Raw genomic sequence first — 56,417 nt, 5'->3', positions numbered from 1 at the left:
CCCCACACAAAGGGTACTCCCGCTTCCTGGCGAGCGTGGTTGCCGAATGAGTTGCACCGTCGAGGAAGATGGTAAAACCGATGCCGCGCGCGCTATCGCGTGAAATGCGGGCGACGGTGCGTTCGATCACGACATGATCGGTATAGGTGTCGCTGATACGGAATTCGCCGATGTCGTAGCGGTTGTTGATGCAGATAAAGGGCTGTCGAACCTGCCCACGCGACGGCACGACCTCGATAACCTGGCCGAGCTGCTCCCAATAGGCCAGCAATTGCCGTTGCGGCGGCAGCCCTGAAACATCGAATCGGCTATAGGAGATCCCATTCGCGAGCATATCGTGATTCCGTGGCAAGGTAGGACGATAAGGATGCGATCCCCCAATGGGAGACTGGCGGCAACGATCTCGCCGCTCAGTATTGGGCGAATGACGAGTTGGCGCGCCGTCGCTTCCGTGTATCCAATTACCGCTTTTTACTGCCCAAGCTTATCTTATTCTCGGCAACTTACGCCCGCACCGATTGGCGCGAGGGCCGGGCACGACAAAACATCCAAGCCGTTAGACGCTCCACAGACTTAATCCAGAAGCAGGGCACCCGTTCTGAACGCAGTCGCGCCAGCGACTTGAGCAATCGCCATCCCGGCCGACGCAAACCGAACTAGAAGACGTGCATAGAGCACGCCGGTGGTCGTCGCGTTCAACGTCGTGACGTGATCCGTGAGCGGATCGACGATGTCTGCGACCGGCTGGCCGGCTTCGATCCATGCGCCCGCTTCCGCGCGGAAAACGAGCACGCCGCTCACCGGCGCCAGGATCGATTCCGAACCCGCGAACGGTGTGGCGGGAAACAGCAGCGCGGGCAGTGGTGCTGCTTCAGCGTCGATCACGCCGCGATAGCTCAGATAGTTGACGATCGCCTGGGCGTCCTGTTCGGCGAACTCATATGAAACGTCGCACTGACCGCGCAATTCCACTGTGACGGAGATGCCACCATTGGGAATTGGATACTGCTTGCCGTAACGCGCGCGCAGATTGGACCAGCAGAAACTGTGAATTTCGTCGAATGGATTGCCGGCCGCGTTCAGCGTCAACAGCGATGCTTTGGCGCCGATATAACGCGCGAGGGGCTCGACGTCTTCCCAGGTATCCGGGTTAGTGTACAGATGCATCACTGCATTCAGATCGCAATGCAGATCGAGCACGACATCGGCATCGTAAGAGAGCTTTTGCAGCGCGAGACGTTGCGAATCGAGTTCGGTGACGGGTGTCTGCTCGTCGAGTGCTTCACGCATGGCGGCGCGCACGGCAACGCGGTTTGCGTCGATGTCGCTCGTCAGACGCCCTTCGACGCGCGGCATCGCCAAGGCCGTCAGATCGTAAAAGTGACGGTTGAAGTTTTGCGCCGTATGGGTTTCAAAGCGGCCGAGATGGGAGCCGAGCAGGTGTTGATTGAGACCGATCGGATTCGAAACCGGCACGAGGACCACTTCGCCGCGCAGCTTGCCCTCCGCTTCAAGGGCAGCCAGATGCTTGCGCAGACGCCAGGCGACGAGCATGCCCGGCAGTTCGTCGGCGTGCAGCGACGACTGAATGTAGATCTTCTGGCCGCCAGTCGGACCATAGTGAAAACTGGTCAGGTGGCGTTCGGTGCCGAGTGTCGGCGAAATGAGCGGATGCGTTCTGGTTTGCATGGATTCAGGCGGTGGAATCGCCGGGGCACTTCAGTGCCCCGAGCGGCAACGTTATTTGAGGCTGCCGGTAAGAAACTGGCCTAACCGCTCGCTTTTCGGGTTGACCAGAACGTCTTGAGGATGGCCTTCTTCTTCGATTTTTCCCTTGTGCAGAAAGACCACGTGATTCGACACGTTGCGGGCAAATCCCATCTCGTGCGTGACCACGATCATCGTCCGGCCTTCTTCAGCCAGGGCTTGCATCACCTTCAGAACCTCGCCGACCAGTTCCGGGTCGAGCGCCGACGTGGGTTCGTCGAACAGCATGACTTCAGGCTCCATTGCCAGCGCTCGCGCAACGGCTACCCGCTGTTGCTGGCCGCCAGAAAGATGGGCCGGATACTTGCCTTCCATGCTGGCGTTGAGCCCGACCTTGGTCAGATACTTGCGAGCCCGTGTTTCCGCTTCAGCCCGGCTCAACCCCAACACGCTGATGGGCGCTTCGACGATGTTTTCGAGCACGGTCATGTGTGCCCACAGGTTGAAGTGCTGAAATACCATCGATAACCTGGTGCGCATCTTCTGCAACTGCTTGTGATCGCTCACCCGCAAGGAGCCGTTTCTATCAGGCTTGGTCTGAATCTCTTCTGCGTTGAGGGTGATGCGCCCCGAGCAAGGTTGCTCAAGAAAATTGATGCAACGCAGAAACGTGCTTTTACCTGAACCGCTCGAACCGATGATGCTGATGACATCGCCGGCTTTCGCCTTGAGCGACACGCCCTTCAGAACCTCGTTGTCACCGAACTTCTTGTGCAGGTCGTCGACAATCAGCTTATACATATCTCGATACACTCCATCTTGGCTGAGGGTAGCCAGGTTCAATGCCCTTGCGGCTTCAAATAGGCCAGCATGCGTGTTTCCATTCTGCGGAACGCCCATACCAGCGCAAATACGATGCAGGCGTATAGCACGGCGGCAATGCCGTATGCCTGGAAGGATGCGTAGGTTGCCGAGTTCACGTCGCGCGTCACTTTCAGGATGTCAGGGACAGTGGCCGTGAAAGCGAGCGTCGTCGCGTGCAGCATGAGGATGACCTCGTTGCTGTAGTTGGGTAGTGCGCGCCGCAACGCGGATGGCAGGATGATCCGGGTGTAGAGCTTGAATCGGGACATCCCGTAAGCCTGTGCGGCCTCGATTTCGCCATACGCGGTCGACTTGATCGCGCCGGCAAATATCTCTGTGGCGTAAGCGCATTCGTTCAACGCAAAAGCAAGCAGCGTACAGTTCATCGCGTTACGGAAGAACGTATCGAGCAGGGCGTGCGAGTGAACGAACTGAAGGCTGTAGAGCCCCGTATAGCAAAGCAGCAACTGCACGTAGAGCGGTGTGCCGCGGAACACGTACGTGTAGAGCCAGACCGGTCCCGAGATGAAGCGGTTGCGCGACGAGCGGGCCACCGCCAACGGGACGGCGAGGCAGAAACCCAGTCCGATCGACGCGACCAGCAGCCATAAGGTGACGACAAGGCCGCTGTACCGGTAACCATCGGTGTACAGGTAGGACTGCCAGTATTGCCTGACGAGTTCGATCACAGTGCGGCCCTCCGGACACCTGTCGAGTAGCGCTTTTCCAGCCAGATCAACACAAGGTTAGACACCGTCGTGATCACCAGATAGATCGCGCCTGCCGTCAGCGTGAAAAAGAAAAACTCAAGCGTGCTCTTGCCCGCATCCTGCGACGCCTTGACCACGTCGGCGAGACCGATGATCGAGACCAGCGCGGTGGCCTTGACCAGCACCTGCCAGTTGTTGCCGATGCCAGGCAGAGCGAAGCGCATCATTTGCGGGAACATGATGCGGGTAAAGACGCGCCACGAACTCATGCCGTACGCGAAGCCTGCTTCGAGCTGTCCGCGCGGAACGGAGAGAAAGGCGCCCCGGAACGTCTCGGTGAAGTACGCGCCGTAGATGAAGCCGAGTGTGATGACGCCGGCCACGAAGGGGTCGATGTCGATCTGATCGAAACCGAGGGCGTCAGTCAGATTGTTGAGCAGGATCTGAATGCCGTAGAACAGCAACAGCATCAACACGAGATCGGGAACGGAGCGAATCAGCGTCGTGTAGAGCGTGCCGAGGTGAGAGAGGGCGCGGTTCGGCGACAACTTCGCCGCGGCGCCGCCGAGACCCAGCAGGAACGAGGCAGCCAGCGACAACACCGCCAGCTTGACTGTTTCCCATGTGCCCGCAAGGAGAAGCGGGCCAAAACCGTGAAAGAACATGTATTGCTATCCTCGATTGCACAGCGTCCCCGTTCGGCGCCGGCGATTCGGGCCGGCGCAACGAGTGACGCTGAACCATGGCATACGGCGGGTGGACCGACGAAAGGTGCTCAGCTACCGCTTAGCTGCCGTAGACGTCGAAGACGAAATACTTCTTCTCGATGGCTTTGTAGGTGCCGTCCTTGATGATGTCGGCGATGGCCTTGTCGATCTTCTCCTTCAGGTCCACGTCGTCCTTGCGCATGCCGATGCCGGCGCCGTTGCCGAGGATCTTCGCGTCGACGATGTCCTTGCCTGCGAACTGGAAGCCCGCGCCGCGCGGCGTATTCAGGAAGCCGATGTCGGCCTGCACGGCGTCCTGCAAGGCGCCGTCCAGACGGCCCGAGAGCAGGTCGGTGTAAACTTGGTCCTGGTTCTGGTACGGCACGACCTTGGCGCCCTTCGGCTCCCAATAGGTCTTGGCGTAGGTTTCCTGAATCGTGCCCTGTTCGACGCCGATCGTCTTGCCCGCCAGCGATTCCGGCGTGGGCTGCAGGGTCGAGCCTTTCTTCGCGATGAGGCGCGTCGGCGTGTTGAACAGCTTCGACGAGAAGGCGACCTGTTCGGCGCGTTGCGGTGTCATCGACATCGACGACAGCACGCCGTCGAACTTCTTCGCCTTCAGCGCGGGAATCATGCCGTCGAAGTCATTTTCGACCCACACGCACTTGGCCTTCAGACGCGCGCAGATCTGGTTGCCGAGATCGATGTCGAAGCCGGTCAGTTTGCCGTCGGTACCCTTCGATTCGAACGGCGGATAACTCGCGTCGACCCCGAAGCGGATGGTGGACCAGTCTTTTGCGTATGCGCCAGTTGCGATGGCTGCGAGCGCGATACACAGGGCAAGCTTCTTCATGACATCTCCAGAAAGGGACTTCGTGACGCCGGGCGCAGGGGTTCGAGTCCCCGCAGCGTCCGGTCTTCGATCTATCTATGTTGTCTAGATGTATCGAATTCAGGGTACATGACGCGCTGGTCAGCGCAACTTGTCTATACAAGATATCCGGTCAATATCCTGCGCAGCAAGTGGGGTTTTCTCGTACGCTATTGGCTAAATGTAAGGATTTGATGGGTTTTCAGCGCTTGCTGATCAAATTTTGTCGGCCGAATGTACGTCGCTCGACGAAGCGGTATATACACCTTAAACGATGAAGTCTGTGCGTTAATGTCTATACAAGATCGCGCTTGGACCTGCTTGCATATGATCAGGCGAGCGTGTTCCGGTGACGCCGGATCGCATGCGCAGAGGCCGCGAGTGCGGCCCAGGAGAGGGTGCTAAAGGGGATGTTGCCGAGGATTGGCGGGTGCCTGACAAACCGGTCCCCCCAAAAGAAAAACGCCCCGCAGGGCGTTTTTCAGAACCTTGAGACAAGGAGCGCTTGCTCCCTGCCTGAAAGACTCGCTTAGAACTTGTGACGGATACCGACGCGGAATGCCAGTTGGTTGTCCGCACCCGTGCCCGACGTGCTGAAGTAGCTCGTGCTCGAACCGATCTGCGCTTGCAGATTTTGCGTACCGTTGTGGCCGGCAGCGATCTGGTAGATACCCAGTGCGTACACGTCCGTACGCTTGCTCAGCGCGTAGTCGACGCTCAGGTCCACCTGGTTCCAGTGGCCCGTGTTGGCATCGCTCAGGTGCATGTACGTGTAGCCTGCACCAGCCGTCAGCGCCGGCGTGAACGCGTACTTCGCGCCCGCTTCGTATGCAGCGAACGTGGTCGCGCTGCCCGTGATCGGGGCGAGACGCGTGTTCGTGTACAGCGCCCACAGCGTGGCTGCGCCGATCGCGTAGCGGCCGCCAACGCCGAACGTGCGCAGATCCTGGATCTGGCCCGTACCGACCGTCGGGAACGTCACGTTAGCCAGCGACGTCGAGAAAGCCGGCGTTGCCTGACCCGGGTAGCGGATGTCCGTGTACGCTGCGCCCACGCCGAACGGGCCGTTTGCGTAGTTCAGGCCGAAGCTGTATGCGCGCGACGAACCTGCGACCGGTGCCGCGGTCGTGCCGGTGCCCGGCACGCCGGCGAAGCCGCCAGCCGTGTTCGAGAAGCCGTACATAGCGCCGAAGGTCAGGCCCGCGAAATTCGCGCTGCTGAACTTGACCGAGTTGTTGATGCGGCTCGAGGTCAGCTGGTCGACGTCGTTGATGTGATAAGCGTAGTTACCCGCGACGGTTTGGCCGCCGGTCGAGTAGTTGCCGCCCAGATAATCCGTCGAAAACGAATACTGGCGACCGAACGTCAGCGAACCAATGTTGTTCTGCGACAGACCGACAAACGCTTGACGGCCGAACAGCGCGCCGCCCTGGCCGAGCGTGCCGTTACCGCTGTTGAAGCCGTTTTCCAACACGAAAAGTGCCTTCAGGCCGCCACCGAGGTCTTCGGTGCCGCGCAGGCCCCAACGGCTGCCTTGAGCAACGCCGTCGTCGTACTTGAAGAGGTTGTCGTGACCGGTGGCGGTCTTCGAGTTGTTCACGTAGCTGATGCCGGCATCGATCAGGCCATACAGCGTGACGCTGCTTTGCGCGTGGGCGGCGCTGGCGAAGACGGCGAGAGTAGCGGCGGTCAATACTTTCTTGTTCAAGACTTTCTCCGATTAAAAATTAAGCGATCGCGAAGCCGTGCTCTTTGGCAGGGTCGTGCGATGGCCCGAAATTTAAGGGAACGCAGAGTAAGGTATGTGACAGCTTTGCTTATTTTCGTAATCTGTAGCGCCGGCGCGACACTCACATAGCTTTGCTGGCTGAACTCACGCAAGGCACGCTCCTCATAAGCTTTTTCCAGAACGTGCATATAAGCGTGTGAAAAACGATTGGTTTTCGGGTGCATCGGCTGCATGCGACGATCCGCGCCTATCAATCAAAGCTGCTCGAGGGGAAACGCATGCACCGCCGGAAAATCATCCAGAATCTGCTCGCTATCGCCGCCGTTTCGCTGACGGCAACGTTTGCGCATGCTGACGACAAACAACTCAAGATCGGCACGATGAGCGGTCCGGACGCGCAGATCTGGTCGGTCGTGACCAAGGTTGCGGCGCGCGAAGGACTGAATGTGAAGGTCATCGAATTCAACGACTACGTGCAGCCGAACGCGGCGCTCGATGCCGGCGACCTCGATGCCAACGGTTTCCAGCACCAGCCGTTTCTCGACAGCCAGATCAGGCAGCGCGGCTACAAGATCGTCAACGTCGGCCTGACCTACGTGTCGCCAATGGGCTTCTATTCGAAGAAGTTCAAGTCGCTCAAGGACTTGCCGGAAGGCGCGAAGGTCGGCATCCAGAACGATCCGTCGAACGGCAACCGCGCGCTGCTGCTGTTGCAGAAGGCCGGTGTGATCAAGCTGAAGCCGGGCGTCGGCACGAACGGCGTCAACGCCACGCCGCTCGACGTCGCCGAGAACCCGAAGAAGATCAAGCTGGTCGAACTCGACGCCGCGCAATTGCCGCGCGCGCTCGGCGACCTCGACGCGGCGTCGATCAACACGGACTACGCGGTGAAGGCCGGCTTGCAGCCGACCAAAGACGCGATCGCGATCGAAGACCTCAAAGGTCCGTACGCGAATCTGATCGCCGTGCGTGCGCAGGATCGCGACAAGCCGTGGGTCAAGAAGCTGGTCGCGGCTTATGAATCGGATGAAGTGCGCAAGTACATCGACACGCAGTTTAAAGGCGCGATCATTCCCGCTTTCTGAGCGGTTTCATAAACGGTTTGCCAGCCGTTTTCAAGCAATTCGTTGTTTCACAACAGACCCGTAAACGCAGATCGCCCGCTGAAATAGCGGGCGATCTGTTTTGCAGGCATAGCTTCCGCAGGCACTTGCAGGGGAGCGAGGCTGCAGTTGCTCCTTAGTTGCTCAACAACGACCCGCTTCTGAACGCTTTCGCGCCGGCAATACGCGCGAATTCCAGCCCGGCCGTTGCGAAGCGCGTCAAATGCCGCGCGTACAGCACACCGGCCACGCTGCTCTTCAGCGTCACGACTTGATCGGTCAACGGATCGACGATATCCGCGATCTCATGGCCGACATCGACCCAGGTGCCGACTTCGCAGCGGTAAACCAGCACGCCGCTGATCGGCGCGACGATCGGCTCGGCGCCGGCCAAAGGCGTGGCGGCAAATTCGAGCGCCGGCAGCGGCGCCGGCGTGCCGTCGATGACACCACGCGAGGTCAGGTACTCGATGATCGCCTGGGCGTCGCGCTCTGCGTACTCGTACGACACTTCGCGTTGACCGCGCAGTTCGATCGTGACCGAGATCGAGCCGTTCGGAATCGGGAAACGGTCGCCGTAACGGCCGCGCAGATCCGACCAGCAGAAGCTGTGGATTTCGTCGAACGGATTACCCACCGAATTCAGCGCCAGCAGCGATGCCTTGGCGTCCAGATAGCAGGCGAGCGGCTCGACTTCCGGCCACAGATCGGGGTTCGTGTACAGGTGCATCGCGGCTTCCCAGTCGCAGTGCAGATCGAGTACGACATCCGCGTCATACGAAAGCTTTTGCAACGCCAGACGTTGCGATTCGAGTTCGGTTGCCGGCGCTTGCGCGCCGAGCGCCTCACGCATTGCCGCGCGGATTGCCGTGCGATTGGCGTCGACGTTGTCGGTCAGACGCGCTTCGATGCCGGGTTGAATCAGCGCCGACAGTTCGTAGAAATTGCGGTTGAAGTTCTGCGCGCTGTTGGTCTCGAAGCGGCCCGTCAGATGGCCGAGAAAATGCTGATTCAGGCCGATCGGATTGGCCACCGGCACGATCACGACTTCGCCGCGCATCTTGCCGGCGGCTTCCAGTGTGGCGAGCTTGCGGCGCAACGCCCACGAGACCAGCATGCCAGGCAACTCGTCGGCATGCAGCGACGACTGGATGTAAATCTTCTGCCCGCCGCCTGGACCATAGTGAAAACTCGTCAGATTACGGGCGGTGCCGAGTGTCGGGGCGATCAGCGGATGGGTTTGGGTTTGCATGGTTTTCAAATCCGCGGGCAAGCGGGGCATGCCGCGCTATGTCGTTGATTACAGGAAGAAAGGGTGTTTCACGGTCGGTCATTGGCGGGCTGGCTCGCGGCGCCTCAATCGCACGATCTTAGCCGATATGACGCGACGTGTGGCTTAATGCGGCGTCGTCCGGATGACGCGCGGCACGCGGGCAGTCCTGTTCGGCCCGATCGTCGCCGGGGTAGTGCGGCAAAGCGGCCCCGCAAACGAAACGGGCTCCGCATGGTGTGCGGAGCCCGTTGCCTGCAAGCCGGCAAGCGCGTCGTCAGACGCGCGTGGCTGGCTTAGCCGCCGTACACGTCGAAGTCGAAATACTTCTTCTCGAGCTTCTTGTACGTACCGTCCTTGATGATGTCGGCGATAGCCTTGTCGACCTTCGCCTTCAGATCGGTGTCTTCCTTGCGCATGCCGATGCCTGCGCCGTTGCCGAGGATCTTCTCGTCGACGATATCCTTGCCGGCGAACTCATAGCCCGCGCCGCGCGGCGTCTTCAGGAAGCCGATTTCGGCTTCGACCGCGTCCTGCAGGGATGCGTCAAGACGACCCGACAGCAAGTCCGCGTAGACCTGGTCCTGGTTCTGATAAGGCACGACCTTCGCGCCCTTCGGTTCCCAGTACGTCTTCGCGTAGGTTTCCTGGATCGTGCCTTGCTCGACGCCAACTGCCTTGCCCTTCAGCGAATCGGCGGTCGGCAGGATGCCCGAACCCTTCTTCGTGACGAGGCGCGTCGGCGTGTTGAACAGCTTCGACGAGAAGGCGATCTGCTCAGCGCGTTGCGGCGTCATGGACATCGACGACAGCACGCCGTCGAACTTCTTCGCTTTCAGGGCCGGGATCATGCCGTCGAAGTCGTTTTCGATCCACACGCACTTGGCCTTCAGGCGCGCGCAGATTTCATTGCCGAGGTCGATGTCGAAGCCCGCGAGCTTGCCGTCCGAGCCCTTGGACTCAAACGGGGGGTAGCTGGCGTCAACGCCGAAACGGATAGTCGACCAATCTTTAGCGTGTGCGCCAATCGAGACGGTAGCAAGCAGAGCAACCGTCAAAGCCGCTAGCAGTTTTTTCACTGTTTAACTCCTCGGTGTAGTTCAAATACTCCCGTATGCGGTTGTGCCGCTGCGGGACGCCCGGCGCGACTCACGACCAGGCTTGGGTTGAAGCTGCCGGCCGGGGCGGCCAGCAGCGCGCGCCAAGCTTATCAGTTCAAAAAGAATGGGTAGCTAGTGAAACACCGGATAGCGCGCGAGGCTAGCTTCTAAAGCCGGGATGTGGTGAAGATTCGACTGCACCGCCAATGCGTATTGGATGGTTTTCTCATGCCGCCTGTCGCTGTAACCGCCTCGTAAAGAAGTTGGCTAATGGCGGGGCCTGGCCCGGATACTTCGCGCAATGCGTTGTGCCTGCAAATCCGGCATTGAGAATGCCGTTATTAACTACCACTTATTACGGCGATCACGTTTGTTTCAATTGCCTGACGATGAGTTAAAGATTTCTCAGGAACTACCGTTAAATACGGATGAGCACGTTTGTTAAATCACGCGTGACAAGCTGTTTTTCTCGATTGAAGCGTGGAGGTAACCAAAAATGGTTTGCTTGGCGCTATTATCAACGCTCTGCCCGCCCGCCATCGTAGCGTATGAGCGTACCGGTATCTGTCTGAACAAAGTCATCGAGCACTACGCCCGCGGTTAAACGCCGCGCGCCTGTCTGCGCTCGTCGTAACGGCCTTCTGCTAAGCGGTGTTGTATATGTGCATGATTTCCATGGCAGATGAAATGCGTTGTTTCAAACCAGGCTTGCGGCGTCGAATTGCAGTCGCCGTGGTGCGTGCGAATTCGCTGCGCTGCGGCGGGTTTTCCGGTTTTTTGACGCTGCTGATAAATGTCGTTTTCTGCTGTAGCCTTTTGTCGTCAGCTTCAGCCGTGGCCGCCGATAAAGTTCTGCGTGTGCTGGCATGGCCCGGTTATGCAGACGCCGACGTCGTCAAGACTTTCGAAGCACGCTACAACGCGAAGGTCGAAGTCACGTTGGTCGATTCCGACGAGGCGCTATGGGCGCAGATGCATGCCCAGGGCATGCCGCCGTTCGATGTGCTCGCTGCCAATACGGTTGAAATCGGTCGCTATACCCGCGCGAATCTGCTGGCGCCGCTCGATCTGGCCCGTTTGCCGAATACGAAAAGACAGTTGCCGCGGTTTCAGGCGCGCTCGTCGATTGAAGGGCTGACCTCGGCAGGCAATGTGTACGCCGTTCCATTCACGTATTCGTCGATGGGGCTGATCTATGACCGCAAGCAGTTCGCCGTTGCGCCGCGCTCGATGCGCGAGTTGTGGAACCCGCGTTACCGCGGCAAGGTTCTCGACTTCAATAGCGCCCAGCATAATTTCTCGTTCACCGCGCTGGCGCTGGGATACCGCCATCCTTTCCAGCTCGATGCCACGCAGATGCGCGTGATCGCTCACAAGCTCGTGGATCTGCGCCGCAACCTGTTGACCTATTACACGTTGCCGGAAGAGGCGACCGCGTTCTTCATCCAGCATAAAGTTGCCTTGATGTTCGGTAACTATGGCACCCAGCAGGTTGAATCGCTGCGCCGCGCCGGCGCTGACGTGGGCTACGTAATTCCCAACGAAGGGGCGCTCGCGTGGCTGGACTGCTGGTCGATGACGCGAGCCGCCAAGGATCAGTCGCTCGCGCTTGCGTGGATCAATTACATGCTCGAACCGGGCGTCAGTGCGTTGTTGACGCAACGCCAGGGGCTTGCCAACACGTTGACGGCGCCGGCGGAAAACAGCGACAACGCGCACATCGTCTGGATTGGCCCGGTGGAAGATATTCAGCGGCGCGAAGAACTGTGGAACAGAATCGTGTCCGGCGACAGGTCGGAGCTCTTTTGATGATACGTCCCGGCTTGACGTTCAAACTATCGATTCTGCTTGCATGCATCGGCGTGCTCGCGTCCGGCGCGACCGGTTATTACGCGTATCGTGCCAACCGTACGATGCTGGTGAGCGAAGCCGAACGCAGCCTGTTGACTTCAACGGAACTGCTAGGCCAGCGCGTTTCCGTGGCGATCGACGATGTCGGCGCAGATGCGCAGGTGCTCGCCAGCATGCCGTCTTCGGCGGATATCGCGCAATCCGATGACGGCATTGGCCCGAATGCGCCGCGCGAACAGCTGGCGCAGGTGTATGCCAGCTTCATGGTGCACCACCCCGAGTACCTGCAAATCCGCTTGATTACCCGTCAGCACTACGGACTCGAGCTGATTCGTTTCGACCGCGATGCGGATGGCCTGGTGCGGGTCGAGGGGAACAGCCTGCAGGAAAAAGGCCAGTTCGCGTATGTGTTCGACACGCTGGCGTTCTCGCCCGGGCGCATTTATACGTCGCCGATTTCGGTGAATCACGAGTACGGTACGCATGCCGCCGAGGGCAAACCGACGTTGCGGCTCGGCACACCCGTGGCGGACGCGAGTGGAGCCGTGGTGGGCGTCGTTATTATCGACGTCGATGTGGACGATCTGCTCAAGCGCGTGCAGAGTGATTTGCCGAGCGACTATCAGGTCTATCTCGCCAACGAATGGGGGGATTTCCTGGTCCATCCGGACGCCTCGAAAACGTTCGGCTTCGACAAGGGCCGCCGCGTTCTGATGCAGGACAGTTTTTCGGCCACCAAGCCGCTCTTCGATCAGTCAAAAAGCGAAGTTTTGCTGAACGGTCTCGTGCGGCCGAGGCAGGCGGCCGGTCAGGTGCTCGCTTTCGTGCGCAGACCGTTCGGCGCCTCCGCGGGCAACCGTTTTATCGTGCTCGGCCTCGGCAAGCCGCTCGATCATGTGCTGGCCGGCGCCAACCAGCTGGGTATCAGAATCATTCGCATGGTCTTGATCTTCAGCGTGCTGGCGTTGTTCCTCGCGATTCTGTTTGCGCGTGCGCTGACCAAGCCTTTGCACATTCTCGCGTATGCGGCCACCCATCTGTTCGCCGGGCACGCGATGGAGACGTTGCCGCTCAAACGTACCGACGAGATCGGCGTGCTGGCGCGCTGCTTCGATCGTCTGCGCCGGGAAATCAAGTCGCAAATGGATGTGCTGCATAACAAGCAGCGTGAGCTCGTGCATCTCGCCACGCACGACGGGCTGACCGGCTTGCCGAACCGCATGTTGTTCATGCAGAAACTCGAGGCCGCGATCGGAGAGGCGACGCGGCGTGGGGAAGCGCTCGCCGTGCTGTTCGTCGACCTCGACCGCTTCAAGCAGATCAACGATCAGTTCGGCCATTCGATTGGCGACAAAGTGCTCGCTGCGGTGGCGAGCCGGCTCAAGGAGGTGCTCTGCACGGCAGATGTTGCCGCGCGCCTCGGCGGCGACGAGTTCATCGTGTTGATCGAGGGGCCGCGCTCCGCGGAGGCCGCACCGGGGATTGCCTCGCGGATCATGGGCGCGTTGAACGAAGAGCTGCTGATCGACGGACAAAGCATGACGGTGGGCGCGAGCATCGGCATCAGCCAGTATCCGGACGATAGCGCCACAGCGGAGGAACTGCTGCTCAACGCCGACGCGGCCATGTATGCGGCCAAATCCGGTGGACGGTGTGCGTATCTACGCTACCGGGATGTGCTGGAGAGGCGCAAGCAGGAGCAGGCGAGCGAAGGCGCAACGGAAGGCCGCGAGGCGGAGCCGACTGCCTGAAGCGCCGATGAGAAGCGCTTACAACCCCGCCCGTGAAAAAAAGCGTCGGCGCAATGTGTCGAATCGGCGCGTCGAACCGCGCTGTGCTGCGGACTCATCGCGACGCGGCAATAGCGCCTCGTGCGCCGTTTTCGCGAAGCAACTGCAATGCGTCTCGAAGCACTTTTCTGAACTCGGGACGCGCGGCCAGATCCGCCGGAAACACTTCGCGTACAGACAGTAATGCGTCCATCAACGCCTGCGGTTCGCCATGCGCGGATGCCGCGAGCGTCTTCAACCTGCCGGCCAACGGATCGCTGATTTCGTAACGCGTGTCGTCGTCCGCATGGCCGCGCAAAAACGTCATCCAGGCCGCTACCGCCAGCGCGAGGCGCGTGAACGATTGGCCTGCGTCGATCCGCGCTGAAATCGTGGCGAGCAGGCGCGGTGGAATCTTCTGGCTGCCGTCCATCGCAATCTGCGCGCAGCGATGTTTCAGTGCCGGATTCGCGTAGCGTTCGAGCAAAGCGTCCCGATAGGCGGGCAGGTCGAATGACGCGGGCATGGTCAGCGTCGGCGCGATTTCTTGCGTCATCATCGCGTGAATGAGATCGCGCATGGCGGGGTCGGCGATCGCGGCGTCGATAGTGTCGAAACCGCTGAGCATCGACAGATAGGCCAGCGTCGAGTGCGTGCCGTTCAGCATGCGGAGCTTCGCCAGTTCGAACGGCGTGACGTCGTCGACGAGTTGCGCGCCGACTGTGTCCCATGCAGGACGTCCCCCGGGGAAACGATCTTCAATCACCCACTGCCGGAACGGCTCGCACGGCACCGGCGCGGCGTCCTGATAGCCGGTCGCGTCGGCCACCGTGGCGCGCTCGGCGTCGGTGGTCGCCGGTACGATACGGTCGACCATTGTCGACGGAAACGCAACGTGGGCGGCGATCCAGTCGGCCAACTCGGGATCGCGTTGCCGTGCGAATGAACAGACTACCTGGCGTAACGCGGCGCCGTTATGGGAAAGGTTGTCGCACGAGAGCACCGTGAATGGTTCACCGGCCGCGCTGTCGCGGCGCTCGCGTAATGCCGCGACGAGAATGCCCGGCACCGTGCGCGGTGCGAGCGGGTGTGTCAGATCGTGCGCAACGGCGGGATCGTCGAGCGCGACCTCGCCGGTTTTCGGGTCGCGGCAGTAGCCTTTCTCGGTGACGGTCAGCGAGACGATTCGTACTAGTGGATCCGCGAGGCGCGCGAACAGGCTTGCGTGATCGTGCGGCATGGCCAGCACTTCGCGCAGCGCGCGCACGACCGTCACTTTTGCGCCGCGCGGTCCGCGTTCTACCACGCTATACAAGCCTTGCTGCTCCATCAGCGCGTCGCGTTTGCCGACATCGCCTTGCAGCGTGACGCCGCAAATTCCCCAATCACCGCCCGCGGCAAGCATGGCCTCTTCCGTATAGAGCGCCTGATGCGCGCGATGGAAGTTGCCGATCCCCAGATGAACGATGCCGATGCGCGGCTCCTGCCATTGCGGCGACAACAGATGCGTGTGCAGCGTGGGCAGTGCGTGGCGGACGAGGCGAGGCAAGGGGTCTGCAGAGGTCATGTCATGAAATCCAAGTAGCGGAAATGTCTTCGAAACGACGCCGTTCAGCGGGAAAACCCTGATTTGACGTGTCGCTATACTTGTATGGTAGCATCGTTCAAACGGCTTGAGGCAGGTTGATGAATGCGATTTTCCAGTTCATTTTCCATTTCATTTGCCACGCCAACCGCCGCTCGAAACCGACATGAAAACAGCAAGTCCCATGCCGCCGCGCCGCGTGGTTCGCGACTTGCTTCTGCAAGGAAGATGTCATGAAGATCGTTCGCGCCGACGTGATCGTCACGTGCCCAGGCCGCAATTTCGTCACCCTGAAAATCGTCACGGACGAAGGCGTATACGGCATCGGCGATGCAACGCTGAATGGCCGCGAACTCGCGGTCGCTTCGTACCTGAAAGACCACGTGTGCCCGTTGCTGATCGGACGCGATCCCGGCCGTATCGAAGACACCTGGCAATACCTCTACAAAGGCGCGTACTGGCGCCGCGGCCCTGTCACGATGACGGCGATCGCGGCGGTGGATATGGCGCTGTGGGACATTCTCGGCAAAGTAACGGGCATGCCGCTGTACAAGCTGCTTGGCGGCGCGTCGAGAGAAGGCGTGATGGTGTACGGCCACGCCACCGGCCGCGACATTCCCGAAGCGCTCGACCGTTACGCGGAACACATCGAAGCCGGCTATCAGGCCATTCGCATTCAATGCGGTGTGCCGAATATGCGCTCGGTCTATGGCGTGTCGAAAGGCAGCGGCATGTACGAGCCGGCCACCAAGGGCGCGGTGGAGGAACAGAGCTGGTCGTCGGAAAAGTATCTCGACTTCGTACCGAAGCTCTTTGAAGCGGTGCGCGATAAATTCGGCTTCGATACGCATTTGCTGCATGACGTACACCACCGTTTGACGCCAATCGAAGCCGCGCGCCTCGGCAAATCGGTCGAGCCGTATCGCCTGTTCTGGATGGAAGACCCAACGCCCGCGGAAAACCAGGCCGGCTTCCGGCTGATTCGCGAACATACGGTCACGCCGATCGCCGTCGGCGAAGTCTTCAACAGTATTTGGGATTGCAAACAGTTGATCGAGGAGCAACTGATCGACTATATCCGCGCGACCCTGACGCACGCGGGCGGCATTACCCATCTGCGGCGTATTGCGGATTTTGCGTCGCTGTATCAGGTGCGAACCGGTTGTCACGGGCCGTCGGACCTGTCGCCGGTGTGCATGGGGGCGGCGCTGCATTTCGATCTCTGGGTGCCGAATTTCGGCGTGCAGGAATACATGGGCTTTCCGCAGGAAGCGCTCGAAGTATTCCCGCATGCCTGGCGCTTCGATCACGGCATGATGCATCCCGGCGAAGCGCCGGGCCACGGTGTCGATATCGACGAAGCCGCCGCCGCGCGGTATCCCTACGACCCCGCGTATCTGCCGGTCGCGCGTCTCGAAGACGGGACGCTGTGGAACTGGTGAGCTGATTTCGCTCGACCAACCTGACTACACAATCATGGAGACACGCGTGAACCCAGCACGTCCGCAAGCCGCCGCGCCGGCCAGCACTGCCATGCTGCGCCGCGTGGCCTTCGCCTCGACCATTGGCACCGCGGCCGAGTACTACGATTTCTTCGTCTACGGCACGGCTGCCGTGCTGGTGTTCGGCCAGAAGTTCTTTCCTTCCGCTGACCCGTTGATCGGCACGCTCGCCGCCTTCGCCACCTACGCGGTCGGTTTTCTGGCGCGACCGCTGGGCGGCATCGTGTTCGGTCATTTCGGCGATCGCGTCGGCCGCAAGAAGGCCTTGATCGTGACGATCCTGATCGTCGGCTTGGGGACGTTCGCGATCGGCCTGCTACCGGACTATCAGTCGATTGGAATCTGGGCGCCGATCGCGCTGATCGTGATTCGCGTCTTGCAAGGCTTTGGCGTGGGCGGCGAGCAGGCGGGCGCCGTATTGCTGACGGCGGAATACGCACCGCCTGTGCGGCGCGGCTTCTTCGCGAGCCTCGTGCAACTCGGCGCGCCAGCCGGTTTCCTGATTCCGTCAGGTCTGTTCGCCCTGCTCAGCGCGACGTTGACGCCGGCGCAACTGCTCGACTGGGGCTGGCGCATTCCGTTTCTCGCGAGCGCGCTGCTGGTTGCCGTGGGGCTGTATATCCGCTTGCGCACTGAAGAGTCGCCGATCTTCGCGACGATCCAGCGCACCAAGGCCGTGGCTTCGCGCCCGGTGGTAGAAGTGGTGCGGCAGTTCGGTCCTACGATCGTCAAAGGTGTCGGGGCCAAACTGATCGAGGCCTGCGCCTTTGCGATGTACACGATGATCGTGCTCGCTTACGGTAAAGCACACGGCATCGCGCAAAGCATGCTGCTCGAAACGGTGATCGTCGCGGTCGCGCTCGAGCTTGTGACGATTCCGCTCGCCGGGGCCTTGTCCGATCGCATTGGGCGGCGACCGACCTTTATCGCGGGTGCGCTATTGCACGTGGCGCTGGTGGTGCCGTTCTTCATGGCGATCGATAGTGGCAATCGCATGGCGATCCAGTGCGTGATGATTCTCGCCATTAGCGTGGGCCACAGCCTTTGCTATGCACCGCAAGCGGCGCTTTTTCCCGAGCTGTTCCCGGCGCGTGTGCGGTGCAGCGGTATCGCGCTGATCTGGCAGATCGGCTCCTTGCTCGGCAGCGGCGTGCTCGGCCTGCTGGCCGTCAAACTGATTCAGGTCACGCATGGCAATTCGCTCGCGTTGATCCTCTATGTCGCGGTGCTCGGCATCGTGTCGGCTGCATCGCTTTTTGCATTGCCGGAGACGGCGCCCAGGCGCCGCGGTGGCGATCTCCATGATTGGGGCGGCGGTGAGCCGGTAGAGGCGCACACGGCAGCACAAGCGCTCGCGTCGTCATCTTCATCTTCTGTTGCGCAGCACTGAGCGCGCGACCTTTCCCATACCGGAGTCCTCCATGCTCGCAGCCGTGCTTCACGAACCCAAACTGATCCGCATCGACGAAGTCGAGCCGCCTGTGCCCGGCCCCGGCCAGGTGCGAGTACGCGTGCGCGCCGGCGGCATTTGCGGGTCCGATCTGTCGTACTACTTCAAAGGCAAAAGCGGCGATTTCGCGGTGCGCGAGCCGTTCGTACTCGGACATGAGGTGGCTGGTGAGATCGATTCGCTCGGCGAGGGCGTGAGCGCGGAGAGTCGTCTGATGCCCGGACAGCGCGTGGCCGTCAATCCGGGGCTCGCCTGCGGGACGTGCCGCTTTTGCGTCGGCGGGATGCCGAATCATTGTCTGAACATGCGTTTTATGGGCAGCGCATCGACGTTCCCGCATACGCAGGGCATGTTCCGTCAGTACATCGTCGTCGCGGCGCGGCAATGCGTACCTGTGCTGGATGGCGTTGATTTTGCGCAGGCGTCGATGGCCGAGCCGCTTGCCGTTGCGTTGCATGCGGTGAAGCAGGCGGGTTCGCTCGTCGGCGCGAGTGTCCTGCTGGTGGGTTGCGGGCCGATCGGCTGCATTCTGCTGAGCGTGGCGCGCCGCGCCGGCGCGCATCGCGTGGTCGCGTTGGATCTTTCGGATCGCGCGTTGCAGGTCGCGCAGCAACTCGGCGCGGATCAGATCGTGAACGCGACGGACAGCTCGACGATCGACCCATGGTCCGCACAACGCGGCACGTTCGACGTGGTCATCGAGGCATCGGGCAGTCCCGCCGGCCTCGATACGGCACTGCGTGCGGCGCGTGCCGGTGGCACGGTGATTCAGGTCGGCAATCTACCGGCCGGCCAGTCGCCGGTGGCGGCGAACCTGGTGATGTCGAAAGAACTTCGCTATCAAGGCTCGTTTCGCTTCACGGACGAATACGCCATCGCCGCCGAGGAGATCGCCTCCGGCAAGGTCGACTTGCGACCGCTTATGACGCATGCGTTCGCGATGAGCGAAGCGAATCGTGCGTTCGAAGTGGCGCTCGACCGCTCGCAGTCGATGAAGGTGCATCTGAACTTCGACTGAGCATCGACCGTGGCATAAGTGCGCTGCACCAGGCGCTGCGCCTTGCCAAGCCAATCAAGCTACTTAAGCTATTCAAACGCCCGCCCAGAGGCGACCCGAAGGAGACACCTGATGATCAAGAGTCAACGCTGGTTTGTTGTCGCGCTACTGTTTCTGGCCGGCGTCATCAACTACCTCGATCGAGCGGCGCTGTCGATTGCCGCACCGCTGATCCAGAAAGACCTGAACTTCTCGCATGCGCAGATGGGCATCGTGTTCAGCAGCTTTTTTATCGGCTACGCGCTGTTTAATTTTGTCGGCGGCGTGCTGTCGGACAAGGTCGGTGCAAAACGCGTGTTCGGCACCGCGATGGGCGTGTGGTCGGTATTCTGCGGCGCGACCGCGTTGGCAAGCGGCATCGGTTCGCTGATCGTGCTGCGTGTGCTGTTCGGCATGGGCGAAGGCCCGTTCAGTTCGTCGAACAGCAAGATGGTCAATAACTGGTTCCCGCGCAAGGAAGTCGCAAGCGCGATTGGCGTGATCAGTTCGGGCACACCGCTCGGTGGCGCGCTGGCGGGTCCGGTGGTCGGCTTCATGGCGGTGCAGTTCGGCTGGCGCTGGGCCTTTGTCGCGATCATGCTGCTCGGGCTCGCGTGGCTCGTATTGTGGGCGGCGACGACTACCGAGCATCCGCACGAGAATGCCCGCACCACGCCTGACGAGATCGAACTCATCCGCGCCGGTCAGGCCGATGAACATGCGATTGCGCATTCGGCCGACGGCGAGAGGCTCGGCCTGCGGCACTTCCTGCGCAAGCCGATCATTCTTGCGACGGCCTTCGCGTTCTTCTCATACAACTATGTGCTGTTTTTCTTCCTGTCGTGGTTCCCGACCTATCTGACCGAAGCGCATCACCTGAGCCTGCGCGACATGAGCTTCGCGACGGTGATCCCGTGGCTGCTCGGCAGCATTGGACTCGCGGCGGGTGGCTTCATCTCGGACTTTATCTTGCGCCTGACCGGCAAGCCGCTGCTGTCGCGCAAAATCGTGCTGGGCAGTTGTCTGGGCGCGGCGGCGGTGTGCGTCGCGTTGGCGGGGCGCGTTGCCAGTACTCAGGGGGCTGTCGCACTGATGTCGGTGTCGATCTTCTTCCTGTATGTGACGGGCGCCGTGTATTGGGCCGTGATTCAGGACATCGTGCCGCGCGAACATGTCGGCGGCGTGGGCGGCTTTGTGCACTTGCTGGCGAATCTGGCCGGCGTGATCGGACCGGCGGTGACCGGCTTCATCGTCGAAGCGACGCACGGTAATTACACCAGTGCGTTCGTGCTGGCGGGTGTAATTGCCGTGCTCGGCGCGGTGTGTTCGCTGGTGTGGATTCGCGAGCCGAGCGCGAGCGCGTTGAACATGAAACGTGCATGGTAGTATGGTGCGACGCATCCAAGAGGTATTCATGGTGCGTGCCGTCTCCCTCGCCATTCATTCGCTGCTATTCGCTGCTTTGCCCGATGCCGACCAAGAACCTCCACGCCAACGCGTCTTCTTTCTCATCCGATGCCAAGCCTGTCGCGCCTCGCGCACGACGGCGCGCGAGCGCGCAGGCCGGCGCGCGTGCCGAACTGCCGGATCTGACCGCTAGCGTCTCGTTCGACTCGCACGAGCCGATCGGCAAGCAGATTTTCCGTGCGTTGCGCGAGGCAATTTTCGCGGGGCAGATGGTGCCCGGCACGCCGCTCTCGGAGAAGGAAGTGTCCGACATGTTTCAGGTGTCGCGGCAACCCGTGCGGGAGGCGTTTATCAAGCTAGTCGAAGCGGGGGTGCTTCAGGTATTACCGCAGCGCGGCACCTTCGTGAAGCGTATTTCGCCGCGCCAGGTGCGGGAAGGGCGCTTCATTCGCGAAGCGATCGAGACGGCGGTGGTGCGCAAAGCAGCCGTGTCGATCACCGACGAGCAGTTGCAGGCACTCGCCGACAATCTTCGCGACCAGAAGCTCGCAGCGAAGTCTAACGACACTGCTGCTTTCCTCGCGCTCGATGAAGCGTTTCATTACGCGATCGCACAGGCGATCGACTGCACGGCGGCATGGGAAACGATTCAGGACATCAAGGCGCAGATGGATCGGGTGCGCTATCTGAGCTTGCCGGATGTATCGCCGCTCGATCTGCTGATCAAGCAGCACGCGAAAATTCTGGCGGGCCTGCGCGCGCACGACCCGAGCGCCGCTGAAGAAGCGATGCGCAGCCATCTGCGCGAGATTCTGATGTCGCTCGGTCCGATTGCCGAGCGCAATCCGGCGTGGTTCGATGCGGACGAACCGGAGCGCGTGCCGCTATCGACGTAAGCCGATGCGCCGATAGTCCGCCCGCTCACTTACGGCCATGTGCGTGGCACCCCCGCTGCGCTCGTCAGTTTGTCTCACACGCGCACGACCCGCGGAACCCCGGTTCGCGGCGTCTCCAGCCTTGCAATAATCATACGAATAGTCCACTCAAAACCCGAGGCAAGTTTGCCTCGATCGATGCTTCGTCGAGCGTCGGCGCAATCGTTTGCGCGAATCTTGAGGTAACTCTGTTTGATTTTCGCAAATGCGTTTTCGACCTATCAACTTTTGACGTGGGCCTGCCGAAAACATCGTTACAGCAACGGGATTGACTGGAGAAGGATGTGAAGCGACTGGTGTGGTTTTTGGTAGCCGTTCTCGCGTTGACCGGATGCGCACAGATGCCTGCGCAGAATGCCGCACGCCCCGACAAGGCACCGAACGAGGTCATCAGCTTCGAGATTCCGCCGGATGCGCTCGGAGCACACGACCCGCAGCTCTCCGCCGTACTCGCCAAGGCCGGCGCGTTAGCTGCCGCGCAGCCGCAATCCACGGTCGTGCTCGTCACGGCGCTGGGCCAGGACTTCGCGTACCTGAACCAGGCGGTCTGGAAGGGCGTGCCCGCGCAGCGCATGTCGAAGGTGAGTTTCGAAAACCGGACCGCCGGCTTGGGTCAGCCCTATAGCGTGTCAGTCCGGACGGTGCAATGAAGGAGGCCATCGCGATGTTTCGAATCACCTTGCTGGCGGTGGCAACGCTTCTCGCGGCGCCGGCTTTCGCGGACCCGCCCAGAACGGACCTGCAGTCGGCCAACGCGTTTCCCGCCGCGGCGGACAAGGTTTATCCGCCGTTGCCAACGCTTGCAATGCTGCCTCCGTCGAGCGGCAGCGACGATGACTTGCCGGTGAAGCCGGCGTCGCATCGAAAGAAGTCGCATGTGCCGATCCAGATGCAGGAGCGCAGAGGACCGCCAATGCCGGCTGTCCGGCTCGTCGTGTCCGATGCTTCGCACGCGTACCTCGACTCCGTGCAGCGGCAGATCGATCAGGCCTTGGTCAAATAATTCGGCCCGTGGTCTGCAGCCCCTATTTTTATCGCGATCACGCGGAAGGATGAATCGTGTCCTTGAAAAACTTCTGTATTGCGCTGGCGTGGCTGTCAATGGCCAGTGCGGCACACGCGGGCGACGATTGTTTCAATGAGGCCGCGGCTTACCAAGGCGTCAATCCCTGGATATTGCGTGCCGTCGCCTGGTACGAATCGAAGGGGGACCCGGGCGCGATACATCAGAATGCGAACGGTTCAATCGACGTCGGTCAGCTGCAGATCAATTCGATTCATTTCGACGATCTCGCGCGAGAGGGTGTACCGCATCGTGCGCTGACGGACCCGTGTGTGAACGTCTATGTTGCCGCATGGCTGCTGAAGCAGAAGATGGTCAAATACGGCAATACCTGGCGGGCAATCGGCGCGTACCACTCGGAGTCGCCGAAGCAGCGCGACGCCTACGCGCGCAGCATTCAGCAGGTACTGGCCGCATGGGGGCAGTTGCCATCCCCCAGCCCGCTAGTTGCTAGTCGCTAGTTGCTAGTCACGAAAACGCAGCTTCGGCCGATTACCATAAGGCCTCGGACGGCCTCGATTTCACGCGCGACGTAGCGCCATGCATGCTGCATCGTGCGGAGAAAGCAGGGCCACGCTGGACTTGCTGAGGCCCTCGTTGATCAGATCACATACGCGTAAAGCGGCCGTGTTGGTGGCGCTTGCCGGTATCGGCCTCGCCGTCGGCGCGCCTTTCGTTCTCAATTCGCACGCGGCATTCGCCGGGCTGCGAGATGTTTCCCTATACGTGTTCGCCGCGCTTGCCGCGAGTGCTGCGGTCAGCGCCATGGCAAAGGCCGGCAAGCTGCATCTGATGCAGACCGCGCTCGGATTCCGCGTGAGTTTCCTGCGCACTTTGGCCATCACGCTGGCTACCGATTTCGCCTTCCTGGCTTCTCCGCTTGGCGCGGCGGGCTATGGCGTCAACATCGGCCTGCTGCAGCGCGCTGGGGCGTCCTGGTCGCTTGCGACGACGGTCGTCGGCGCGGACCAGGCGCTCGATCTCGCGTTCTTCACGACCGCCGTACCGGTTTCCCTGCTGTTTGCATTCGGGCCGCTGACGCAAGCGATTCCGCGCGAGAGTGCGCCGCTCGTGTTCGGCGTGCTGGCCGGCGCTGCATGCCTGATCGGTATTTGCTGGATGAACCGTCGGCGTGTGGCGGCGGCATTGGACGCCGCCGGCCGGCGCGTCCATTGGCTCAACGAGCGCCGCGCGAGGTTGAGCAGGTTTTTCCACAGTGTTCGCCGGCAGTGGCTGGAACTGGTTGCCGGGTCCAAGTGGCGGCTTGCCGCGTTGTGCCTGCTGACGACGCTACAGTGGTTGCTTCGCTATGGCGCCCTCTGGTTTATCTTGCGCGAACTCGGTTACCGCCTGCCGTTAGGTTTCGTGCTGGCCGTGCAGGCGGTCGCCCTGCATGCCGCGTTGTGGACCGGTGTGCCCGCGGGCGGCGGCACCGGCGATATCGCTCTGGCTGCCGCATTCGCGACCTGGGTGCCCCGCGCGAGCATCGCGACAGCGCTGGTGCTGTGGCGCTTTGCGACGCTTTACAGTCCCTTGATGCTGGGCGCGGTGGGTTTTGTTGCGCTTGCAACGAGGGGACGCAACTCATTGTCGCCCGCTGACTGAAATCTTGAGGCTGCGAGCAAACAGGGCGGCGCGGTTCGCCAGCTTCGATCAGCGCTTCACCGCGGACTATCGGGCACTCTGCGCATGCGTGCCGCAAAGCTCGCCCGTGGGCCATGGTCAATGCGCAAGCGAAGCATCTGAAAGGTCTGTGAAATCAGCGCGAGCGGATAAACAGCCTTGAAGAGGTCGGCGATCATGCGCCATTCCGCACGCAGGCCTTTCCAGTAGCCGAGCTTCTCGGTTTTGCGTGCTTGAGTGACATGGGGCCAGTGAGTGACCGCGATGGGCAGGTTGCGTTCGATAATGCGACGGTTCATGAACACCTCGACCCCGAAGCGCGGCATACCGTGAACTTCCAGCAGGACTTCGCTCAACAGCGCTTTGGTGACGACCCGTTCGCCGGAGACGAAATCGAGGCCGATGGCGCGAAACGCCAGCAGGCTGTTCTGGCGCAGGCTCAGGCTGACTTGCGCCTTGCCTTGCAAAACGGGAGTGGCAAGTGCACTGATACCCTCGGCGGTCAGCCCTTTCAGATCGGCGTCGAGCAGCATGAGCAGCTCGCCTCGCGCCGCGGCGATTCCGGCTGCCATGGCGGCGCTTTTGCCACAATTTTTCGTACATCGAATCAGCCGTACGGACGCGAAGCCTTCGACTATTTCAGCCGTGCCGTCGGTCGACCCGTCGTCCACCACGATAATCTCGCCGAGCAAAGGGTGGGCGCAGGCCACGGCCAGCACGGTGCCGATGCGGGGCGCCTCGTTGTAGGCGCAGATGACGCAAGACATGCGCGGGAAATGATGGTTTGAAGCGCGAGCAGTCATAGGCAGGAGTGTGGTGAGCAGGCAATGGTGCGGTGCACCACGATGTCTGCTTTTCAGCTATAGTCGGGATACGGCTTATGTCCAGAGAGGTCCAGAATGTACGACGCCGAAATCGCCGCCACCCTCCTGAATCGTTGGGCCACACGTTCATCAACGGTTGACTTTGACGCTTACCTCGAGTTGTTGCGCGAAGGCAATCTCAGCTTCACCTATCAATTCGGACACGTGCGCGAAGCGGGCGTTCCCGAGGCAAGCGCGTTCAATATCGAATCCCTCGTGTTTGGCGATGGCTCCCGCACGCTGCGCGTTGAAGCGCCCGACAGCACCCCCCGCTGGACGCGCTGGGCCGCGGTAGAACCGTTGCTGCCCACGCCCAGCGAGGCCTGAAAACATCGTCAGACGATCCGCGCGCCGGCGCGATACGTCGCTCTCGGCACCGGCAGCGTGTCGAGCATCGTCACCCGCACGAAGTCCGCGCGCAAACCCGGTGCGATTGCACCGCGGTCGTGCAAGCCGGCGGTACGAGCCGGTTCGGCCGACACAGTCGCCATTGCGCGCGGCAGGGTCCAGCCGGCCTTGCTAACCAGCTCGAACACGGCAGTCATCAAACTGGACGGCACGTAGTCCGACGACAGAATATCGAGCAAGTCCGCCTGCGCCAGTTCGAGCGCCGACACGTTGCCGGAGTGCGAGCCGCCGCGCACGATATTCGGCGCCCCCATGATGGTCGAAATGCCGTGCTCGCGTGCCGCCTCGGCGGCGACGCGGGTGGTCGGGAATTCGGCCAGCACGATGCCTTCTGCCTTGGCCTGTTCGACGTGCTCGATCAGCGTGTCGTCATGGCTTGCCACCGGAATGCCGAGCTGCTTGCAGCGCGCCACGATCTCGCGGCGGTGCGCGTCGGCATAACGTTCCTGTTCCACGGATAGTTCGGCCAGCGCGGTCGCCACGTGTTCGTCAGTCAGCTTGCCGTTGCGCTCCTGGAAGCGGCGCCATTGTTCCCGGTCGTGCCATTGACGTTGGCCGGGCGTGTGATCCATCACCGAGGCAAGCCGCAGCAGCGGATGCGCGCACAACGAATCGAATACATCCACGACATCGGCGGTGGCGATTTCGCAGCGCAGATGCAGAAAGTGTTCGGCGCGCAGCAGCTTGCGTTCGGAGAAGCGCGTGAGGGATTCGGCGCATTGCGTTTGCAGATCGCGGCCGCGCAGCCCGACGTTCGAGCGCGAACCGATTGCGAGGGAATCGAACACCGTGGTGATGCCGGCCGCCGCCACTTGCGCGTCGTGAATCACGAAGGCGGCATCGGTATTCCATTGCACGCCCGGACGCGGCGCCAGATGCTTTTCGAGGTTATCCGTGTGCAGTTCGATCAGGCCCGGCAACAGATAGTCGCCGTCCCAATCTTCCGCTTCGCGCGCCGAGGTCGTGCCGCGCTCGACGTCGCGAATCACGCCGTCTTCGATGCGTAGCATGCCGGTAAATACGTCGTCTCGCGTCACGATGCGAGCGTTCTTGATCAACATCGACTTGCTCCGTAGTCTGTCTTGAGTGTCGCAGCGCAGTGTTTCGACCCGGTGCTTCGACTCAATGTTTCAGCTCAGTGTTTCAGCTCAGTGTTTCAGCTCAGTGGTTCAGTTTAGTGCCGTTTCGTGTCAATTAGTGACGCAGCGGCGGCTGGAGTTCGAGGCGGCGCGTGGCAACCTTGTTGCGGGTATCTTCGTCGTGAAAGATCCCGACGATTGCCGCGCCTCGCTCGCGTGCTTCGACGATCAGATCGGCGACGACGTCGCGGTTCTCCGCGTCGAGCGAGGCTGTCGGCTCGTCGAGCAGCAGCACCGGGTGCCCGGCGATCAACCCGCGGGCGATGTTTACGCGCTGCTGTTCGCCGCCGGAAAAGGTGGCCGGCGCTAACGACCACAGCCGCTCGGGCACGTTCAACCTCGCCAGCAGGGCAGCGGCACGCGCACGGGCTTCATCTTCCGCCACGCCGCGCGACAGCAACGGTTCGGCGACGAGCGTAAGCGTCGGCACGCGCGGAATCACGCGCAGAAACTGGCTGACGTAGCCGACCACGCCGCGGCGCAGGCGCAACACGTCGTGCGGCTCGGCGCCGGTGATGGACACCGGCGGCTTGTCATCCGCCGCCGCGTCGCGAATTGCAATCGAGCCTGTACTGGCCAGGTAGTTGCCGTACAAACAGCGTAGCAGCGTACTCTTGCCGGCGCCTGAAGGCCCGACCAGCACGACACACTCGCCGCGTTCAACATCGAGCGACACACCGGCGAGCGCTTCGATCTGCACCCCGCCCTGGCCGTGCAGCGTGAAGGTCTTGCCAATGCCGACCGCGCGCAGCATCAATGCATTGTTGTCGATGAACGCGCGTTCAACGGCGTGGGATTCCTTGCTTGTTTCAATGGATCGCATTGTGAGCCTCAAACCGGCAGAACCGAGGAAACCAGCGTTTGCGTGTACGGATGTTGCGGATCGTCGAGCACCTGGTCCGTCAGCCCGGCTTCGACCACTTCGCCGCCTTGCATGACCATCAAGCGATGCGCAAGCAGGCGCGCCACGCCGATATCGTGCGTCACGATCAATACCGACAGATGCAGGGTGGACGTCAACGTGCGCAGCAGATCGAGCAGGCGCGCCTGCACCGAGACGTCGAGACCGGCAGTCGGCTCGTCCATGAAGACGAGGCGTGGACCGGTGACGAGATTCCGCGCGATCTGCAAACGCTGCTGCATGCCGCCGGAAAACGCCGAAGGCAATTCGTCGATGCGGGTGGCGTCGAGTTCGACGCGCTCCATCCATTGCGTCGCCGTGTGACGGATCTTGCCGTAGTGGCGGGCACCGACGGCCATCAACGGCTCGCCGATATTCGCGCCGGCGGAGACGCCGCTACGCAGGCCGTCGCGCGGATTCTGCTGCACGAAGCCCCACTCGGTACGCATCAACAGACGCCGGCGCGGTTCGGACAGCGCAAGCAGATCGAGCTTTTCGCCATGCGTGGCCGTGTAGTGGAGCGAGCCGCTATCGGTTTCGGTTTTCAGGGCGAGTGCGTTGAGCAGCGTGGTCTTGCCCGAGCCGGATTCGCCGACGATGCACAGCACTTCGCCCGGATACAGATCGAAGCTGACGTTCCTGCAGCCGTTGCGGCCGCCATATTGTTTGGTGAGCGAACGGGCGCTCAACAGCGGCGTCATGCGGTTTCTCCTTTGCGCGTTTCGTATGACGGCAGCTCGAGGTCCTGATCGCCGCGGCGGTCATGGCAGTAGTCGCTATCCGAGCACACGAACATGCGCTTGCCGGCGTCGTCGACGATCATTTCGTCGAGGAAGCTTTCTGTCGATCCACACAGCGCACACGCATGCTGCCACTTCTGCACTTCGAACGGATGATCGTCGAAGTCGAGACTGCGCACGGCGGTGTAGGGCGGTATGGCGTAGATACGCCGCTCGCGGCCGGCGCCGAACAATTGCAGCGCGGGGTTCATATGCATCTTCGGGTTGTCGAACTTCGGAATCGGTGACGGCGAGCTCAGATAGCGGTGATTGACCATCACCGGGTAGTCGTACGTGGTGGCGATGCTGCCGTGATGGACGATGTCCTCGTACAGCTTCACGCTGATCAACCCGTAGTCGGCCAGTGCGTGCAGCTTCTTGCATTCGGTAGCGCGCGGTTCCAGCTTGTATAACGGTTCGGGCATCGGCACCTGATAGACCAGAATCTGCGTGTCGGTGAGCGGGGCCTCGGGAATCCGGTGACGTGTCTGGACGATCGTCGCTTCGGTCGTGCGGCGCGTGGTCGCCACGCCCGTGGTGCGTGCGAAGAAACGGCGGATGTTGACCGCGTTGGTGGTTTCGTCGGAGCCCTGATCGATGACCTTCAGCGTATCGTTCTTGCCGATGATCGCCGCCGTTACCTGAATGCCGCCCGTGCCCCAGCCGTAAGGCAAGGGCATTTCCCGCGAGCCGAACGGCACCTGATAGCCCGGCACGGCGACCGCCTTGAGCAACGCGCGGCGCAGCATGCGCTTGGTCTGTTCGTCGAGGTAGGCGAAGTTGTAGCCGTCCGCGGCGCTGTCGTACGAAGCCGTGGTGAGTGAAGTGTCCGGCGCGTTCATGCGGCTTGCTCCTGCTGATCCTGATCCTTGTCCTGATCTTTATCCTCTACGCCGTGTTGGGCCCGCAGGCGTCGCACGAGTTCGAGTTCGGACTGGAAGTCGACGTAGTGAGGCAATTTCAGATGCTGAACGAAGCCGGACGCTTCGACGTTGTCGCTATGCGAGAGCATGAATTCGATGTCTTGCGTCGGCGACGCGAGCGTTTCGCCGAGCTCCTCAGCGCGCAACGCGCGGTCCACCAGCGCCATCGCCATCGCTTTGCGCTCCGAGTGTCCGAACGCGAGGCCATAGCCTTGCGTGAAGGCAGGCGGCACGTTGCCGCTGCCGGCGAACTGGTTGATCATCTGGCATTCGGTGACATCGATGTCGCCGATTTCGACCGTCTCGCCCAACTCGTCGAGTTCCATTTCGACGGCGATCGTGCCGAAGCGGATCTCGCCGGCAAACGGATGCGAATGCGCGTAGCCCCGTTGGGTGGCGTAGCCCATGGCGAGCAGGAAGCCTTCGTCGCCGCGAGCGAGATTCTGCAAACGCGTGGCGCGGCTCGCGGGAAACGCGAGCGGCTCGCGCGAGAGGTCGCCGGGTTCCGGCGCTTGCGGCGTGGGGCACTCCTGTTCGATCAGGCCTTCCTTGTCGAGCAGCGCGACCACGCGCGGCATCGCCTCTGCCGCGGACGGAGCGGCTTGAGGGGAGGACGGGATTGCGGCCGCATCGGTTCCGGCATCGCCTTCGGCGAGCAACGCGAAATCCAGCAGACGCTGCGTGTAATCGTAAGTCGCGCCGAGCAACTGGCCGCCGGGCACGTCCTTGAACGTCGCCGAAATGCGGCGCTCCACTTGCATGGCCTCCGTATCGATCGCCTGCGTGTAGCCGAAACGCGGCAACGTGGTGCGGTACGCACGCAGCAGAAAGATCGCTTCGACCAGATCGCCTGCGGCCTGTTTGATCGCGAGCGCGGCGAGTTCTTCGTCGTAGACCGAGCCTTCGGCCATCACTCGCGCGACGGCGAGGCGCAATTGCTCGCGAATCTGCGCGACGCTGAGTTCGGGCAGCCGCGTATCGCCGCGGCGCGCCTTGTCGAGCAGACGCCACGACGCTTCGATCGCACGTTCTCCACCCTTGACGGCAACGTACATCAGTTCACCTTCGCTTGAGTTGTGCGCGGCAGGCCGATCAACATGCTGGCGCAGACGAGATAACAATCGATGCCGCACGGAAAGAGCGGCGCGAGGGCGGCGCGTTCGCGCCAGAAGTGCTCGGGCAGGCCGATCGGTGAGATCGTCGTGGTGTGCTGAATGCCGGGGCCGCTGAGTACGACCGGGGTGCCGCCCGTGAGTGCTTCGACGCGGATCAGCAACGTCACAGAGTGCTCAGGCGATTCTGCTTCACCGACAGGAAAGGTTTCCAGCGCCGGCATTGCGCTTGCGTCGTGGATATAGGCGAAGGCGGCCTGTCCGGGTTCGTCGACAAGCGGCGCGCCGGTATGAAAGCGCAGTGCCGAGCCGAGCGCCGTATCGGGTTGTGCGAGCCATACCGGCGTGGCGTAGTCGCATAGTGTGAGCAGCGTGGCGAATGCGGCGAACTCGGCGCGCGTGGCCCGCACCTCCGGCAAGCCGTTTTCGACGACGCCCACCGTGCCGGGACGCGACAGCGCGTCGAGCAACGTGCGGAATACCGCTTGGGTGTCGTGGACCGGGTCTGCAAAACCAGGCGTTAGTGTGGCCAATGAGGTGGCCAATGAGGTAGCCAATGAGGTGGCCAATGAAGTAGACAATGCAATCTGTGAGTTTTCCATCAGTCGCCCCGGACCATCGTGAAGAATTCGACGCGTGTCGACGCAGCATCCTGCCGGTGCGCAGCGCGTTCAGCGGCCTGCTGTTCGGCAAACGGTCCGATCAATTGCTGATGCAAGGCAGCGTGGTGCTCGGGCATTTGCAGCAGCGCGTCTGCTAGCGCCGCCAGTTCGGCGCGGCGGCGGTCGCGGCCCAGATGACATGCAACGCCGACGGCGGCGGTTGCGTCACCGGTGACGCGCAAGCGCAACGTGGCGCGTGTGACGGTGGCTTCGCCGAGATTGAACGGATCGCCGCTGCCGCCGACGCGGCCGCGCACCATCGCGAGGCCGATTTCGGGTGGCCGCAGCCAGTCGTAAGTGGGAGGTGGGACGCCTTGCAGCGCGCGTTCCAGTGCGGCTTCGAGATCGGCGCGCGGCGTGCGGGCCAGTACGGCCATCCATGCGCGCCGCATGGCGGAGGAAGGCGAGGCGGAAGTGGCACTCATCGAAGTTCCTGTTGATCCAGCGAGTGATCATTTAAGCATCTATTCGTCTAAACGTCTAGACGTTTAGGGGTATGCTTGTCCGGCGTTATAGCGCAGATCTGCCGTTTCACATTTCCATCACGGCTTGCGCACTACAATGCACAACATACGAATATTTGAACCCAAGGGAATGACAGCACCATGACATCGAACGACAACGCGACGCCGGGCACGCTGCTCGAACGCGGCGCGGGCGTTGCCGTCTGGCGGCAGATCGAGCAGATTCTGGCGGCGGAAATCGCCGCGAGCGGCTTCGGCGAAGAAGGCCGTCTGCCGAGCGAGGGCGAACTGGCCAAACGCTTCGACGTGAACCGGCATACCGTGCGCCGCGCCATGCTCGGTCTGGCCGCACTGGGCCTCGTCAGCGTCGAGCAGGGGCGTGGCACGTTCGTGCAGCCCGGCGCGATCGACTATACGATTGGCCGGCGCACGCGGTTTACAGAAAACTTGCGGCAGCAGAATCACGCGGCGGCGGGCACGATGTTGTCGGCCGCGCGCGTGAAGGCCGAGCCGAGTGTCGCGAAGGCGCTTGGCTTGCGGGCGGGCGCGTTGGTCTACCGGATCGAGACGCTGCACGAATCGGATGGTGTGCCGCTCACGTTCGCACGCAACTGGTATCCGGCCGCGCGTTTTCCGGATTTGCCAGCGGTACTCGAGCGTACCGGCAGCATCACGAGGTCGATGGCTGAATTGGGCGTGAGCGATTATCTGCGTAAGTGGAGCCGTATTGGCAGCGTGCTGCCTGAGCCGGAAGTGGCGCGGCGTTTGAATATCAACCGGCAACAGCCGGTGTTATGGGTCGAAAATGTCGACGTCGATCTGGAAGGCACACCGATCAAATACGGCTTCACGCATTTCGCGGCGGACCGTGTGCAGTTGCTGGTGGAGCAGGACGTATGAGCGGCGCGGCATGGGGCGCCGAGGCACGTTTCGCGGTGTATTACGCGCCGTCGCGCGAGTCGGCGTGGTGGCAGGCGGGTTCGGCATGGTTGGGGCGTGATGCGGAAAGCGGCGAGCCATGTGTCTCGCCGCAACCGGAAGACCTGGCGCGCCCTCTGGCCGATCTGACCGAAGCGCCGCGGCGCTATGGCTGGCACGGTACGCTGGTTGCACCGTTCCGTCTTGCTGAAGGTGCGACTCAGCAAGATCTGCTGGGTGCGGCGCGCGATTGGGCCAGCACGCAAAGCCCATTCGCACTACCTGTCGAAGCTGCGACGCTCGGCGATTTCGTCGCACTACGCCCGGCCGACCCGGATGGCGAAGCGAACCTTCGTCACCTTGCATCCAGTGCGCTGCAAACGTTCCACGGATTGCGCGCCAAGCCGTCTGCCGCCGACCTCGCGCGTCGTCTCGCGGCACCGTTGAGCGAACGGCAACGCGCATTGCTGATCGAATGGGGTTATCCGTACGTCTTCGACGAATTCCGTTTTCACATGACGCTATCCAGTTCTCTCGCCGATGCGGATGAGCGCGCGACGCTGGTTGCATGGTGGCAAGCGAAAACGCCTGCGCTCGGGCCGCTCGCTATCGATCATGCGGCGCTCTTTGTCGAACCCGCGCCCGGCGAGCCGTTTGTCCTATGGCAGCGCGTGCCGTTTCAGACCCGCGAGGTGACCTAACAATGGCAGGTCGTTTGATCTATGTAATGGGGCCGTCCGGCGCAGGCAAGGATTCATTGCTGGTCTTTGCGCGTCGCCACCTGATGGGCGAGCCGATTCTGTTTGCGCATCGCTACATCACGCGGCCGAGCGGTAACGGTGAAGAGCATATTGCGTTGAGCGTCGAAGAGTTCGCGGCGCGTTCGGTACTCGGCCTGTTCGCGCTCGAATGGTCGAGCCACTCACTGCGTTATGGCATCGGCATCGAACTCGATGCATGGCTTGCTCGCGGTTGCACGGTGGTCGTCAACGGGTCGCGTCAGCATTTGCAGCATACGCTGGCGCGTTATCCGCAGACGGAAGTCGTGCATGTGGACGCAGCGCCACATATTCTCGAAGCACGGCTTGGCGCGCGGGCGCGTGAGTCGGCGGAACAGGTTGCGGCCAGGCTTGCACGACGGGCACCGTTTTCGCTGCCGGAAGGGATTCGGTGTACGACGATCGACAATTCCGGGACGCTGGAAGAAGCGGGGCACGCACTGATTGCTTTTTTGCAGGCGCAGGCCGATGTAGGCGAAATTCGCGAGGTTCGTAAGGTTCACAACGTTCGATAAGCTCGACTACCCGGCCGCCGACATCCGCTCCCGGGTGGCTTCCTGCAAACACGACACAAACTGCAGTACCGCGGGTGTAGGCAACAGATTGCGCCGCGAAATAATGCTGAGATCGTAATTCGGCAGCGCTTCTTCAATCTGTGCAACGCGTATGCCCAGCGGCGCGACCATCTGTGCGAGCGGCCGCGTGAAGCAGCCGATTACATCGGTTTGCGACACCAGCCCGAGCGTTACCGCGAACGACGACGGCGCCCGCACCAGCCGTTTTGGCACCGGCAGGCCGTGCGCGTTGAACATCGCCATCATCACGCTATGCGGAAAGTGATCGGCGCCCACCGTCACGATCCATTCCGCGTCGAGCAGGTCGTGCAGACGCGTGACGTTCGCCAGCGGATGCCCGGCGCGCATCGCGACGACGAACTGCGTCGAGTAGAGCGGCGCTTGCACCAGATCGCTGTCGAGCGCCTGCACATGATGGATCGCCGCGATATCGAGCGCGCCGTTACGCAAACGCGCGACGGCATCCGGGATCGTGACTTCTTCCAGATGCAGATTCACCAGCGGCATCGCCCGGCGAAACTTCGAAACCGCGTGGGGCAGGGCAGTCAACGCGATCGACGGCATCGTGCCCACACTGACCTTGCCGGCCAGTTCCCCCTTCACCTGTTCGACTGCTTCGACGGTGCGGCGCATATCGCCCAGCAACTGTTCTGCGCGCGGCAACAGCGCAAGCCCGCACGCCGTCAACTCGATGCCGCGCACGCTGCGCACCATCAACTCGGCATTCAGCGCGCTTTCCAGCTCGCGGATCGTATGCGTTACAGCCGGTTGCGTCACGCCGAGCTCGCGCGCGGCGGCGCGCAGACTGCGGTGATGGGCGGCGGCGACGAACGCTTGCAGTTGCTGCAGCTTCATGAGGGTAATCCCGTATATAAAGCTTGTTAATCGGGGTGAAAAAAACAGCATCTTATTCGAACAAAACGGCGTGGCTATAGTGCTTGCCTGTTTGCCGCGTGATGCGGCGTGAATTCCCATGGAGCGATAGATGAGCGAAGCCGCGCGTTTTACTGAAGTGTCCGACCTGGTGCCTGCCGCCGAAAGCCTGCGCGAGATCCGCCATCACATCCATCACCACCCGGAGCTCGCCTACGAGGAAGTGCAAACCGGAGCCCTGGTGGCTGAGAAGCTCGAACAATGGGGCTGGCAGGTCACGCGCGGGGTCGGTCAAACCGGCGTGGTGGGCACGCTGAAGCTGGGCGACGGCACGCGCAGCATTGGCATTCGCGCCGACATGGACGCGCTGCCGATCATCGAACAAACCGGCCTGCCGTATGCAAGCGGCACGCACGGCAAGATGCACGCATGCGGCCACGACGGCCACACGACGATGCTGCTCGGCGCCGCGCAGCATCTCGCCGCCACACGCAATTTCTCGGGCACTGTGCATCTGTACTTCCAGCCGGCCGAAGAAAGCGGCATCGACAGCGGCGCGATGAAAATGATCAACGACGGCCTGTTCGAGCGCTTCCCGTGCGACGCCGTGTTCGGTCTGCACAACCATCCGGGCGAGGAACCGGGGATGATGCTGTTCCGCAAGGGGCCGTTCATGTCGGCGGGCGACAAGGCGATCATCACGATCGAAGGCGTCGGCGGTCATGCGGCGCGTCCGCATCTGACGGTCGATCCGGTGGTGGTGGCGGCGAGCATCGTGATGGCGTTGCAGACCATCGTCGCGCGTAACGTCGACCCGTCGCAGCCGGCGGTGGTGACGGTCGGCTCGATGCATGCGGGGACCGCGAACAACGTGATTTCGAGCAGCGCGAAGCTGGAGTTGAGTGTGCGTTCGTTCAGCCCGGAAGTGCGCACGCTGCTGAAAAAACGCATTACCGAACTCGCCGAAAGCCAGGCCGCGAGCTATGGCGGCAAGGCGGTGGTGGAGTACATCGAAGGCTATCCGGTGGTGATCAATTCGGATGCCGAAACGGACTTCGCGGTGCAGGTGGCGCGTGAGCTGGTCGGCGACGATAAAGTAGTCGAGCAGACCGACATCCTGATGGGCAGCGAAGATTTCGCCTTCATGCTGCAGAAACGGCCCGGCACGTTCCTGCGAATCGGCAACGGTGCGGGCGAAGACGGCTGCATGGTGCACAACCCCCATTACGACTTCAACGACCGCAATCTCCCGGTCGGCGCGGCCTTCTGGACGCGGCTGGTGGAGCGGTATCTGGGGCAATGAGGGGGCAATGAGAGGGCAATGAGGAGCCTGAGGCGCTAATGAGGTGCCTCAGTCGTAAATGAGGATCCGACGAGCTGGCATTGAGTTCGCACTGCCAGTCACATAACCATAACAACGAGGAATACCCGCGATGAATGCCACAACGGATGCGAGCCGTACCGTCGACGCCACCCGAACCACGAGCCGCGGCGCGATCGCCGCAGCGGTGATCGGCAACTGGCTCGAGTTTTTCGACTTCACCGTGTACGGCTTTTTTGCCGTGATCATCGGTAAGCTGTTTTTCCCGTCGGCGGATCCGACGACCTCGCTGCTCCTATCCGTGGCGACCTTCGCCGCAGGTTTCATCACGCGGCCGCTCGGCAGCGTGATGCTCGGCGTGTATGCGGACCGCAAAGGCCGCAAGGCCGCGCTCAACCTGACCATCATGCTGATGGCGGCGAGTACCGGTGCGATCGCGATCGCACCGACGTATGCGCAGATCGGTGTCGCCGCGCCGCTGCTGATCGTGCTGGCGCGTCTCGTGCAAGGCTTCTCGCAAGGCGGCGAGTTCGGTGCGGCGACGTCCACCCTGCTGGAACAAGGCGGCGGCACACGGCGTGGTTTTCGCGCCAGCTGGCAGCTGGCGACGCAAGGCGGCGCGGCGCTGATGGGGTCGGGCATCGCGGCGGCGCTCTCGGCCGCTCTGCCGAAAGAGTCGCTGGAAAGCTGGGGCTGGCGCATTCCGTTTCTGATCGGCGTGCTGATCGCGCCGGTCGGCATCTACCTGCGCCGCCGTCTCGCGGACGATCCCGCAAGCACGCACAGCCACGCCATCGAGCGCGGCGTGCTGCACGAACTCTTCACGGCGCATCTGCGTCCGCTGGTGCTGATTACGCTCACGGTGATGGGCGGCACGGTCTCGACCTACATCCTGACTTTCTACATGCCGACTTATGCGATCCACACGCTCGGCCTGCCCATGTCGCTGTCGATGCTGGTCGGCGTTGCGTCGGGGTTCGTCATGCTCATCACGTGTCCGTTGTTCGGCATGCTGTCCGACCGTATCGGCAGCCGCAAGCGGCCGATTCTGTTCGGACGCGGCGTGCTGGTGCTGCTGCTGTTTCCAGCCTTCATGCTGATCAACCGCTTCCCGCAGTTGCCCGTCATCATGTCGGCGACCGCGCTGATGTTACTGTTCTACTCGATGGGATCGGCGTCGGAATTCGCCTTGATGTGCGAGTCGTTCCCGCGGCGTGTGCGCGCCACCGGCATTTCGATCGCCTACGCGCTGAGCGTGTGCGTATTCGGCGGTACCGCGCAGCTGGTCGCGACGTGGCTGATCAAACTGACCGGCAGCAAGCTGGCGCCGGCCGGTTACGTGGCGGCGTGTGTGGTCGTGTCGTTGATCGCGGTGTCGATGCTGAAAGAGACGGCGGATAAGCCGATCGATTGATTGCGTTGCCCCTCATCGGGGCTTCGCTTATCACTCAACCGCGCCGCGCCACCATCTCCGAGACCGTCTGCGCGGCTTGCTGCAACGGTTCCAGAAACGCCTTCACCATCTGCTTGGCCGAATTGCGCTGAGCATTGCCGCTAATATTCATCGCCGCGATCACGCGCCCCTGGCGATTGCGAATCGGCGCGGACAGCGAGATCAGGCCGCCTTCCAGTTCCTGATCGACGATCGCCCATCCCTGGCGGCGGACCTGCGCGATCAGCTTTTTCAGCTCTTCCTTGTCGGTCACCGTGCGCGGCGTGTGTGCGTAGAGCGGCGTCGAACTCAGGGTTGCGTCGAGCGCTTCGTCGTCGAGCGCGGACAGCAGGACACGGCCCATCGACGTGCAATACGCCGGCAAGCGGCTGCCGATCGACAGGTTGATGGTCATGATCTTGTGGGTCGGCACGCGCAGCACGTAGACGATTTCGGTGCGATCGAGCACGGCCGCCGAGCAACTCTCATGAACCTGCGCCGACAGACTTTCCATCACCGGTTCGGCGAGATTCCAGAACGGCATCGAGGTCAGATACGCGAAACCGAGATCGAGAATCTTCGGCGTGAGGCGGAACAGGCGGCCTTCGGCCTCCACGTAGCCGAGCGTCTGCAGGGTCAGCAGGATGCGGCGTGCGCCGGCGCGTGTCAGGCCGGTGGCGGCGGCGACGTCGGTGAGCGTCTGTTCGGGATGGGTGGCATTGAACGCGCGAATCACCGAGAGACCTCGCGCGAACGACTGCACATACGTGTCGCCCGGTTTGTCCGAGGCCGGTTCGGCGTCGGCAGGAACGGCAGAAGACGGCGGCAGGGCTTTGCTCATGGACCTTGAAAGATGCATTCGAAGAAGGGTGCACAGCGTTCGCGCGGTGCAGCGGGCGCGATGCTGCGCAAAGGCGTGACGATAGCTTAAGCCTTCTGTTTCGCCAACTTTGCCCGCTTTTGCACAAAAAAATCAGGGTTTGCATGGATGCAGCCAGGATCTCAAATTTGTATGATGACCCGACAACATGATCCATCGGGACATCCATGTTCGACAAGATCCCTGTGCGCGCGCTGAGCGATACCGTCGCGCAGCAGTTGCTCAAGCAGATCGACAAAGGCACCTTCGCGCGCGGCGGCAAGCTGCCGACCGAGGCGGTGCTGGCGCAGCAGTTCGGCGTGAGCCGTACGGTGATCCGTGAGGCGATTTCGCGGTTGAAGAATGAAGGCGTGGTCGAGCCGCGCCAGGGCAGCGGCGTGTTCATTGCCGCGCACGGCGCGATCCGGCCGCTGCGTATCGATTACGCGGAGGCGGTTGAAGCGGGCTCGGTGCTGCAAATCCTCGCGCTGCGGCGGGCGATCGAGGCGGAAGTCGCCTCGGAGGCCGCTATGCGCCGCAGCGACGCGGACATGATGTCGATCGACGCCGCGCTCGCCAGAATCGACGAAGCGGTGGCCGAAGGCAAGAACGGCGTCGCCGAAGATGTCGCGTTTCACCGTGCAATCGCCGCGGCCACCGGCAATCCGTATTTCCTCAAGACGCTCACCTTCCTGAATCAGTACCTCGAAGCCGGCACCGTTGTGACGCGGCGTAACGAAGCGCTGCGCGATGACTTTTCACGTCAGGTGCGCGATGAGCATGCGGCCATCGTCGCGGCGATTCGGGCGGGAGACCCGATGGCGGCGCGTAACGCGGCGAGCACCCATATGAACAACGCGGCACGGCGGCTCGCGGAAGCGGGCATTTGCTGAGCTGAACCGGCTCGGGTCGGGCCGGGTTGCGTTCCATCGGGACGCTTGCGGCTAACCAACGGAGAAGTCAGGCATGTCCAGAAATGTAGGCGTCATCGGACTCGGAGCGATGGGCATGGGCGTGGCGCGCTCGCTGCTGCGCGCGGGTTTTCAGGTTCACGCGTGCGACCTGCGCCACGAGGTCTTGCAAGCGTTCGTTGCGGCTGGCGGCGTCGGCTGTGGGTCGCCTGCCGAGCTTGGCGCGCAATGCGAAGTGGTCGTTACGCTGGTCGTGAATGCCGCCCAAACCGAAGCCGTGCTGTTCGGCACGCAAGGCGCGGTCGCCGCGATGAAACCCGGTGGTGTGGTGATTGCGAGCGCAACCGTGGCACCGGACTTCGCGATCGAACTCGGTAAGCGTATTGAAACCGCTGGTTTGCAGATGCTCGACGCGCCGGTGTCCGGTGGCGCGGCGCGCGCCGCGTCCGGCGAAATGACGATGATGACTTCCGGCCCGGACACCGCCTATGCAGCGTGCGAGGACGTGCTTGCCGCGATGGCGGGCAAGGTCTACCGGCTGGGCTCGGCGCACGGCGCGGGTTCGAAGGTGAAGATCATCAATCAGTTGCTGGCCGGCGTGCATATCGCCGTGGCCGCCGAGGCGATGGCGCTCGGTTTGCGCGAAGGCGTCGATCCGGATGCGCTGTACGAGGTCATCACGCACAGCGCGGGCAATTCGTGGATGTTCGAGAACCGTGTGCCACACATTTTGAGCGGTGATTACACGCCGCTCTCGGCGGTCGATATCTTCGTCAAGGATCTCGGCCTGGTGCTCGATACCGCACGCCGCTCGAAGTTTCCGTTGCCCTTGTCGGCAGCGGCGCATCAGATGTTCATGATGGCGTCTTCTGCCGGTCACGGTGGTGAGGACGATTCAGCGGTGATCAAGATTTTCCCCGGCATCGACGTGCCGACGGCGAAATAAGCGCTGGAGCCCGCCATGACCACCCCGTCCAAACGCGCGCTGCTCGGCTGTATCGCCGACGATTTCACCGGCGCCACCGATCTCGCCAACATGCTGGTGCGCGGCGGCATGCGCACGGTACAGACCATCGGCGTGCCCGCGTCGAACGATGTCGTTGAAGCCGACGCGCTGGTCGTCGCGCTGAAATCGCGCACGATTCCCGCTGCCGACGCGGCCGCGCAATCGCTCGCCGCGCTCGACTGGTTGCGCGCGCAAGGATGCCGTCAGTTCTTTTTCAAATACTGTTCGACGTTCGATTCGACCGACGCCGGTAACATCGGCCCGGTCGCGGATGCCTTGCTCGACGCATTGTCCGCTGAGGCTGGCGCAACGGCTTTCACGATTGCCTGTCCGGCGTTTCCCGAGAACGGCCGCACGATCTATCGCGGTTATCTGTTCGTCGGCGATAAGCTGCTGAACGAATCGGGCATGGAAAATCATCCGTTGACGCCGATGCGCGATGCGAACCTCGTGCGCGTGCTCCAGCGGCAGACCGGATCGAAAGTCGGCCTCGTGCGATACGACACAGTGGCAAAAGGTGTATCGACAGTACGCAAAGCCTTCGATGCGCTGCGTGGCGACGGCGCGCGAATAGCGATTGCCGATGCGGTATCGGACGCGGATCTTTACATACTCGGCGAGGCATGTGCCGACCTCACGCTAGTCACGGGTGGCTCCGGTATTGCGCTAGGTCTGCCCGCCAACTTCCGTCGCGCCGGTTTGCTCGCAGAAGGCAAGGATGCCGCGCAGTTGCCGCGCGCCGAAGGATTGTCGGCGGTGCTGGCCGGCAGCGCCTCGACAGCGACCAACGCGCAAGTGGCGGCCTGGCGCCAAACGCGCCCCGCGTTCCGCATCGATCCGCTTGCGGCGGCGCGCGGCGAGCCGGTGGTCGAGCAGGCGCTGGCGTTTGCGCAGCTGTACCTGGATAAAAACGAACCCGTGCTGATCTACGCCACCGCCACGCCCGACGAAGTCAAGGCAGTGCAACGCGAACTCGGTGTCAACGAAGCAGGGCATCTGGTCGAATCCACGCTGGCGTCGATCGCACGCGGTTTGCGTGAGCGCGGCGTGCGCAAGTTCGTGGTGGCGGGCGGCGAAACCTCGGGCGCCGTGGTGCAGGCGCTCGACGTGCACACGTTGCGTATCGGCGCGCAGATCGATCCCGGTGTGCCCGCTACTGCAACGACGGACACCGAACCGCTCGCGCTCGCATTGAAATCCGGCAACTTCGGCACGATCGATTTTTTCGAAAAGGCATTGCGTCACCTCGATGGAGCTGTGCAATGACCGGCACGCCCGCACTCCACACGACGAACGAAGCACGAATCCGCGAAAAAATCTGCGTGACCGGTGCGAGTCTCTATCAACGCGGCTACACAGTGGGTAGCGCCGGCAACATCAGCGCGCGCCTCGACGACGGCTGGCTGATCACGCCAACCGATGCCTGCCTCGGCCGGCTCGATCCGGCCGCTATTGCCAAGGTCGATTTCGACGGCAACACGGTGTCCGGCGGCAAACCGTCGAAGACGCTGGCCTTGCATCGGGGCATCTATGCACGCAACGGCGAGGCGCGCGGCATTGTCCACACGCATTCGACGCACCTCGTCGCATTGACGCTCGCCGGTGTATGGCATGACAACGATGTTTTACCGCCGATCACGCCGTACTACGTGATGAAAGTGGGTCACGTCCCGCTGATTCGTTACAAACGTCCCGGCGACCCACAAGTGGCCGAGCAGATCGCCGCACTCGCGGGCACGGTTCGCGCGGTTTTGCTCGAGCGCCTCGGCCCGGTGGTGTGGGAGCGCTCGGTGGCGCAGGCATCGTATGCGCTTGAGGAACTCGAAGAGACCGCGCGCCTGTGGCTGATGACGAACCCGCGGCCCGCGCCACTCGATGATGCGGCGCTCGAAGAACTGCGGACTGTGTTCGGCGCGCGCTGGTAGGCGCTGACAAAAGCAAAGCCAGGTGGCGCTGCCACACTGGCAGATACGGACTGACATGCTGGTGATCTCGCCATCGCGGCCTCGCTCGAAGAGGCGAAAACCAACAATTGCGAGCATCGAAATGCTGCTCGCGGAGCGTGCGCTCATTGCCGCTTCCACGCGCTGAACGAAACCGTTTTCAAGGAGTTGCTGCCATGCCTCGCTTTGCCGCTAACCTGACCATGATGTACAACGAGCACGCTTTCCTCGATCGCTTCGCCGCTGCGGCAAAAGACGGCTTCAAGGCAGTGGAGTTTCTATTTCCCTACGATTTCCGTGCCGACGAAATCAAAGCGCGGCTCGAGGCGAACCGTCTGACTCAAGCGCTCTTCAATGCGCCACCCGGCGACTGGGCCGCGGGCGAACGCGGCATTGCTTCGCTGCCGGGCCGCGAAGACGAATTTCGCCGCAGCATCGAAACCGCGCTCGATTACACGCGCGTGCTCGGCAATCGCAAACTGCATGTGATGGCCGGTTTGATTGGCGCGGATCAGTCGCGGGAGAGGCATCGTGAGGTGTATCTGACGAATCTCGCCTATGCCGCAAAGGCCGCGCAAGAGGACGGCATCACCGTCGTGATCGAGCCGATCAATACGCGCGATATGCCGGGCTTCTTTCTGAACCGGCAGGACGATGCGCAGGCGATTTGCGCGGAAGTGGGCGCGCCGAATCTCAAGGTGCAGTTCGACTGCTACCACTGCCAGATCGTCGAAGGTGACCTTGCAGTCAAGCTGAAACGCGATATGGCAGGCATCGGCCACATTCAGGTCGCCGGCGTGCCGGAACGCCATGAGCCCAACATTGGCGAACTGAATTATCCGTATCTGTTCGATCTGATCGACGCACTGGGCTATGACGGCTACATCGGTTGCGAATACCGGCCGCGCGCCGGCACATCAGCGGGACTCGATTGGCTCAAGCCGTATCTGAACGACGCTCGCCAACAAGGATGAAGCAAGGACAAAACACATCATGAAAGTACTGATTACCGGCGGTGCAGGGTTTCTCGGCCAGCGTCTTGCGCGCGAACTGTTGGCGCGCGGCTCGGTGAAGGATGAGCATGGCAGGCCACAAACGATTACCGAACTGGTGCTGCTCGACGTGGTGCACGGAAGCGATTTCGGCGACAACCGCGTGCGGTCGGAAGTGGGCGACATCGCTGAGCGCAGCGTGCTCGACAGCGTGATCGACGACAAGACCGCGGCGATCTTCCATCTTGCCGCGGTCGTGAGCGGGCAGGCCGAGGCGGATTTCGATCTCGGCATGCGCATCAATCTGGACGCGTCGCGCTTGCTGCTGGAAACCTGCCGGCAGCGTGGGCACACACCGCGGGTGGTGTTCACGAGTTCAGTGGCCGTGTATGGCGGCGATTTGCCCAAAGTCGTGCAGAACGACACCGCGTTGAATCCGCAATCGTCGTACGGCGCGCAGAAGGCGATCGCGGAGTTGTTGCTCAACGATTACACGCGGCGGGGTTTCGTCGACGGCCGGGTGTTGCGGCTGCCTACCATTAGTGTGCGGCCGGGCAAGCCGAATGCGGCGGCCTCGTCGTTTGCGAGCGGCATCATTCGCGAGCCGCTGAACGGCGAAGCGGCAGTGTGCCCGGTAGCGGGCACGACGCGTTTGTGGCTGCTGTCGCCGCGCAAGGCCATCGAAAGCCTGATCGCCGGACTCGAGATCGATTCCGCAGCGCTCGGCAACCAGCGCGTGCTGAATCTGCCGGGGATTTCAGTGAGCGTCGACGAGATGGTGGCCGCGCTGCGCGAAGTGGCGGGCGACGAAACAGCGAAGCGGATCGTGTGGGAGCCGGATGCGCGGGTGGAGAAGATTGTCGGCAGCTGGCCGGGGCAGTGGGATACCTCGCGTGCCGAGCGGCTCGGGTTGACCGGCGAGCGCAGCTTCGCCGACGTGATTCGTGGTTATATCGCGAACGAGAAGATTCAGATCCGCTGATTGCGCGCGTGCCGGGGCGGGTGTTTCAAGGGCGTCCTGAATGTTAGAACGGCCCCACGCCTCGCGCCGGCGGGCGGAGAAGCGCTGTCGCCGGCACGAGCGCCTTAATAGTCCGACCAATACACAGCCATTGCAATGAGGCCGCCGGCCTGCGCGTATTCCCTGGTCCGCGGTTGGCTTTGCTTGACATGGTTTCGCGCACACGCCTATTATCGAGCCTGGTTGTTCGATATATGACCTTGTGTTCGTGTATAGAACAAGTGGCCGCAATCCTTGGCCCATCGTTCACCATCCTGCGCTAAGCTGAATTGAAAAGACGGCTGCTATGCGGCTGTTTTCCAATCCGACTCGGCGGGTCGATGCTGCAAAGCATCCGGCTCGCGCCAGGCGCCACGCTTCCGGCTCCGCTAACGGATGCCGGAAGTGGCGCAGCGCATGCAGCACACCAACTGGAGACATCACATGACCGAAGCATTCCTTTGCGACGCGATTCGCACCCCCATCGGCCGCTATGCGGGTTCGCTGTCGTCGGTTCGCGCCGACGATCTGGGCGCAGTGCCGCTCAAAGCGCTGATGGAGCGCAACAAGGACGTCGACTGGAACGCGATCGACGACGTGATCTACGGTTGCGCGAACCAGGCCGGCGAAGACAACCGCAACGTCGCGCGCATGTCGCTGTTGCTGGCCGGTTTGCCGCAAGGCGTGCCGGGCTCCACGGTGAACCGCCTGTGCGGCTCAGGTATGGACGCCGTCGGCATCGCCGCGCGCGCGATCAAGTCGGGCGAGGCTGCGTTAATGCTGGCAGGCGGTGTCGAAAGCATGAGCCGTGCGCCGTTCGTGATGGGCAAGGCTACCAGCGCGTTTTCGCGCCAGGCCGACATCTTCGACACGACAATCGGCTGGCGCTTCGTGAACCCGTTGATGAAGCAGATGTACGGCGTGGATTCGATGCCGGAGACCGGCGAAAACGTCGCGACCGACTACAAGATCAGCCGCGCCGATCAGGACGCGTTTGCGCTGCGCAGCCAGCAGAAAGCCGCACGCGCGCAACGCGACGGCACACTCGCGCAGGAAATCGTCGGCGTGACCATCGCGCAGAAGAAGGGCGATCCGATCACCGTGTTGCAAGACGAACACCCGCGCGAAACCAGCCTTGAAACGCTCGCCAAACTGAAGGGCGTGGTGCGCCCGGACGGCACAGTCACGGCGGGCAACGCGTCGGGCGTGAACGACGGCGCGGCGGCTTTGCTGCTTGCCAATGAAGACACCGCGAAGCGCTTCGGCCTCACGCCGCGTGCCCGCGTGCTGGGCATCGCAACGGCAGGTGTCGCACCGCGCGTCATGGGCATCGGTCCGGCGCCCGCCACGCAGAAGTTGCTGGCTCGCCTGAACATGACCATCGATCAATTCGACGTAATCGAACTGAACGAAGCCTTCGCCTCGCAAGGTATTGCGGTGCTGCGCACGCTCGGCGTCGCGGATGACGACGCGCGCGTGAATCCGAACGGCGGAGCGATCGCCCTCGGCCACCCGCTCGGCATGAGCGGCGCGCGTCTGGTGACCACCGCGATGTATCAACTGCATCGCACGCAAGGCCGTTTTGCACTGTGCACGATGTGTATCGGCGTCGGGCAAGGCATCGCCATCGCTATCGAACGCGTTTAACGGTTGAGCGTTTGTGCAGGAAAGCGCCGCAGCGTCGTTAGCGTTGCGGCTGTGCGTATAGCGCTCCTGTGGCCGCATGATGAACAGCCCCTTCGCTCAGGCGACGGGGCTGTTTTATTTTTCGCAGCGCATGGATTCGGCGGCTATTGAATTTCGGTTTAATTGGTGTTGGTGACGGCCTTCGATTGCATTGCAGCGAATGCCGTCGATAAAAAGAATAATGAGCCATCGGACTGTCATACAGTATGTGTTTAATGCTGTACGCATATCACGCATTGTCGCCGTATATGGATGGCCGGGCGGGTTAAAGCTGTGCTGTTAGACGGCAAGATGCCGCTGCGACACCGTGCCACGCCATTTCTCATCATGCTGTCCACTGATTTGATAATCACGATATAAACAATCTTGGCTTCTTGTAAGGCATGTACAATCATTGCGCCGCACCTATTGAGTAATTGCCACCCTGAAGCTGTATGCATTCATGGCGTTAATCGGCATCCTGTGGTTTCAGATCGCCATAACGCCAGATCGAACATTTTCTCGAGGAGAGCGTAAATGAAGGCAGCGACGATTGGAGCAGCGTTGATGGTAGCGGCTTTTGCCGCAGCGCAACCGGCGTGGGCGCAAGATGCGATGGCCACGACCGCACAGGGCGTCGTCAGCGAAGTGCAACCGGTGCATGTGAAGGCGCAGATCGTCGGTATCGATCCGGGCACCCGCACGCTCACGCTCAAAGGGCCGGGCGGCAACGTGGTGGTCGTGCTGGTGAGCCAGGAAGTCGCCGGCTTCGATAAACTGAACGTCGGCGATCGGGTGGATGTGCTGTACAAGAATGCGTTGCTGGTGAAGGCCGACAAGGTCACCGGCGCGGACAAGGGCATTCGTGCGCGCGTCGATACGCAGGTTTATGCTCCGGCCTCTGGCGGCTTTGAATCCGCGCGTCAGATTGAAGTACTCGCCACCGTGCAGAAGATCGATCACAAGAAGCGCCTTGTCACGCTGCGCGGCGCGTATCAGACGCAAACGCTCCAGGTCGGACCGGACGTCGATCTGAAGGGCGTCAAGGTCGGCGATACGATTCACGCGGTATTCGTTTCGGCAGCGGCCGTGCAGGTGACGCCGCAGTAAATGCCAAGCCAGTAAGCGGCGCGCGTTCAAGCAACCCGCGTTTAAGCAACCTCATGCAGCCGCGCAAACCGGCATGCCGGTCTCTTCGAATCCGGCATGGCCGATCGGCAAACACCCCTCATTGCAGGGGTGTTTGCTTTTCTGCGCTACGAAAATTCGACCATCGAGTCGCGGCGAGGCACGCTATCGAGCCGCCGGTGCTCCGAGGCCCAACCCTGCGAGCCGCCCCAGCCAACGCCTGACGAGACCACGCCTCGCAGGCAGCGCACAACTCAGCGATACGCGCGCGTTGCGTTCGCCATCCGTGCTGAGCCATACGCGTTCGCCGCGTTGCAGCCGGAACTCGTTGCCCGGTTCGAGCCAATGATCATAAGGCGAGTTGATGCGTGTGAGCCATAAGCGCGCGCCGTGCACACGGAGCGTGCTATCGGCATTGACACGCCACGTCAGCGTTGCGCCGGGTACTACGGAAAAATGCACGACTACTTTCGGCAGACGCTCGTCCTGTTGCCAGGCAGACAGACTTGAGTCGTCATCCATGCACTGCGGGCTTGCCTGATCCATCTTGCTCTCCGTCATCGAGCCGGCGGACGGAGGCACCCACAAAACAAAAGGCCCCTTCCGTTACCGGCGGGGCCTTTGGGTCTTGTTTTGCAGATTCAGACTGCTAACGCGCACATACTCCCAAATGCCTGCCGATCATGGCATGCATTGTTGGGTTTTTAATCGCGAAGGCGATGGAGGTGTGCGTCAACATGAGAATGAGTGTGCCGTTTTGCCGCATGTCTTGTCAATAAAAAATTGCAATGGATTCAAGCGACAACACGAGGCACGCAGGGTCGATGCGTCTTGCTTGACGCGACGCTGAGACGAATCTGCGCGGCGAGTGCGTTTCGCAATGCGTAACGCTTGCGACGGGTGGCGTCGCCGGTGTTGTCACCTTGACGCTCGGCCAGATAGCGCGCCGGCGGTGCGAGGACGAACCAGCCATTCCAGCGTGCGAGCGCTCCGCACTCGATCGACAGTCGATCGTAGTCGGCGGCCACGCGACGCTTTCTCAGGCAATAGCGCCAGTTCGCATAGATGTGTGCCTGCTTGGAAACGATGAAGGTGCCACCCGCATCGAGCGCCGCGGCGACACATTGCGCGAGGTAAATCACCAGCACTTTTGGCCGCAGTCCGTGCCACCGTTTGGTGAGCGCGCGAAACAGCTCACGGCCGTTGACCGAACTGTCCGGACCCTGCACGGAGCCGATGCAAAGACGTGGCCGCCGCACTTTCCCGCCGAGATAGGCGAGACTGAAGGTGCAGGAGACGATGCGCCGGTCCCGCGCATCGCGGATGCATAAGGTCCAGTCACCTTCCTTCTGAAACTGTTCGATCGACTCGAGCGACACATGCCAGCGCTCGGCGCCCACCTCGAAAGAGGCGATCGGCGCGGAGCCGACTGCGGCGATGCGCGCGGCGAGTTGCGGCACGCGCTGCTGTGTCAGCGCGTGATGATCGAGGCTCGCCATGAGTCGTTCGCGCGGACTGAAACGCGTATGCAGGAAGGGCCGATGCATCCGTTCGAGTGCGGTGGGATGACGTTGCACCAGATCGTGCAAAGGCGAAATCGCGCAGCGTTTGAGCCATACTTGCGTCGAGCGCCACGACATCAGCGAGCGCAGCCACAGACGCATGCGCCGCCAGCGATGAAACACACTGGAGCCGGGGTAGAGTGCATGAGCGGCTTGCTGAATGACCGCAAGCGACGCAGCGGCTCTCGCGAACCACGGCGAGCGGGCCTGAGCCCCTTCGTTGGAAACGGTCATCACGGCAGATCCTTTGGCTATTTCAACCGGGGGGATGCTAGCGGCGCGGATCGCGCGTCCATGTCGAATTGCTTATGTGTTTGTCGAGTTTTGTCGAGCGTGTCGCATGATGTGCGGCGCATCCGCTATGCTGTGCGTCGAGCGGACTCGTGTGACCGCTGCCGCCGCTATTGATATTGAAACAGTCAGCCCTGAGCGATTCGTCCCATGCCATTCCGGATCCTGCTTGTCGAAGACGATGACCGCCTGTCCGCGCTGGTTGCGGGTTATCTGCGTAAACACGAATACGAAGTCGAGACCGTGCTGCACGGCAACGACGCCGTGCCGGCCATTCTCAAGCGCCGCCCGGACCTTGTGATTCTCGATGTGAACCTGCCCGGCAAGGACGGTTTCCAGATTTGCCGCGAGGCGCGCGAGCAATTCGACGGCGTGATCATCATGGTGACCGCGCGCGACGAGCAGTTCGACGAAGTGCTGGGCCTCGAATTCGGCGCGGACGACTACGTGCATAAGCCAGTCGAGCCACGCGTGCTGCTGGCGCGTATCAAGGCGCAGCTGCGCCGCGTGACCGCGCGCGCCCCCGAGGCCAGCCAACCCGAGAGCTACACGTTCGGCAAGTTCGAGATCAGCCGGGCCAGCCGCACGGTCAAACTGCCGGACGGCAGCCTGCCCGATCTGACATCGGCCGAATTCGATTTGTTGTGGGCGCTGGTGAGTTGCGCGGGCGAGGTGGTGAGCCGCGACGAGTTGATGCGGCAACTGCGCGGTATCGAATTCGACGGCCTTGACCGAACGATCGACGGCGGGATTTCCAAGCTGCGCCGCAAGCTGCATGACGACGCCGGCACGCCGCAGCGCATCAAGACGGTGCGAGGCAAGGGCTATCAGTTCAGCAAGCTGGCATGGGATTGAAGACGTTGGCAGCGGTCCCAGTAGCGTTGCCGTTTGAAGTTCGGGTGAGTTGCAGTTGAGTTTCGATTGAGTAATACGTCGAAATAACGGCCGACAAAACTCCACAAACGCGGTAGCAAATCGACAGTCATGCGAGGCGTGGATGATTAGCATCGCAAGCTTGTGCAACGACAGGCTTAGTGATGTCCGCTCGCGTTTCCCCACTTTCCCGCCATGCTGTGTTGATGATTCACGGTTTGGGTGGCACGCGCCATGATTTCGGCGCGCTCGACCGCAAGTTCGAGCAGATCGGTTGCGAGGTGCATTTGCCGTCGCTGCCGGGCCACGGCTCGAACCCTGACGCGTTGAGCCGCGTGACGTTGAGCGACTACATGCAATTGCTGAGCCGCACGTACCGCGAACTGATGACGCGTTATGAGCGAGTCGACGTCGCGGGCATTTCGATGGGGGCGTTGCTTGCATTGATGTTGAGTGCGCGCGAGCGCATGACGACGGGGCGCCTGATTCTGCTATCGCCACCGTTATTCCTCGACGGCTGGGGCGGCTCACGCCTGCGTCCGTTGCGCTACCTGATGTATTGCGTGCCGGGACTGCGCCGCCTGATTCGCGTACCCGAGGGCGAACCGTTTGGCATCAAGAACGCGCGCATTCGCAACCTGATCCGCCGCCATTTGCAGAAGGGGAGCGGCGTCCACTACCCGTACGTCCCGTTGGCCGCGATCGAGCAGGTCGACTGGATGCGCTTCGCGGTAAAGCGGGCTTTAGGTCGCGTAACATGCGAGACCTTGGTCATGCATTCGGAAGAAGACGAGGTGACGAGCATCCGCTCCGCGGAATTCGTGTGCGAGCACCTGGGAACCCGCGCAGTGACTTTCGTGCGCTTGACCGACAGCTACCACATGATCACACTAGACAACGAGCGCGACACGGTAGCGGAGCGAACACTGGAATTTGTACAACGGGCGTAAGAGGCAAATCGGAGCGAGGCATAAAAAACACAGGCCAGACACAGCGAACCACTGGCGGCGGGAGAAACCAAGCCAAATACCAGCCGGTTTCAAGAAGAAGGCTTCGGCGCGCGAAGCGCCGCCGGAAGAATGACTGCCTTGTCACTAGCGCCGAATGTGCGAGAGCACAGATTCCAGATGCACCACTACCGCGACTGTGCGGGGGCCCCGCTTAAGAGCTGGCGGTGTGAGCCGCTTTCTTTGCTTATCTTTCTTTGCGGCGGCAAAGAAAGTAAGTGCCGCCCCGCACAGGGGCAACACTAATAGACCACAAACGCAAAACAGAGAAGCAAAGACACAAAAATGCCACCCCAAGCGGAGCAAAAAAAGCTACCCCCCTACCGCTATAGCAAATGGCGCTGGCACCGTTTCCGCCGCGCCTGGACGGACACCAGAGCAGACAGAATCCCGAGCTGGTCGAGACTATACCTCCGCGTCTACACGCGCTTATTGACGCTAGCACTGCTAGTACTAGCAGCATCAATAACAACCCTAAGCCTGACACTAAAAACCTCGCCATCGATCTGGCAAACACTAGCAACAGCAAAAGCGTCAATACCAATCGCATTGGTGACCCTACTGCTGCCGGCAATAACAGCCTACCGCTGGATGCGCCCAGTCTGGCTAGACCTGGTCATGGTGCGCGAACGCGCAATCGACTTCACAGGCGGCAGATTCAACACAAGAGCCCGCGAATCGCACAGCGTCATCATCGGCCCACTGGCCCGCATGTTAAACGCCTTAGCCGAGCGCATGGAACGCCTGATCGCCGCACAGCGGGAACTCACCAACGGCATCTCCCACGAGCTCCGCACACCCTTGGCCCGCGTGCGCTTCGCACTGGAAAACTTGCGAGAACCTGCTTCCGCAGCCGAATACAACAGCGCATTGGCGAGCATCGACCAGGACGTCACCGAACTCGATGAGCTCATCGACATGAGCCTGACTTACGCGCGCCTCGAATACAGCTCTCTTCAATCGAACCTCGAATCCACGTCGCTCGCGGCATGGTTCGACAGCCAGATCACCGACGCCACGCTGCTTTACGCGGACAAGCAACTCGTCCCGCAAGTCGACGTCGACACGTCGCTACGCGTAGTGATGGACAAGCGCCTCATGTCCTACGCGATGCGTAACTTGCTGCGCAATGCCAGCAAATACGCGCATTCGCGGATCATGGTCGGTCTGAGCGTCAAGCATGGCAACGTGGAAATCTATGTGGAAGACGACGGAGCAGGTGTGCCCTCCGACCAACGCGAGCGCATTTTCAACGCCTTCGTACGGCTCGATCGTCAGACTGGCGGCTACGGGTTGGGTCTCGCCATTACGCAACAGGTGCTGCGCGCGCACCACGGCCGCATTGCCGTCACTGATCCATTGACGCTGAGCGGCGCGCGCTTCGAAATGAGCTGGCCGGTGGGCACGATGGCGTGAAATACGTCGTGCCTGCGCAGCCTCAATAGGTATGTCCCAGCTGAAAGTAAAAGTTATGGCGGCCGCCCGGTGCGAACGCTACGCCGAGATATATCGGTCCGAATGAACTGGTCATCGCGGTGAAAACCGTCACGCTGCGCTTCAGCGGTCCGCTGCCGAACTCCGAATCGCGGGTCCAGACGTTGCCGGCTTCAAGGCTTACCCCAGCAAACAGGCCGCGAATCGGCGACGCGTTGAAGGTAGCGAGCTGATTCATGTACGTGACCTGGCCGTACACCATCGAATTGCCAGACAGCTGGTCGGCGGCGTAGGCCGACAGATGCTGGAAACCGCCCAGCGTGAAGCCGAACGGGTTCGTCAGATTGGTGCCGCCAAAGTCGTTACCCGCCTCGATGCTCGCATTGATGCTATGCCGTCCATAGCTCGCCGCGACAAGGCTCTTGCCATACACCTCGGTGAAACTGTCGCTGCCCGCGAACAACGAACGTTCTACGCGTAGTTCGCCGAAATAACCTTTGCGAGCAAACAGCGGATCGTCGAGCTGATCGATCACGAGACGCGCGCGCGCGCTAAGCTGCCGCCCGTAGATATCGGGGAACAGTAGCGGCGAGTTAAACGCATCCTCGAGCGGCAAGTTGTATTGCGGCGACGCGAAGCCATGCGCGTAGGCCACACCGATACGGAAGTCGCCGAGCCGCGCGAGTGGCAGGCCGAAATCGAGCCCGACGCGTTCGGTTTGCAAGCTGTATTGCGTGATCTTGACGTTGCCGGAGTCGTCGTAGAGGTTGGCGTAGCGGCGCTGAAACTCGAGATAGGGCGCGACGTAATAGCCGAAAGAACTCGACAGCGGCTGCCGCAGTTCCGCATGCAGGTTGATCAGATCGCTGCCGACAGTCCCGTCCACGCGCCCTTCGAGCCCTGACGGAGTGAGCCACGGCCGGCGATAACCGAGATGCAGCCGGAAGCCGCCTTCATCTGTCGAACTACTCGACAAACCCAGCCCGAACAACAGGAAGTTCGGTCCCCACTGTTTCTGCTGCGCGGCAATCACGAGCGTGTGCTCGTCGCCGTCGTCGACGAGCTGTTGGCTCACGCTGTCGAAGTCGCCCGCGGTGGACAGCGCCAGCAAGTCCTTGTTGAGCGCGGCCGGATCGTACACGTCGCCGGGTTTGACGTGCAACGCGGCGCGAATGCGTGCTTCGGGCACCACGCCTTGCGACGCGATCTCGATCTTGGTGATCTGCACCGGATGCGCGGCGGGCACCGCGTGCCGGGCGCGCCACGCGGCGTAGTCGGCGGGTGAGAGGGCCAGATGCTGAAGCTGCGGCATGGCCGCGCGCGTGGCGGCAGCGCCGGCCGCGATTGCCTGGCTCGCGTTGGCGAAATCGGTGAAGCTCAGCGAGCCGAGCGCCGGTTCGATCAGTACGTCGCCGGCTTGCAGCTGTTCACGTTGCCGTGCGACGTTCTGGTGTATCAGGATGCCGATCATCTGCTGCATCACGTCGGCGGGCGAGGCCAGCGCATCCAGCGGCCGCAGCGGCGAGCCGATATCGACCGCGATCACGACGTTCGCACCCATGTCGCGCGCCGTTTCGATGGGCAGATTGCTGACGATGCCGCCGTCGACCAGGGTGCGCCCGTCGATATCGGCCGGCGCGAACAGACCAGGCAACGCCATGCTGGCGCGAATCGCCTGCGGCAGCGAGCCGTGATCGAGCACCACCTTCTGCCCGGTGCGCAGATCGGTCGCGATCGCGCGATAGGGGATGGGCAGGCGGTCGAACGAAACGTTGCCCGGCACCGCGGACGTCCAGTCCTGCAGCAGCGCTTGCAAACGATTGCCCTGGATGAGCCCGACCGGCAAACGGAAGCCATTGGCGCCGTAACCCAGCGACAGGCTGTTCACATACAGCCGCTCGTCTTCGCGGCGCGATTGCGGCAGATCGGCGCGTTCGGTGACGTCGAATGCGATGTCCGCGAGGTTGATTCCCGTGAGGCGATTTTGCATGTCCTGCGCCGTCATACCGCTCGCGTACAGGCCGCCGACCACCGAGCCCATGCTGGTGGCGGCGATGCAATCGACCGGAATGCGGTTTTCCTCGAGCACCTTCAGGACGCCGAGGTGTGCATAGCCGCGAGCGCCTCCGCCTGACAATACGAGACCGACGGACGGGCGGCCGGCCGGGCCGGCATCGGCGCGGCACGCGGATTCGGCGGCGAGGGTGGGGCGTGCGAAGGCGGCAATCCCGCACGTCAGCAGTACCACGGTACAGTGCAAACGAAGAACGGTAGGCCGGCACCGCCGGTGTGCCGCTGTTTGTTGGTGTTGTTCGCTCGCCGACGCTCGACTCATCTGTTTTGACGCAGAAAGAAAACCGAGAGATTACATCGTTTTGCCCCGGCAAAAACAGGTGATTTTGTGCAAACGCGGGTTTACGGAAAAGCGTAGTCCTAACACCTTGAGCCAGGCATCGGCGCGAGGCTCAAGGTGACGTGTATCGGAGCCGGGCGTACGGCGCGAAGTCCCGGCACCAACAACGCACAAGCGACGCACAAGCGACGCACTAACGACGCATCAATGCGCGCACGGCCTTGGCCGCAGTCGGATGCCCCATATCCGACGCAACGAAATGAGCCACTTTGCGCTCGGCGAGGTTGATCGTGACGAAGTCGTTCGGCGCTTTCGTGTTGAGACCGTCGGACGCCGAGTGATACTCGATACGTAACTGCGCCGCGGTGACGATCACGCGCAGATAACCGAAGTTGGTGTCGTCGTAGTTTTCGAGCACGACCTGATCCGTGGTGGCCGACGCCGCCTGCATGATTTGCGGCGCGCGGATAGCTGGCGCACCCTGGGCGGCTAGCTTGACCAAACCATGTCCACCGTTGCCGCATACGAGGTAGGGGATCTGCGTGCCGTCCGCATTTCGTGTGCGCGTGAAGCGCTGATAATTATGCGCATGGCCGGAAAGAAACGCATGCGGCCACACGCCGTTGGCTTCGCAGACCTTGTCGATCTGCGCCAGCATATCGACGCTCGATCCGTGTCCGCCCGCGCTGTACGGCGGATGATGATCCGCGATCAGCAGCGCGCCGGTGAACTTCTCGGCTTTGACACGCTTGAGCGCGGCATCGAGAAAGTCGAGTTGAGTGCGTCCGATGGTTGGGTCTGAAATCACACCGGGATCTTCGAGCGTGTTGCTGTAAATCACCAGCACGCGCACGAACGGAGCATCGAATGTGAAGAACACGCCGGGCTGGATTTGCGCGGTGCGCGACAGTCCGCCGGCTTCGGGCGTCACGGCGAACGTCTCCGCACAAAAATTTCGCAGGTACGCGGTGAGACTCGTAGCGTGCGCTTCCGGTGAAACCATGCCGTCATGGTTGCCGGCGCAGGCGAGGATCGGCGCCGGATAGTCTCGATACGGTTCGTAAAACTGATCGTAATAGTACTTGCCCTCGCCAAAGCTATAGACGACGTCGCCGAGAAACAAGGCAAATTGGGGTATCTCGCTGGTATTGGCTTCGTTGAAGTCGGCGGTCAATTTGTCGGTCACTTCGTTTTGGGTCGTCGGGCCTTTCGTACTGCCGCAATCACCTAGCGCATGAAATACCAGTTGTCCGGCGGCTGTGATTCGGTCGATGGCGGTTGCGTTGTTACCCATGACTTGGGCCAGCGTGAGTTGGGGCTCCACGCCACCTCTCGGCGCGGGAAACGGCAACGGAAACAGTTTGTGCTCTGCATTGAGCTTGTCGATTTCCTTGTAGGCAGCATCGTCCGACGGATGGGGCACACGAAACACCGTTGGGTCCGCGGTCGGCTGAGGCTGGGCGAACACGGGCTGCTCCAGCAACCGTGGACGGAGCGCGGCCGCGGTGGCGGTACTGGCTGGCACGTTTGAACCACTAGCGGGCGCGGTGGCCCTTTTGCTGGATGCCGCGGCCTTGCCGGCCGATTTTCGTTTCCCTTCAGCTTTCGCCGTGCTTTCTTTCGCCTTGGCTTTGGATTTCGACTCGCGTTTTGCCGACATATGCGCCTCTTGAGGAAGAGTAAGCGGGGGTGATACGCAAGCGGCTTGTGCCGTTCCGTTCATCGAACCCTACGACATGCGTATTTCGGAAAAGTGTCGCGGCGGTGTCGAACATGGTTCGCTGCCGGGCTCGCCGCTGCTTGCGGCACGGGCGGAGTTCGACCCGCAACAATTTATGTCGGACTATGTCGCGACCCAGTTAAATCGCCCGGAAAGCCTTGCCCAGCAGGCCTCTGTCGTGGTGAAACAGGGTGACATATCTTCATTGCTGATTAAAACCACGCGTCCTTCTATAGTCCGTT

General features: G+C 61.8%; 55 protein-coding genes (2 of these 55 cut by a window edge). 31 read left to right on the top strand and 24 right to left on the bottom strand.

Going from position 1 to position 56,417, the window contains the following annotated elements; all coding sequences use genetic code 11:
* From KHO31_RS17235 to KHO31_RS17205, 7 genes are all read right to left on the bottom strand, one after another.
* On the bottom strand, positions 1–334 hold the 5' end (the start) of the coding sequence (locus KHO31_RS17235) for an AraC family transcriptional regulator (protein WP_211623787.1). Its footprint begins 650 nt before the window's first position; 334 of the gene's 984 nt are visible here — the first part of the coding sequence; the start codon lies at positions 332–334; the stop codon falls past the left edge of the window.
* A gap of 239 nt (positions 335–573) precedes the next feature.
* Complete coding sequence (locus KHO31_RS17230; protein ID WP_201075746.1) at positions 574–1,689, bottom strand: M14 family metallopeptidase; 1,116 nt, start codon at positions 1,687–1,689, stop codon at positions 574–576.
* A gap of 51 nt (positions 1,690–1,740) precedes the next feature.
* Positions 1,741–2,508, bottom strand: a complete 768-nt coding sequence (locus tag KHO31_RS17225; RefSeq protein ID WP_211623789.1) for an ABC transporter ATP-binding protein — start codon at positions 2,506–2,508, stop codon at positions 1,741–1,743.
* Between the two features lie 38 nt (positions 2,509–2,546).
* Positions 2,547–3,260: an ABC transporter permease gene (locus KHO31_RS17220; protein WP_201075747.1), complete on the bottom strand. Its 714-nt coding sequence runs from the start codon at positions 3,258–3,260 to the stop codon at positions 2,547–2,549.
* Positions 3,257–3,946 carry an ABC transporter permease gene (locus tag KHO31_RS17215; protein ID WP_211623785.1) on the bottom strand — a complete coding sequence of 230 codons (690 nt, stop codon included), beginning with the start codon at positions 3,944–3,946 and terminating at the stop codon, positions 3,257–3,259. The genes KHO31_RS17220 and KHO31_RS17215 overlap by 4 nt, the downstream gene beginning before the upstream one ends.
* A gap of 121 nt (positions 3,947–4,067) precedes the next feature.
* Positions 4,068–4,841 (bottom strand): ABC transporter substrate-binding protein, encoded by a 774-nt coding sequence (locus KHO31_RS17210; protein ID WP_201075749.1) that lies wholly within the window; start codon positions 4,839–4,841, stop codon positions 4,068–4,070.
* 547 nt (positions 4,842–5,388) lie between these two features.
* On the bottom strand, positions 5,389–6,567 hold the full coding sequence (locus KHO31_RS17205) for a porin (RefSeq protein WP_201075751.1): 1,179 nt from the start codon (positions 6,565–6,567) through the stop codon (positions 5,389–5,391).
* A gap of 299 nt (positions 6,568–6,866) precedes the next feature.
* Between KHO31_RS17205 and KHO31_RS17200 the strand changes: the two genes are divergently transcribed.
* The gene (locus KHO31_RS17200; RefSeq protein WP_201085750.1) at positions 6,867–7,673 is read left to right on the top strand and encodes a MetQ/NlpA family ABC transporter substrate-binding protein; all 807 of its coding nucleotides are present in this window, start codon (positions 6,867–6,869) and stop codon (positions 7,671–7,673) included.
* Between the two features lie 154 nt (positions 7,674–7,827).
* On the opposite strand, the gene KHO31_RS17195 is transcribed toward KHO31_RS17200, so the two are convergent.
* Together KHO31_RS17195 and KHO31_RS17190 are read right to left on the bottom strand one after the other, a co-directional pair.
* Positions 7,828–8,943, bottom strand: a complete 1,116-nt coding sequence (locus KHO31_RS17195; RefSeq protein ID WP_211623783.1) for a succinylglutamate desuccinylase/aspartoacylase family protein — start codon at positions 8,941–8,943, stop codon at positions 7,828–7,830.
* A gap of 314 nt (positions 8,944–9,257) precedes the next feature.
* On the bottom strand, positions 9,258–10,040 hold the full coding sequence (locus tag KHO31_RS17190) for an ABC transporter substrate-binding protein (RefSeq protein WP_063499887.1): 783 nt from the start codon (positions 10,038–10,040) through the stop codon (positions 9,258–9,260).
* A gap of 687 nt (positions 10,041–10,727) precedes the next feature.
* Between KHO31_RS17190 and KHO31_RS17185 the strand changes: the two genes are divergently transcribed.
* Together KHO31_RS17185 and KHO31_RS17180 are read left to right on the top strand one after the other, a co-directional pair.
* A complete protein-coding gene (locus tag KHO31_RS17185) occupies positions 10,728–11,870 on the top strand; it encodes an ABC transporter substrate-binding protein (RefSeq protein ID WP_407945942.1) in 1,143 nt (380 codons plus the stop codon).
* Positions 11,870–13,663: a diguanylate cyclase domain-containing protein gene (locus tag KHO31_RS17180; protein ID WP_201085749.1), complete on the top strand. Its 1,794-nt coding sequence runs from the start codon at positions 11,870–11,872 to the stop codon at positions 13,661–13,663. Before KHO31_RS17185 ends, KHO31_RS17180 begins: the two co-directional genes overlap by 1 nt.
* A gap of 94 nt (positions 13,664–13,757) precedes the next feature.
* Here the strand turns inward: KHO31_RS17180 and KHO31_RS17175 are convergent, their stop codons facing one another.
* A complete protein-coding gene (locus tag KHO31_RS17175) occupies positions 13,758–15,248 on the bottom strand; it encodes a mannitol dehydrogenase family protein (protein WP_211623781.1) in 1,491 nt (496 codons plus the stop codon).
* A gap of 251 nt (positions 15,249–15,499) precedes the next feature.
* Here KHO31_RS17175 and manD point away from each other — a divergent pair, with 251 nt between their 5' ends.
* The 9 genes from manD to KHO31_RS17130 all read left to right on the top strand — a co-directional run bounded on the left by manD (position 15,500) and on the right by KHO31_RS17130 (position 24,264).
* Positions 15,500–16,708 carry a D-mannonate dehydratase ManD gene (gene manD / locus KHO31_RS17170; RefSeq protein WP_201075764.1) on the top strand — a complete coding sequence of 403 codons (1,209 nt, stop codon included), beginning with the start codon at positions 15,500–15,502 and terminating at the stop codon, positions 16,706–16,708.
* Positions 16,709–16,754: 46 nt separating this feature from the next.
* A complete protein-coding gene (locus KHO31_RS17165; protein WP_236071283.1) occupies positions 16,755–18,158 on the top strand; it encodes an MFS transporter in 1,404 nt (467 codons plus the stop codon).
* Between the two features lie 31 nt (positions 18,159–18,189).
* Positions 18,190–19,236 carry an L-idonate 5-dehydrogenase gene (locus KHO31_RS17160; protein WP_201075766.1) on the top strand — a complete coding sequence of 349 codons (1,047 nt, stop codon included), beginning with the start codon at positions 18,190–18,192 and terminating at the stop codon, positions 19,234–19,236.
* A 111-nt stretch (positions 19,237–19,347) separates the two neighbouring features.
* Positions 19,348–20,640: an MFS transporter gene (locus KHO31_RS17155; RefSeq protein WP_201075767.1), complete on the top strand. Its 1,293-nt coding sequence runs from the start codon at positions 19,348–19,350 to the stop codon at positions 20,638–20,640.
* Between the two features lie 83 nt (positions 20,641–20,723).
* Positions 20,724–21,557, top strand: a complete 834-nt coding sequence (locus KHO31_RS17150; RefSeq protein WP_201085747.1) for a GntR family transcriptional regulator — start codon at positions 20,724–20,726, stop codon at positions 21,555–21,557.
* A gap of 380 nt (positions 21,558–21,937) precedes the next feature.
* Complete coding sequence (locus KHO31_RS17145; protein ID WP_236060843.1) at positions 21,938–22,246, top strand: hypothetical protein; 309 nt, start codon at positions 21,938–21,940, stop codon at positions 22,244–22,246.
* 14 nt (positions 22,247–22,260) lie between these two features.
* On the top strand, positions 22,261–22,599 hold the full coding sequence (locus KHO31_RS17140; protein WP_236060774.1) for a hypothetical protein: 339 nt from the start codon (positions 22,261–22,263) through the stop codon (positions 22,597–22,599).
* A gap of 98 nt (positions 22,600–22,697) precedes the next feature.
* Positions 22,698–23,120, top strand: coding sequence for a lytic transglycosylase domain-containing protein (locus KHO31_RS17135; protein ID WP_201085767.1), 423 nt, complete (start codon positions 22,698–22,700; stop codon positions 23,118–23,120).
* 136 nt (positions 23,121–23,256) lie between these two features.
* Positions 23,257–24,264, top strand: coding sequence for a lysylphosphatidylglycerol synthase transmembrane domain-containing protein (locus KHO31_RS17130; RefSeq protein ID WP_201075774.1), 1,008 nt, complete (start codon positions 23,257–23,259; stop codon positions 24,262–24,264).
* A 56-nt stretch (positions 24,265–24,320) separates the two neighbouring features.
* On the opposite strand, the gene KHO31_RS17125 is transcribed toward KHO31_RS17130, so the two are convergent.
* Positions 24,321–25,085, bottom strand: a complete 765-nt coding sequence (locus KHO31_RS17125) for a glycosyltransferase family 2 protein (protein ID WP_201085746.1) — start codon at positions 25,083–25,085, stop codon at positions 24,321–24,323.
* Positions 25,086–25,181: 96 nt separating this feature from the next.
* Between KHO31_RS17125 and KHO31_RS17120 the strand changes: the two genes are divergently transcribed.
* A complete protein-coding gene (locus KHO31_RS17120; protein ID WP_201085745.1) occupies positions 25,182–25,472 on the top strand; it encodes a hypothetical protein in 291 nt (96 codons plus the stop codon).
* 8 nt (positions 25,473–25,480) lie between these two features.
* Here KHO31_RS17120 and KHO31_RS17115 read toward each other — a convergent pair whose 3' ends face one another.
* From KHO31_RS17115 to phnG, 7 genes are all read right to left on the bottom strand, one after another.
* Positions 25,481–26,614 carry an alpha-D-ribose 1-methylphosphonate 5-triphosphate diphosphatase gene (locus KHO31_RS17115; RefSeq protein WP_201085744.1) on the bottom strand — a complete coding sequence of 378 codons (1,134 nt, stop codon included), beginning with the start codon at positions 26,612–26,614 and terminating at the stop codon, positions 25,481–25,483.
* 133 nt (positions 26,615–26,747) lie between these two features.
* Positions 26,748–27,515: a phosphonate C-P lyase system protein PhnL gene (gene phnL / locus KHO31_RS17110; protein ID WP_201075778.1), complete on the bottom strand. Its 768-nt coding sequence runs from the start codon at positions 27,513–27,515 to the stop codon at positions 26,748–26,750.
* Between the two features lie 8 nt (positions 27,516–27,523).
* Positions 27,524–28,294: a phosphonate C-P lyase system protein PhnK gene (phnK, locus tag KHO31_RS17105; RefSeq protein WP_201075779.1), complete on the bottom strand. Its 771-nt coding sequence runs from the start codon at positions 28,292–28,294 to the stop codon at positions 27,524–27,526.
* Positions 28,291–29,214, bottom strand: a complete 924-nt coding sequence (locus tag KHO31_RS17100) for an alpha-D-ribose 1-methylphosphonate 5-phosphate C-P-lyase PhnJ (protein WP_201075781.1) — start codon at positions 29,212–29,214, stop codon at positions 28,291–28,293. The genes phnK and KHO31_RS17100 overlap by 4 nt, the downstream gene beginning before the upstream one ends.
* Positions 29,211–30,350, bottom strand: coding sequence for a carbon-phosphorus lyase complex subunit PhnI (locus KHO31_RS17095; protein ID WP_201075782.1), 1,140 nt, complete (start codon positions 30,348–30,350; stop codon positions 29,211–29,213). The genes KHO31_RS17100 and KHO31_RS17095 overlap by 4 nt, the downstream gene beginning before the upstream one ends.
* On the bottom strand, positions 30,350–31,009 hold the full coding sequence (gene phnH, locus KHO31_RS17090; protein ID WP_211623779.1) for a phosphonate C-P lyase system protein PhnH: 660 nt from the start codon (positions 31,007–31,009) through the stop codon (positions 30,350–30,352). The genes KHO31_RS17095 and phnH overlap by 1 nt, the downstream gene beginning before the upstream one ends.
* Positions 31,009–31,494 carry a phosphonate C-P lyase system protein PhnG gene (gene phnG, locus KHO31_RS17085; RefSeq protein ID WP_211623777.1) on the bottom strand — a complete coding sequence of 162 codons (486 nt, stop codon included), beginning with the start codon at positions 31,492–31,494 and terminating at the stop codon, positions 31,009–31,011. Before phnG ends, phnH begins: the two co-directional genes overlap by 1 nt.
* Positions 31,495–31,674: 180 nt before the next feature.
* On the opposite strand from phnG, the gene phnF reads away from it, so the two are divergent.
* Genes phnF through phnN form a run of 3 tightly spaced genes read left to right on the top strand, consistent with a single transcriptional unit; the run spans position 31,675 to position 33,745 of the window.
* On the top strand, positions 31,675–32,433 hold the full coding sequence (gene phnF / locus KHO31_RS17080) for a phosphonate metabolism transcriptional regulator PhnF (protein WP_201139264.1): 759 nt from the start codon (positions 31,675–31,677) through the stop codon (positions 32,431–32,433).
* Positions 32,430–33,152 (top strand): DUF1045 domain-containing protein, encoded by a 723-nt coding sequence (locus KHO31_RS17075; RefSeq protein WP_201075788.1) that lies wholly within the window; start codon positions 32,430–32,432, stop codon positions 33,150–33,152. The genes phnF and KHO31_RS17075 overlap by 4 nt, the downstream gene beginning before the upstream one ends.
* 2 nt (positions 33,153–33,154) lie before the next feature.
* On the top strand, positions 33,155–33,745 hold the full coding sequence (gene phnN, locus KHO31_RS17070) for a phosphonate metabolism protein/1,5-bisphosphokinase (PRPP-forming) PhnN (protein WP_201075790.1): 591 nt from the start codon (positions 33,155–33,157) through the stop codon (positions 33,743–33,745).
* A 6-nt stretch (positions 33,746–33,751) separates the two neighbouring features.
* Here the strand turns inward: phnN and KHO31_RS17065 are convergent, their stop codons facing one another.
* Positions 33,752–34,660, bottom strand: coding sequence for a LysR family transcriptional regulator (locus KHO31_RS17065; RefSeq protein WP_201075792.1), 909 nt, complete (start codon positions 34,658–34,660; stop codon positions 33,752–33,754).
* A gap of 130 nt (positions 34,661–34,790) precedes the next feature.
* Between KHO31_RS17065 and KHO31_RS17060 the strand changes: the two genes are divergently transcribed.
* Together KHO31_RS17060 and KHO31_RS17055 are read left to right on the top strand one after the other, a co-directional pair.
* The gene (locus KHO31_RS17060) at positions 34,791–35,981 is read left to right on the top strand and encodes a M20 aminoacylase family protein (RefSeq protein WP_201075794.1); all 1,191 of its coding nucleotides are present in this window, start codon (positions 34,791–34,793) and stop codon (positions 35,979–35,981) included.
* A gap of 130 nt (positions 35,982–36,111) precedes the next feature.
* Positions 36,112–37,413: an MFS transporter gene (locus KHO31_RS17055; RefSeq protein ID WP_201075796.1), complete on the top strand. Its 1,302-nt coding sequence runs from the start codon at positions 36,112–36,114 to the stop codon at positions 37,411–37,413.
* A 34-nt stretch (positions 37,414–37,447) separates the two neighbouring features.
* Here KHO31_RS17055 and KHO31_RS17050 read toward each other — a convergent pair whose 3' ends face one another.
* Positions 37,448–38,272, bottom strand: coding sequence for an IclR family transcriptional regulator (locus KHO31_RS17050; protein WP_201075798.1), 825 nt, complete (start codon positions 38,270–38,272; stop codon positions 37,448–37,450).
* Between the two features lie 206 nt (positions 38,273–38,478).
* On the opposite strand from KHO31_RS17050, the gene KHO31_RS17045 reads away from it, so the two are divergent.
* From KHO31_RS17045 to KHO31_RS17010, 8 genes are all read left to right on the top strand, one after another.
* Positions 38,479–39,183, top strand: coding sequence for a FadR/GntR family transcriptional regulator (locus KHO31_RS17045; RefSeq protein ID WP_201075800.1), 705 nt, complete (start codon positions 38,479–38,481; stop codon positions 39,181–39,183).
* Positions 39,184–39,256: 73 nt separating this feature from the next.
* Complete coding sequence (gene ltnD / locus KHO31_RS17040; RefSeq protein ID WP_201075802.1) at positions 39,257–40,147, top strand: L-threonate dehydrogenase; 891 nt, start codon at positions 39,257–39,259, stop codon at positions 40,145–40,147.
* 15 nt (positions 40,148–40,162) lie between these two features.
* On the top strand, positions 40,163–41,473 hold the full coding sequence (otnK, locus tag KHO31_RS17035; RefSeq protein ID WP_201075804.1) for a 3-oxo-tetronate kinase: 1,311 nt from the start codon (positions 40,163–40,165) through the stop codon (positions 41,471–41,473).
* Positions 41,470–42,132, top strand: coding sequence for a 3-oxo-tetronate 4-phosphate decarboxylase (gene otnC, locus KHO31_RS17030; protein WP_211623775.1), 663 nt, complete (start codon positions 41,470–41,472; stop codon positions 42,130–42,132). The genes otnK and otnC overlap by 4 nt, the downstream gene beginning before the upstream one ends.
* Positions 42,133–42,326: 194 nt before the next feature.
* Entirely contained in the window at positions 42,327–43,124 is a 798-nt protein-coding gene (gene otnI / locus KHO31_RS17025) for a 2-oxo-tetronate isomerase (RefSeq protein WP_211623773.1), read from the top strand.
* A 19-nt stretch (positions 43,125–43,143) separates the two neighbouring features.
* Positions 43,144–44,124 carry a D-erythronate dehydrogenase gene (gene denD, locus KHO31_RS17020; RefSeq protein ID WP_211623772.1) on the top strand — a complete coding sequence of 327 codons (981 nt, stop codon included), beginning with the start codon at positions 43,144–43,146 and terminating at the stop codon, positions 44,122–44,124.
* A 462-nt stretch (positions 44,125–44,586) separates the two neighbouring features.
* The gene (pcaF, locus tag KHO31_RS17015) at positions 44,587–45,789 is read left to right on the top strand and encodes a 3-oxoadipyl-CoA thiolase (protein WP_201075811.1); all 1,203 of its coding nucleotides are present in this window, start codon (positions 44,587–44,589) and stop codon (positions 45,787–45,789) included.
* 555 nt (positions 45,790–46,344) lie between these two features.
* Entirely contained in the window at positions 46,345–46,917 is a 573-nt protein-coding gene (locus KHO31_RS17010) for a hypothetical protein (protein ID WP_211623770.1), read from the top strand.
* Positions 46,918–47,100: 183 nt separating this feature from the next.
* Here KHO31_RS17010 and KHO31_RS17005 read toward each other — a convergent pair whose 3' ends face one another.
* A complete protein-coding gene (locus tag KHO31_RS17005; protein WP_211623769.1) occupies positions 47,101–47,481 on the bottom strand; it encodes a DUF2917 domain-containing protein in 381 nt (126 codons plus the stop codon).
* 248 nt (positions 47,482–47,729) lie between these two features.
* Entirely contained in the window at positions 47,730–48,731 is a 1,002-nt protein-coding gene (locus KHO31_RS17000) for a DUF535 family protein (RefSeq protein ID WP_201075824.1), read from the bottom strand.
* Between the two features lie 207 nt (positions 48,732–48,938).
* On the opposite strand from KHO31_RS17000, the gene KHO31_RS16995 reads away from it, so the two are divergent.
* The 3 genes from KHO31_RS16995 (at position 48,939) to KHO31_RS16985 (ending at position 52,084) form a co-directional block, all read left to right on the top strand.
* Positions 48,939–49,643, top strand: coding sequence for a response regulator (locus tag KHO31_RS16995; RefSeq protein WP_201075826.1), 705 nt, complete (start codon positions 48,939–48,941; stop codon positions 49,641–49,643).
* A gap of 182 nt (positions 49,644–49,825) precedes the next feature.
* A complete protein-coding gene (locus KHO31_RS16990) occupies positions 49,826–50,611 on the top strand; it encodes an alpha/beta hydrolase (protein WP_201075828.1) in 786 nt (261 codons plus the stop codon).
* A gap of 342 nt (positions 50,612–50,953) precedes the next feature.
* Entirely contained in the window at positions 50,954–52,084 is a 1,131-nt protein-coding gene (locus tag KHO31_RS16985) for an ATP-binding protein (RefSeq protein ID WP_201075835.1), read from the top strand.
* 22 nt (positions 52,085–52,106) lie between these two features.
* On the opposite strand, the gene KHO31_RS16980 is transcribed toward KHO31_RS16985, so the two are convergent.
* Positions 52,107–54,437 carry a patatin-like phospholipase family protein gene (locus tag KHO31_RS16980; RefSeq protein WP_201075842.1) on the bottom strand — a complete coding sequence of 777 codons (2,331 nt, stop codon included), beginning with the start codon at positions 54,435–54,437 and terminating at the stop codon, positions 52,107–52,109.
* A gap of 211 nt (positions 54,438–54,648) precedes the next feature.
* Positions 54,649–55,923 (bottom strand): metallophosphoesterase family protein, encoded by a 1,275-nt coding sequence (locus KHO31_RS16975; protein WP_236060780.1) that lies wholly within the window; start codon positions 55,921–55,923, stop codon positions 54,649–54,651.
* 37 nt (positions 55,924–55,960) lie between these two features.
* On the opposite strand from KHO31_RS16975, the gene KHO31_RS39320 reads away from it, so the two are divergent.
* Positions 55,961–56,128, top strand: coding sequence for a hypothetical protein (locus KHO31_RS39320; protein ID WP_236060781.1), 168 nt, complete (start codon positions 55,961–55,963; stop codon positions 56,126–56,128).
* A 63-nt stretch (positions 56,129–56,191) separates the two neighbouring features.
* A protein-coding gene (locus KHO31_RS16970) for a hypothetical protein (RefSeq protein WP_211623767.1) crosses the window boundary here: on the top strand, positions 56,192–56,417 show its 5' portion. It continues 56 nt past the right edge of the window; only the first 226 of its 282 coding nucleotides appear in the window; the start codon lies at positions 56,192–56,194; its stop codon lies off the right edge, out of view.

The organism is Paraburkholderia domus (assembly GCF_905220705.1).
GTDB lineage: Bacteria > Pseudomonadota > Gammaproteobacteria > Burkholderiales > Burkholderiaceae > Paraburkholderia > Paraburkholderia domus.
This window is presented reverse-complemented; position numbering and strand designations above follow the sequence as displayed.

Excerpts from the sequence above, each read along its gene's own strand:
- KHO31_RS17195 (WP_211623783.1), bottom strand. The coding sequence starts at position 8,943 with ATGCAAACCCAAACCCATCCGCTGATCGCCCCGACACTCGGCACCGCC.
- KHO31_RS17100 (WP_201075781.1), bottom strand. The coding sequence starts at position 29,214 with ATGAACGCGCCGGACACTTCACTCACCACGGCTTCGTACGACAGCGCC.
- pcaF (WP_201075811.1), top strand. The coding sequence starts at position 44,587 with ATGACCGAAGCATTCCTTTGCGACGCGATTCGCACCCCCATCGGCCGC.
- KHO31_RS16990 (WP_201075828.1), top strand. The coding sequence starts at position 49,826 with ATGTCCGCTCGCGTTTCCCCACTTTCCCGCCATGCTGTGTTGATGATT.
- KHO31_RS17115 (WP_201085744.1), bottom strand. The coding sequence starts at position 26,614 with ATGTTGATCAAGAACGCTCGCATCGTGACGCGAGACGACGTATTTACC.
- otnK (WP_201075804.1), top strand. The coding sequence starts at position 40,163 with ATGACCACCCCGTCCAAACGCGCGCTGCTCGGCTGTATCGCCGACGAT.
- KHO31_RS17075 (WP_201075788.1), top strand. The coding sequence starts at position 32,430 with ATGAGCGGCGCGGCATGGGGCGCCGAGGCACGTTTCGCGGTGTATTAC.
- KHO31_RS17200 (WP_201085750.1), top strand. The coding sequence starts at position 6,867 with ATGCACCGCCGGAAAATCATCCAGAATCTGCTCGCTATCGCCGCCGTT.
- KHO31_RS17005 (WP_211623769.1), bottom strand. The coding sequence starts at position 47,481 with ATGGATCAGGCAAGCCCGCAGTGCATGGATGACGACTCAAGTCTGTCT.
- KHO31_RS17145 (WP_236060843.1), top strand. The coding sequence starts at position 21,938 with ATGCCTGCGCAGAATGCCGCACGCCCCGACAAGGCACCGAACGAGGTC.
- KHO31_RS17155 (WP_201075767.1), top strand. The coding sequence starts at position 19,348 with ATGATCAAGAGTCAACGCTGGTTTGTTGTCGCGCTACTGTTTCTGGCC.
- KHO31_RS17120 (WP_201085745.1), top strand. The coding sequence starts at position 25,182 with ATGTACGACGCCGAAATCGCCGCCACCCTCCTGAATCGTTGGGCCACA.
- KHO31_RS17055 (WP_201075796.1), top strand. The coding sequence starts at position 36,112 with ATGAATGCCACAACGGATGCGAGCCGTACCGTCGACGCCACCCGAACC.
- denD (WP_211623772.1), top strand. The coding sequence starts at position 43,144 with ATGAAAGTACTGATTACCGGCGGTGCAGGGTTTCTCGGCCAGCGTCTT.
- KHO31_RS17065 (WP_201075792.1), bottom strand. The coding sequence starts at position 34,660 with ATGAAGCTGCAGCAACTGCAAGCGTTCGTCGCCGCCGCCCATCACCGC.
- phnN (WP_201075790.1), top strand. The coding sequence starts at position 33,155 with ATGGCAGGTCGTTTGATCTATGTAATGGGGCCGTCCGGCGCAGGCAAG.
- KHO31_RS17175 (WP_211623781.1), bottom strand. The coding sequence starts at position 15,248 with ATGACCTCTGCAGACCCCTTGCCTCGCCTCGTCCGCCACGCACTGCCC.
- phnL (WP_201075778.1), bottom strand. The coding sequence starts at position 27,515 with ATGCGATCCATTGAAACAAGCAAGGAATCCCACGCCGTTGAACGCGCG.
- KHO31_RS17000 (WP_201075824.1), bottom strand. The coding sequence starts at position 48,731 with ATGACCGTTTCCAACGAAGGGGCTCAGGCCCGCTCGCCGTGGTTCGCG.
- KHO31_RS17060 (WP_201075794.1), top strand. The coding sequence starts at position 34,791 with ATGAGCGAAGCCGCGCGTTTTACTGAAGTGTCCGACCTGGTGCCTGCC.
- KHO31_RS17045 (WP_201075800.1), top strand. The coding sequence starts at position 38,479 with ATGTTCGACAAGATCCCTGTGCGCGCGCTGAGCGATACCGTCGCGCAG.
- phnF (WP_201139264.1), top strand. The coding sequence starts at position 31,675 with ATGACATCGAACGACAACGCGACGCCGGGCACGCTGCTCGAACGCGGC.
- KHO31_RS17185 (WP_407945942.1), top strand. The coding sequence starts at position 10,728 with ATGATTTCCATGGCAGATGAAATGCGTTGTTTCAAACCAGGCTTGCGG.
- KHO31_RS17140 (WP_236060774.1), top strand. The coding sequence starts at position 22,261 with ATGTTTCGAATCACCTTGCTGGCGGTGGCAACGCTTCTCGCGGCGCCG.
- KHO31_RS17135 (WP_201085767.1), top strand. The coding sequence starts at position 22,698 with ATGGCCAGTGCGGCACACGCGGGCGACGATTGTTTCAATGAGGCCGCG.
- KHO31_RS17210 (WP_201075749.1), bottom strand. The coding sequence starts at position 4,841 with ATGAAGAAGCTTGCCCTGTGTATCGCGCTCGCAGCCATCGCAACTGGC.
- KHO31_RS16995 (WP_201075826.1), top strand. The coding sequence starts at position 48,939 with ATGCCATTCCGGATCCTGCTTGTCGAAGACGATGACCGCCTGTCCGCG.
- KHO31_RS17010 (WP_211623770.1), top strand. The coding sequence starts at position 46,345 with ATGAAGGCAGCGACGATTGGAGCAGCGTTGATGGTAGCGGCTTTTGCC.
- ltnD (WP_201075802.1), top strand. The coding sequence starts at position 39,257 with ATGTCCAGAAATGTAGGCGTCATCGGACTCGGAGCGATGGGCATGGGC.
- KHO31_RS17230 (WP_201075746.1), bottom strand. The coding sequence starts at position 1,689 with ATGCAAACCAGAACGCATCCGCTCATTTCGCCGACACTCGGCACCGAA.
- KHO31_RS17180 (WP_201085749.1), top strand. The coding sequence starts at position 11,870 with ATGATACGTCCCGGCTTGACGTTCAAACTATCGATTCTGCTTGCATGC.
- KHO31_RS17215 (WP_211623785.1), bottom strand. The coding sequence starts at position 3,946 with ATGTTCTTTCACGGTTTTGGCCCGCTTCTCCTTGCGGGCACATGGGAA.
- KHO31_RS17160 (WP_201075766.1), top strand. The coding sequence starts at position 18,190 with ATGCTCGCAGCCGTGCTTCACGAACCCAAACTGATCCGCATCGACGAA.
- KHO31_RS17150 (WP_201085747.1), top strand. The coding sequence starts at position 20,724 with ATGCCGACCAAGAACCTCCACGCCAACGCGTCTTCTTTCTCATCCGAT.
- KHO31_RS16985 (WP_201075835.1), top strand. The coding sequence starts at position 50,954 with ATGCCACCCCAAGCGGAGCAAAAAAAGCTACCCCCCTACCGCTATAGC.
- KHO31_RS17225 (WP_211623789.1), bottom strand. The coding sequence starts at position 2,508 with ATGTATAAGCTGATTGTCGACGACCTGCACAAGAAGTTCGGTGACAAC.
- KHO31_RS17095 (WP_201075782.1), bottom strand. The coding sequence starts at position 30,350 with ATGTACGTTGCCGTCAAGGGTGGAGAACGTGCGATCGAAGCGTCGTGG.
- phnH (WP_211623779.1), bottom strand. The coding sequence starts at position 31,009 with ATGGAAAACTCACAGATTGCATTGTCTACTTCATTGGCCACCTCATTG.
- otnC (WP_211623775.1), top strand. The coding sequence starts at position 41,470 with ATGACCGGCACGCCCGCACTCCACACGACGAACGAAGCACGAATCCGC.
- manD (WP_201075764.1), top strand. The coding sequence starts at position 15,500 with ATGAAGATCGTTCGCGCCGACGTGATCGTCACGTGCCCAGGCCGCAAT.
- otnI (WP_211623773.1), top strand. The coding sequence starts at position 42,327 with ATGCCTCGCTTTGCCGCTAACCTGACCATGATGTACAACGAGCACGCT.
- phnK (WP_201075779.1), bottom strand. The coding sequence starts at position 28,294 with ATGACGCCGCTGTTGAGCGCCCGTTCGCTCACCAAACAATATGGCGGC.
- phnG (WP_211623777.1), bottom strand. The coding sequence starts at position 31,494 with ATGAGTGCCACTTCCGCCTCGCCTTCCTCCGCCATGCGGCGCGCATGG.
- KHO31_RS17125 (WP_201085746.1), bottom strand. The coding sequence starts at position 25,085 with ATGACTGCTCGCGCTTCAAACCATCATTTCCCGCGCATGTCTTGCGTC.
- KHO31_RS17050 (WP_201075798.1), bottom strand. The coding sequence starts at position 38,272 with ATGAGCAAAGCCCTGCCGCCGTCTTCTGCCGTTCCTGCCGACGCCGAA.
- KHO31_RS16980 (WP_201075842.1), bottom strand. The coding sequence starts at position 54,437 with ATGAGTCGAGCGTCGGCGAGCGAACAACACCAACAAACAGCGGCACAC.